Source organism: Halorubrum laminariae (genome assembly GCF_024494655.1).
In the GTDB taxonomy this organism is placed as follows: domain Archaea; phylum Halobacteriota; class Halobacteria; order Halobacteriales; family Haloferacaceae; genus Halorubrum; species Halorubrum laminariae.
The window spans coordinates 170299-225964 of the sequence record NZ_JANHDL010000005.1 but is presented as its reverse complement, the minus strand read 5'-3'; the positions used below and the strand labels follow the sequence as shown (position 1 = coordinate 225964).

The 55666-nt window shown below is 66.9% G+C and carries 57 protein-coding genes, 2 tRNA genes and 3 pseudogenes (2 of these 62 running past the window's edge); 36 read left to right on the top strand and 26 right to left on the bottom strand.

Annotated features, from left to right (window positions below; all coding sequences use genetic code 11):
- Window positions 1-81: pseudogene (locus NO887_RS11205) on the top strand (cupin domain-containing protein) (its annotated part extends 57 nt beyond the left edge of the window); the annotation flags it as partial.
- On the opposite strand, the gene NO887_RS11200 reads toward NO887_RS11205, so the two are convergent.
- Both NO887_RS11200 and NO887_RS11195 read right to left on the bottom strand, forming a co-directional pair.
- Window positions 82-885: a M14 family metallopeptidase gene (locus tag NO887_RS11200; protein WP_256418370.1), complete on the bottom strand. Its 804-nt coding sequence runs from the start codon at window positions 883-885 to the stop codon at window positions 82-84. It lies immediately after the preceding pseudogene.
- Between the two features lie 72 nt (window positions 886-957).
- Complete coding sequence (locus tag NO887_RS11195; RefSeq protein WP_256418369.1) at window positions 958-1521, bottom strand: DUF309 domain-containing protein; 564 nt, start codon at window positions 1519-1521, stop codon at window positions 958-960.
- 181 nt (window positions 1522-1702) lie between these two features.
- Between NO887_RS11195 and NO887_RS11190 the strand changes: the two genes are divergently transcribed.
- Entirely contained in the window at window positions 1703-2881 is a 1179-nt protein-coding gene (locus tag NO887_RS11190) for a PAS domain-containing sensor histidine kinase (protein WP_256418368.1), read from the top strand.
- A gap of 27 nt (window positions 2882-2908) precedes the next feature.
- Here the strand turns inward: NO887_RS11190 and NO887_RS11185 are convergent, their stop codons facing one another.
- Window positions 2909-3355 carry a MoaD/ThiS family protein gene (locus NO887_RS11185; RefSeq protein ID WP_256418367.1) on the bottom strand — a complete coding sequence of 149 codons (447 nt, stop codon included), beginning with the start codon at window positions 3353-3355 and terminating at the stop codon, window positions 2909-2911.
- Between the two features lie 151 nt (window positions 3356-3506).
- Between NO887_RS11185 and NO887_RS11180 the strand changes: the two genes are divergently transcribed.
- A tRNA-Leu gene (locus NO887_RS11180) sits at window positions 3507-3590 on the top strand.
- Between the two features lie 629 nt (window positions 3591-4219).
- On the opposite strand, the gene NO887_RS11175 is transcribed toward NO887_RS11180, so the two are convergent.
- Window positions 4220-4450 (bottom strand): ArsR/SmtB family transcription factor, encoded by a 231-nt coding sequence (locus NO887_RS11175; RefSeq protein WP_256418366.1) that lies wholly within the window; start codon window positions 4448-4450, stop codon window positions 4220-4222.
- 88 nt (window positions 4451-4538) lie between these two features.
- On the opposite strand from NO887_RS11175, the gene NO887_RS11170 reads away from it, so the two are divergent.
- From NO887_RS11170 to NO887_RS11155, 4 genes are all read left to right on the top strand, one after another.
- Window positions 4539-5264: a DNA methyltransferase gene (locus NO887_RS11170; protein WP_256418365.1), complete on the top strand. Its 726-nt coding sequence runs from the start codon at window positions 4539-4541 to the stop codon at window positions 5262-5264.
- Window positions 5264-6046 (top strand): DNA-methyltransferase, encoded by a 783-nt coding sequence (locus NO887_RS11165; protein ID WP_256418364.1) that lies wholly within the window; start codon window positions 5264-5266, stop codon window positions 6044-6046. The genes NO887_RS11170 and NO887_RS11165 overlap by 1 nt, the downstream gene beginning before the upstream one ends.
- Before the next feature lie 118 nt (window positions 6047-6164).
- Entirely contained in the window at window positions 6165-7028 is an 864-nt protein-coding gene (locus NO887_RS11160) for a hypothetical protein (RefSeq protein WP_256418393.1), read from the top strand.
- A gap of 117 nt (window positions 7029-7145) precedes the next feature.
- Window positions 7146-7403: a DUF7561 family protein gene (locus NO887_RS11155; protein ID WP_256418363.1), complete on the top strand. Its 258-nt coding sequence runs from the start codon at window positions 7146-7148 to the stop codon at window positions 7401-7403.
- Between the two features lie 33 nt (window positions 7404-7436).
- On the opposite strand, the gene hisB is transcribed toward NO887_RS11155, so the two are convergent.
- The 3 genes from hisB to NO887_RS11140 all read right to left on the bottom strand — a co-directional run bounded on the left by hisB (window position 7437) and on the right by NO887_RS11140 (window position 9764).
- Entirely contained in the window at window positions 7437-8033 is a 597-nt protein-coding gene (gene hisB, locus NO887_RS11150) for an imidazoleglycerol-phosphate dehydratase HisB (protein WP_256418362.1), read from the bottom strand.
- A 94-nt stretch (window positions 8034-8127) separates the two neighbouring features.
- Complete coding sequence (gene hisA, locus NO887_RS11145; protein WP_256418361.1) at window positions 8128-8898, bottom strand: 1-(5-phosphoribosyl)-5-[(5-phosphoribosylamino)methylideneamino]imidazole-4-carboxamide isomerase; 771 nt, start codon at window positions 8896-8898, stop codon at window positions 8128-8130.
- 122 nt (window positions 8899-9020) lie between these two features.
- Window positions 9021-9764 (bottom strand): MBL fold metallo-hydrolase, encoded by a 744-nt coding sequence (locus NO887_RS11140; protein WP_256418360.1) that lies wholly within the window; start codon window positions 9762-9764, stop codon window positions 9021-9023.
- Window positions 9765-9881: 117 nt separating this feature from the next.
- Here NO887_RS11140 and NO887_RS11135 point away from each other — a divergent pair, with 117 nt between their 5' ends.
- The 4 genes from NO887_RS11135 (at window position 9882) to NO887_RS11120 (ending at window position 14781) form a co-directional block, all read left to right on the top strand.
- Entirely contained in the window at window positions 9882-10415 is a 534-nt protein-coding gene (locus NO887_RS11135; RefSeq protein ID WP_256418359.1) for a hypothetical protein, read from the top strand.
- Window positions 10416-10496: 81 nt separating this feature from the next.
- Window positions 10497-11816 (top strand): thiamine ABC transporter substrate-binding protein, encoded by a 1320-nt coding sequence (locus NO887_RS11130; RefSeq protein WP_256418358.1) that lies wholly within the window; start codon window positions 10497-10499, stop codon window positions 11814-11816.
- 42 nt (window positions 11817-11858) lie between these two features.
- Window positions 11859-13634, top strand: a complete 1776-nt coding sequence (locus NO887_RS11125) for an ABC transporter permease (protein WP_256418392.1) — start codon at window positions 11859-11861, stop codon at window positions 13632-13634.
- Window positions 13624-14781 carry an ABC transporter ATP-binding protein gene (locus NO887_RS11120; protein ID WP_379812167.1) on the top strand — a complete coding sequence of 386 codons (1158 nt, stop codon included), beginning with the start codon at window positions 13624-13626 and terminating at the stop codon, window positions 14779-14781. Before NO887_RS11125 ends, NO887_RS11120 begins: the two co-directional genes overlap by 11 nt.
- A 55-nt stretch (window positions 14782-14836) precedes the next feature.
- Here the strand turns inward: NO887_RS11120 and NO887_RS11115 are convergent, their stop codons facing one another.
- From NO887_RS11115 to serB, 3 genes are all read right to left on the bottom strand, one after another.
- Entirely contained in the window at window positions 14837-15895 is a 1059-nt protein-coding gene (locus tag NO887_RS11115; protein ID WP_256418356.1) for a Brp/Blh family beta-carotene 15,15'-dioxygenase, read from the bottom strand.
- The gene (locus NO887_RS11110) at window positions 15892-16713 is read right to left on the bottom strand and encodes a lycopene cyclase domain-containing protein (protein WP_256418355.1); all 822 of its coding nucleotides are present in this window, start codon (window positions 16711-16713) and stop codon (window positions 15892-15894) included. Before NO887_RS11110 ends, NO887_RS11115 begins: the two co-directional genes overlap by 4 nt.
- A gap of 150 nt (window positions 16714-16863) precedes the next feature.
- The gene (gene serB / locus NO887_RS11105; protein WP_256418354.1) at window positions 16864-17511 is read right to left on the bottom strand and encodes a phosphoserine phosphatase SerB; all 648 of its coding nucleotides are present in this window, start codon (window positions 17509-17511) and stop codon (window positions 16864-16866) included.
- A gap of 88 nt (window positions 17512-17599) precedes the next feature.
- Here serB and NO887_RS11100 point away from each other — a divergent pair, with 88 nt between their 5' ends.
- The 4 genes from NO887_RS11100 (at window position 17600) to fdhF (ending at window position 21501) form a co-directional block, all read left to right on the top strand.
- Window positions 17600-17788 (top strand): DUF7554 family protein, encoded by a 189-nt coding sequence (locus NO887_RS11100; RefSeq protein WP_256418353.1) that lies wholly within the window; start codon window positions 17600-17602, stop codon window positions 17786-17788.
- A 3-nt stretch (window positions 17789-17791) separates the two neighbouring features.
- Complete coding sequence (locus NO887_RS11095; protein ID WP_256418352.1) at window positions 17792-18385, top strand: 2'-5' RNA ligase family protein; 594 nt, start codon at window positions 17792-17794, stop codon at window positions 18383-18385.
- 113 nt (window positions 18386-18498) lie between these two features.
- On the top strand, window positions 18499-19245 hold the full coding sequence (yqeC, locus tag NO887_RS11090) for a selenium cofactor biosynthesis protein YqeC (RefSeq protein WP_256418391.1): 747 nt from the start codon (window positions 18499-18501) through the stop codon (window positions 19243-19245).
- Window positions 19246-19359: 114 nt separating this feature from the next.
- Window positions 19360-21501, top strand: a complete 2142-nt coding sequence (gene fdhF, locus NO887_RS11085) for a formate dehydrogenase subunit alpha (RefSeq protein WP_256418351.1) — start codon at window positions 19360-19362, stop codon at window positions 21499-21501.
- 57 nt (window positions 21502-21558) lie between these two features.
- Here the strand turns inward: fdhF and NO887_RS11080 are convergent, their stop codons facing one another.
- From NO887_RS11080 to NO887_RS11065, 4 genes are all read right to left on the bottom strand, one after another.
- Window positions 21559-22239 carry a molybdenum cofactor guanylyltransferase gene (locus NO887_RS11080; protein ID WP_256418350.1) on the bottom strand — a complete coding sequence of 227 codons (681 nt, stop codon included), beginning with the start codon at window positions 22237-22239 and terminating at the stop codon, window positions 21559-21561.
- A 73-nt stretch (window positions 22240-22312) separates the two neighbouring features.
- Window positions 22313-22531: a hypothetical protein gene (locus tag NO887_RS11075; RefSeq protein WP_256418390.1), complete on the bottom strand. Its 219-nt coding sequence runs from the start codon at window positions 22529-22531 to the stop codon at window positions 22313-22315.
- Window positions 22532-22536: 5 nt separating this feature from the next.
- On the bottom strand, window positions 22537-23964 hold the full coding sequence (locus NO887_RS11070) for a cytochrome P450 (protein ID WP_256418349.1): 1428 nt from the start codon (window positions 23962-23964) through the stop codon (window positions 22537-22539).
- Window positions 23965-24069: 105 nt separating this feature from the next.
- Window positions 24070-25701, bottom strand: a complete 1632-nt coding sequence (locus tag NO887_RS11065) for a methyl-accepting chemotaxis protein (RefSeq protein ID WP_256418348.1) — start codon at window positions 25699-25701, stop codon at window positions 24070-24072.
- Between the two features lie 143 nt (window positions 25702-25844).
- Between NO887_RS11065 and NO887_RS11060 the strand changes: the two genes are divergently transcribed.
- The 5 genes from NO887_RS11060 (at window position 25845) to NO887_RS11040 (ending at window position 30366) form a co-directional block, all read left to right on the top strand.
- On the top strand, window positions 25845-27659 hold the full coding sequence (locus NO887_RS11060; protein ID WP_256418347.1) for an excinuclease ABC subunit C: 1815 nt from the start codon (window positions 25845-25847) through the stop codon (window positions 27657-27659).
- 47 nt (window positions 27660-27706) lie between these two features.
- Window positions 27707-27907: a hypothetical protein gene (locus NO887_RS11055; protein WP_256418346.1), complete on the top strand. Its 201-nt coding sequence runs from the start codon at window positions 27707-27709 to the stop codon at window positions 27905-27907.
- A complete protein-coding gene (locus NO887_RS11050) occupies window positions 27907-28113 on the top strand; it encodes a DUF8015 family protein (protein WP_256418345.1) in 207 nt (68 codons plus the stop codon). Before NO887_RS11055 ends, NO887_RS11050 begins: the two co-directional genes overlap by 1 nt.
- An 88-nt stretch (window positions 28114-28201) precedes the next feature.
- The gene (thpR, locus tag NO887_RS11045; protein WP_256418344.1) at window positions 28202-28792 is read left to right on the top strand and encodes an RNA 2',3'-cyclic phosphodiesterase; all 591 of its coding nucleotides are present in this window, start codon (window positions 28202-28204) and stop codon (window positions 28790-28792) included.
- Window positions 28793-28938: 146 nt separating this feature from the next.
- Window positions 28939-30366, top strand: coding sequence for a HEAT repeat domain-containing protein (locus NO887_RS11040; RefSeq protein ID WP_256418343.1), 1428 nt, complete (start codon window positions 28939-28941; stop codon window positions 30364-30366).
- Here NO887_RS11040 and NO887_RS11035 read toward each other — a convergent pair.
- Both NO887_RS11035 and NO887_RS11030 read right to left on the bottom strand, forming a co-directional pair.
- Entirely contained in the window at window positions 30350-31180 is an 831-nt protein-coding gene (locus NO887_RS11035) for a hypothetical protein (protein WP_321169356.1), read from the bottom strand. The genes NO887_RS11040 and NO887_RS11035 overlap by 17 nt on opposite strands.
- Before the next feature lie 80 nt (window positions 31181-31260).
- Window positions 31261-32631 carry a hemolysin family protein gene (locus NO887_RS11030; RefSeq protein WP_256418341.1) on the bottom strand — a complete coding sequence of 457 codons (1371 nt, stop codon included), beginning with the start codon at window positions 32629-32631 and terminating at the stop codon, window positions 31261-31263.
- 325 nt (window positions 32632-32956) lie between these two features.
- Here NO887_RS11030 and serA point away from each other — a divergent pair, with 325 nt between their 5' ends.
- Entirely contained in the window at window positions 32957-34561 is a 1605-nt protein-coding gene (gene serA / locus NO887_RS11025) for a phosphoglycerate dehydrogenase (RefSeq protein ID WP_256418340.1), read from the top strand.
- A 24-nt stretch (window positions 34562-34585) separates the two neighbouring features.
- Here serA and NO887_RS11020 read toward each other — a convergent pair.
- Both NO887_RS11020 and NO887_RS11015 read right to left on the bottom strand, forming a co-directional pair.
- A pseudogene (locus NO887_RS11020) lies at window positions 34586-34898 on the bottom strand (zinc ribbon domain-containing protein); the annotation flags it as partial.
- Entirely contained in the window at window positions 34899-35363 is a 465-nt protein-coding gene (locus NO887_RS11015) for a zinc ribbon domain-containing protein (RefSeq protein ID WP_256418339.1), read from the bottom strand.
- Window positions 35364-35627: 264 nt separating this feature from the next.
- Between NO887_RS11015 and cheY the strand changes: the two genes are divergently transcribed.
- From cheY to flaJ, 9 genes are all read left to right on the top strand, one after another.
- Window positions 35628-35984, top strand: coding sequence for a chemotaxis protein CheY (gene cheY, locus NO887_RS11010; protein ID WP_256418338.1), 357 nt, complete (start codon window positions 35628-35630; stop codon window positions 35982-35984).
- Window positions 35984-37186: a chemotaxis protein CheC gene (locus tag NO887_RS11005; RefSeq protein WP_256418337.1), complete on the top strand. Its 1203-nt coding sequence runs from the start codon at window positions 35984-35986 to the stop codon at window positions 37184-37186. The genes cheY and NO887_RS11005 overlap by 1 nt, the downstream gene beginning before the upstream one ends.
- On the top strand, window positions 37183-37713 hold the full coding sequence (locus NO887_RS11000; RefSeq protein WP_256418336.1) for a chemotaxis protein CheD: 531 nt from the start codon (window positions 37183-37185) through the stop codon (window positions 37711-37713). Before NO887_RS11005 ends, NO887_RS11000 begins: the two co-directional genes overlap by 4 nt.
- A 77-nt stretch (window positions 37714-37790) precedes the next feature.
- Window positions 37791-39647, top strand: a complete 1857-nt coding sequence (locus NO887_RS10995; protein WP_256418335.1) for a FlaD/FlaE family flagellar protein — start codon at window positions 37791-37793, stop codon at window positions 39645-39647.
- Complete coding sequence (gene arlF, locus NO887_RS10990; protein ID WP_256418334.1) at window positions 39637-40113, top strand: archaellum stator protein ArlF; 477 nt, start codon at window positions 39637-39639, stop codon at window positions 40111-40113. Before NO887_RS10995 ends, arlF begins: the two co-directional genes overlap by 11 nt.
- Window positions 40114-40587, top strand: a complete 474-nt coding sequence (gene arlG, locus NO887_RS10985) for an archaellum stator protein ArlG (protein WP_256418333.1) — start codon at window positions 40114-40116, stop codon at window positions 40585-40587.
- Between the two features lie 2 nt (window positions 40588-40589).
- Window positions 40590-41339, top strand: coding sequence for an archaellum protein ArlH (arlH, locus tag NO887_RS10980; RefSeq protein WP_256418332.1), 750 nt, complete (start codon window positions 40590-40592; stop codon window positions 41337-41339).
- 25 nt (window positions 41340-41364) lie between these two features.
- A complete protein-coding gene (locus NO887_RS10975) occupies window positions 41365-43038 on the top strand; it encodes a type II/IV secretion system ATPase subunit (RefSeq protein ID WP_256418331.1) in 1674 nt (557 codons plus the stop codon).
- Between the two features lie 54 nt (window positions 43039-43092).
- Window positions 43093-44829, top strand: coding sequence for an archaellar assembly protein FlaJ (flaJ, locus tag NO887_RS10970; RefSeq protein ID WP_256418330.1), 1737 nt, complete (start codon window positions 43093-43095; stop codon window positions 44827-44829).
- 58 nt (window positions 44830-44887) lie between these two features.
- Here the strand turns inward: flaJ and NO887_RS10965 are convergent, their stop codons facing one another.
- Window positions 44888-45358, bottom strand: a complete 471-nt coding sequence (locus tag NO887_RS10965; protein WP_256418329.1) for a hypothetical protein — start codon at window positions 45356-45358, stop codon at window positions 44888-44890.
- 104 nt (window positions 45359-45462) lie between these two features.
- Window positions 45463-45597: pseudogene (locus NO887_RS10960) on the bottom strand (NAD-dependent epimerase/dehydratase family protein); the annotation flags it as partial.
- 147 nt (window positions 45598-45744) lie between these two features.
- Here NO887_RS10960 and htpX point away from each other — a divergent pair.
- The 3 genes from htpX to cgi121 all read left to right on the top strand — a co-directional run bounded on the left by htpX (window position 45745) and on the right by cgi121 (window position 49785).
- Window positions 45745-46620 carry a zinc metalloprotease HtpX gene (gene htpX / locus NO887_RS10955; RefSeq protein WP_256418328.1) on the top strand — a complete coding sequence of 292 codons (876 nt, stop codon included), beginning with the start codon at window positions 45745-45747 and terminating at the stop codon, window positions 46618-46620.
- 73 nt (window positions 46621-46693) lie between these two features.
- Window positions 46694-49162, top strand: a complete 2469-nt coding sequence (locus tag NO887_RS10950; RefSeq protein WP_256418327.1) for an ATP-dependent DNA helicase — start codon at window positions 46694-46696, stop codon at window positions 49160-49162.
- Window positions 49163-49206: 44 nt separating this feature from the next.
- Entirely contained in the window at window positions 49207-49785 is a 579-nt protein-coding gene (gene cgi121, locus NO887_RS10945) for a KEOPS complex subunit Cgi121 (protein WP_256418389.1), read from the top strand.
- A gap of 147 nt (window positions 49786-49932) precedes the next feature.
- Here the strand turns inward: cgi121 and NO887_RS10940 are convergent.
- Window positions 49933-50005 (bottom strand) — tRNA-Gln (locus NO887_RS10940).
- 155 nt (window positions 50006-50160) lie between these two features.
- Between NO887_RS10940 and NO887_RS10935 the strand changes: the two genes are divergently transcribed.
- A complete protein-coding gene (locus tag NO887_RS10935) occupies window positions 50161-50766 on the top strand; it encodes an IMP cyclohydrolase (RefSeq protein WP_256418326.1) in 606 nt (201 codons plus the stop codon).
- 107 nt (window positions 50767-50873) lie between these two features.
- Here NO887_RS10935 and NO887_RS10930 read toward each other — a convergent pair whose 3' ends face one another.
- The 4 genes from NO887_RS10930 to NO887_RS10915 form a co-directional block, all read right to left on the bottom strand.
- Window positions 50874-51254: a helix-turn-helix domain-containing protein gene (locus NO887_RS10930; protein ID WP_256418325.1), complete on the bottom strand. Its 381-nt coding sequence runs from the start codon at window positions 51252-51254 to the stop codon at window positions 50874-50876.
- A gap of 64 nt (window positions 51255-51318) precedes the next feature.
- Entirely contained in the window at window positions 51319-51558 is a 240-nt protein-coding gene (locus NO887_RS10925; RefSeq protein ID WP_256418324.1) for a DUF8001 family protein, read from the bottom strand.
- Window positions 51559-51613: 55 nt separating this feature from the next.
- Window positions 51614-52300, bottom strand: coding sequence for a DUF5828 family protein (locus NO887_RS10920; RefSeq protein WP_256418323.1), 687 nt, complete (start codon window positions 52298-52300; stop codon window positions 51614-51616).
- A gap of 77 nt (window positions 52301-52377) precedes the next feature.
- The gene (locus tag NO887_RS10915) at window positions 52378-52611 is read right to left on the bottom strand and encodes a DUF8007 family protein (protein WP_256418322.1); all 234 of its coding nucleotides are present in this window, start codon (window positions 52609-52611) and stop codon (window positions 52378-52380) included.
- A 222-nt stretch (window positions 52612-52833) separates the two neighbouring features.
- Here NO887_RS10915 and NO887_RS10910 point away from each other — a divergent pair, with 222 nt between their 5' ends.
- Window positions 52834-53214, top strand: coding sequence for a cupin domain-containing protein (locus NO887_RS10910; RefSeq protein ID WP_256418321.1), 381 nt, complete (start codon window positions 52834-52836; stop codon window positions 53212-53214).
- Window positions 53207-53893, top strand: a complete 687-nt coding sequence (locus NO887_RS10905) for a DUF8052 family protein (RefSeq protein WP_256418320.1) — start codon at window positions 53207-53209, stop codon at window positions 53891-53893. The genes NO887_RS10910 and NO887_RS10905 overlap by 8 nt, the downstream gene beginning before the upstream one ends.
- Window positions 53894-53994: 101 nt before the next feature.
- Here NO887_RS10905 and NO887_RS10900 read toward each other — a convergent pair whose 3' ends face one another.
- Window positions 53995-55666 carry the 3' portion of a carbon starvation CstA family protein gene (locus tag NO887_RS10900; protein ID WP_256418319.1) on the bottom strand. The gene runs 182 nt beyond the window's last position, so only the last 1672 of its 1854 coding nucleotides appear in the window; the start codon falls outside the window, past its right edge; its stop codon occupies window positions 53995-53997.

The following is a 55666-nucleotide window of genomic DNA, read 5'->3' as shown; positions in this document are numbered from 1 at the left end:
GGGATCGGCGATCGAGAACACGTGGTGAGTCCCAGTGACACCCTGCCGAACGGCGACGACGCGCTCGAACTCGTCGAGTAGCTACTCCAGCGTGCCGACCCGATCGGCGACGTAGCCGAACTGGTCGCGGTAGCCGTACGGCGACAGCAACACGGGGTAAAAGGGCTCTGCGGCGCGAAGCGGCTCCCCGTCGGCGGTCGCGAACCGGTCGCCGGGCTCCACGCGCTCGAAGTTGCGCGCGAGCACCTCGTACTCGTCGGCGGCGGGCTTCGGGATGCGGTCGCGCAGGCGGAACACCGCAACGTCCTCGCGCCCGCCGGCGTCGACCACGTCCTCTGCCCCCGGTGCGGGAAGCGCGCCGGTCGCGGCGAGGAACGCCCGCGTCAGCCAGTAGGCGTTGTCGGCCGCGTTGTCGGAGCCCTGCAGGCCTGCCTCGACTTCGATCGTGTGCGGGTGCTCGATGAGCCGTCCCTCGGTGAACGCGTCCGTCTGGACGACCGCGTCGACTGGGAGGTGCGGTGCGGTCGCACGGGCAACTTCGTCCATCGAGTCGATCACGGCGAACGGTTCGGGATACGACTGCGTCGAGTGGATCGCGAGCGTGGTGCATTCCTCGACCGCGTCGAGCAACTCGGCCGCGAGTCGCACCTCGTAGGCCTCGGCGTCCGGGTCGCCCGGGAACGCCCGATTGAGGTCGGCGTCGCGGTAGCGGACGCCGGCGTCGAGCGCCGGCTCGTTGGCGACGATCAGCCGCACCGGTCGCTCGACGTCGGGGTCGGCGTCGAGGAGTCGTCGGATCGCGCGGGCACCGCAGGGCTCGTCGCCGTGGATCGCGCCGACGACCGCGACCTCGGGCTCGCCCTCGCCCAGTTCGTAGACGTCCATGGACGACACACGTCGTCCGCGGGTAAGTGGCGTTCGGATCGCGACTGGACCCGATCGGCATCTCTGGCAGACTCAGTGCGCGTCGTCGATCCGCGCCGCGTACTCGTAGTCCGCCGGATACGCTTCCGGCCGGGCACCGTCGAGCGGAATCTGCCACCCGTCGATCGTCGCGGGATCGTCGAGCGCGGTTCGCAGCGTCGCGCGCACCTCGTCGACATCGACGCCGTAGAAGTCGTTCGGAAGCCCGCCGAGGTACTGCAGCGCGGTCTCGAACAGCGACCGCATCCCGGCGTCGTTCTCGAAGTTCTCGCGCTTGTGTGCGCCCGCGGCGACCTGTACCATCCCGTGGAGGAACGCGGACTCCGCCGTGCCGCTCCCGTAGTTGTACCACTCGTCTTCGAAGCAGTCGTGCGCCTCGTGGAACTCACCGGCGTTGAACAGCCGGACGCCGTGCTCCGTCGCTCGTCGGAGCGTGGCGTGTTCCCAGTAGCCGCTCGCGACTCGGGCGTCGTCGGCACCGGAGTTGGCGTCGCGGTCCGCGTCCGCCGGCGGGAGCGCGTCGCGCTCGGGAGCGTGCCACCCGGTCGGGTTCCCGAGCGGCGGCGCGACGCCGGGATCGCGGGTGTGCTCGTCCATGGGGGCCCTCGCGCGCGCAGCGACCTAATCGTTTCGCGGGCGTCTTGTCTGACCCTCGCTCGTCGCAATCCCTCGACCGTGCGTATCTCAGGGGACCGCGCGGAGCCGGCGTCGCGTTGCGGTCTGCGGAATCCCTGCCGATACCCGCGGGACACTTTACGATCCGGCTCGTAGTCCACGTATGGAACCCGCGGACGAGCCGGCGTCGATGAGAGATGCCGAGCCGGTCAACACCGGCGAGTCGGCCGACTCCGCGGATATCGCGGATCCCGCCAACCGCACGGACCCCGCCGACCGCGCCGATTCCACCGACGACTCCGCAGAGGCTATCGACGCCGCCGAGTCCATCGTCCACGCGCTTGGCGACGGCGCGTACGTGCTCGATGCGGACCGAAACCGGGTGTTCGTCAACGATCGGCTTCGCGAGGTGACGGAGTTTTCGGAGGCGATCCTCCACGGGCGACACCCGGAGCGCGTCGTCGACGAAGGCTACTGGGGCCCGGAGATGGGCGAGCGATACCGGACCGCAGTGGAGCGCGTGCTCGACGGCGACGCGGCCGACGAGCGGGTCCAACTCACGACGACGCTCGGCGACGGATCGACCATAACGACCGAGACGCGACTCACCCCGATCGAGCGCGATGATTCGGTCGTCGGCATCGTCGGAGTGATCCGCGACGTCACCGAGCGAGTCGAGCGCGAGCGGGAACTCGAACGGCTCAACGAGCGGCTCGAACGACTCGCCGGGTTCCTCTCGCACGACCTCCGGAACCCGCTCGGGATCGTGCAGGGGTACCTCGATTTAGCGCGGGAGACGGGTGATCTCGACCGACTCGATCCCGCAGACGAGGCGCTCGACCGGATCGAGGCGCTGATCGACGACGCGCTCGTGATGGCCCGCGACCCGGACGAGGTCGACACCGACGCCGTACCGGTCGATGTCGGCGACCTCGCGGCCGATTGCTGGGAGTCAGGCGACTTCGGCGAACCGCCCGAGGACGCCGAGTTGATCGTCGAGAATACCGATCCGGTGCAGGCCGACAGAGACCTGCTCAGACGGGCGATCGGGAACCTGATCGGGAACGCGCTCGACCACGCCGGCGACGCGCCGACGGTCCGCGTCGGCGTCGACGAGCGTGGGCTCTACGTCGCCGATGATGGGCTGGGGGTCGACGCGGCCGACGGCACGCACGACGATCTTGACGAGCTGACGGAGTTCGGCGTCTCGGACGACGGCGGGACCGGAATCGGCCTGGCGATCGTCAAGCGCGTTGCGGCCGCACACGGCTGGGAACTCGATCTCTGCGAGTCGGGGACGGACGGATTCCGGGCGACGCTGGTCGGCGTGGAGACGGTGTGACGTGGACCACCTCGTGCAGCCGCGGACCTAACAGCAGAACATGAACGGATAGACGAGCGCCACGCGGTCGCCGTCTTCGAGGGTCGTGTCGAACCCGTTCTCGTTCTCGTTGAACTGACCGTTCACTAGGATTCGAGCGAACGCGATCGTCTGCTCGCCGAGCGGGTTCTTCGTCCACGTACCCGGTAGCTCCTCGGGTGTGGGTGCCCACCCGCTGTGCGTCGCGTCCGCCTCGGTCTCGGCGATGAGCATGTCTTGGAGTTCGGGGTAGTCGTCGAACAGGTCGTCGAGGAACGCTCGGAGCGTGTCACCGGCGAACGTGTACTCGAACTCGCTGCGCCCCAGTTCCGTGCGGACGTGACCGGTACACCGCACCGTCACGGTCGTCTCGCTTACGGCCTCGGGCGCGGCCTCGGCGTCGCTCGCGGCGTCGTCGCGCTCGGCGGTCTCCGGGGACTGACCGGTCGGAGTCATACCGGCAGGTTCGGCCGCTCGGCCCCTAAGCGGCCCGTCGAACATGTTCGGAGCGACGCTGTCGCACGAAACGGTTGGGTCGGACCACGCTCGCGCGGTTGAGATAAATCGGAGGCTTAAACGTCGCGGAGGGCATCAGCCCGAGTTGCGTGCGAGGGTAGCCAAGCTCGGAAACGGCGGCGGACTCAAGATCCGCTCCTGTAGAGGTCCGTGGGTTCAAATCCCTCCCCTCGCATGAGCGAAGCGGCGCAGACCGCGCCGCGAGCGAATGCAGGAGGGGTTTGAATCAGGGAGCGCCTCTGGCGCGACCGTGGTTCAAATCCCTCCCCTCGTATGAGCGCGCCAAAGCGCGTGAATGCGGAAGACGCTCTCGGAGCGCTCTTCCCTCGCAAAACTTCACTCAAACCGCGCTGAGTCGCACCTAGATCCGGAAACGGCGGCGGACTCAAGATCCGCTCCTGTAGAGTTCTCGTGAGCGAGCAGAGCGAGCGAACGAGAGTACGCGAGGCGCAGCCGGCGAGCGGAGCGAGCCGGAGCGTCTCGCGGTGGTCCGTGGGTTCAAATCCCTCCCCTCGCATGAGCGAAGCGGCGCGGTCCGCGCCGCAAGCGAATACAGGAGGGGTTTGAATCAGGGAGCGCCTCTGGCGCGACCGTGGTTCAAATCCCTCCCCTCGCATGAGCGCGTCACAGCGCGCGAATGCGGAAGACGCTCTCGGAGCGCTCTTCCCTCGCAAAACTTCATTCGAACTGCTTTGAGTCGCAACCAAGCCGGGAAACGGCGGCGGACCAGCAATTCACCCCCAGTGGGTGACTTCGGCTCCATTGACCACTACCGCGAAACCGCGGATAGACGTCCACCTCGTCTTATACTTGCTCTGCTTCGACGGTTAGCTCTCCTTTTCGTGTGAGTTCATACACGTGCCGCCGACCATCTTCGTGGCTTTCCACGTACCCGGCTTCTTCCAGTTGCTCTAGATGCTCGTACATAGTGCTCCCCTGTACTCCGAGTTCCTTGGCCAGTGCATACCCGTGAGAGGGGTCTTCGTAGAGGAGAGAAAGGATATTTCGCTTAGCGTCAGTCAACGTCAGACCCATTATCGGGCATTCGATTAAATCGGTGATAAGCTATACATACTTAGATACCTATGCATAGGTAAATACCCACCTACAACGAATGAAAAAGATGAAGCACTCAAGCCCCTCAACAAGAGATGTTACGTGTGAGAAAATGTATCTCATAGACCTCACTGCTACGGTCTCTCACTGCTCGTCGTTAGATGAGGTTTTGAATGAGACCGAAGGTCTCTGGCAGTCACTCTATGATGAAATGTCTCCTGCGGAGACGTTGTGGGTTATTGCACCGAACGAGTACCGTGACGGTCGAATGTGGCCCATCGCAATGGCTACCGCAGATTATGCTCGAGAGGAGACGAATCTCGTGTTGAAGAACACGATCTCGGTCCACCGATGGGACGATCGAGGAGCCGATATGGAAAGTTCGTACGATGAAATTCTCTTCTTTATCAAGGATAAGCGGAAATATCGATTCGAGAAAGACCGTATCCGCATCGAACACGTGTATCAGGGGCACGAATGGGGCGGCAAACGCGAGAAGGGTAACAGTGCCTACCACGACCGGGAAGTCAGCCGATACAACGAGAACGGAAAAGATCCGGGGAACGTTTGGCTCGAAGAAATCCGAACTCAGACAGATAACCAAGAAGTCGACGAGACAGGGCCGATTCAGATGGAGGAAGCCATTCGCCGGTGTATACTCGTCGGTTCAGACGAGGGAGAAACCGTCTCTGTGCTCGGAAGTGGTGACAGGTTCGAAGGAACCATTGAGAATGAAAACCGGATCGTAGAATCATTCGGCATTGAGACGTTCCGTGAAGAGGTCGTGAACTGATGCCGAATCTCAAATCTTACACCGGGTTGGAGGTTCACTGGGGATCCAGTGAAGAGATGGATGCAGTTGAAGATAATTCGGTTCAATCAGTAATTTGTTCTCCGCCGTACTGGAATCTAAAAGACTACGGGCACGATGAGCAGATCGGCACAAGTGACGAGTCATATGACCGATACCACGACCGGATGCAGAAGGTCTGGAGCGAGTGCTATGATAAACTCGCTGACAATGGGTCGATGTGGATTGTCGTTGACACAGTAATGGACAAAGGCGACCTCCAACTGCTACCGTATCATATTGCAGAGCGGGCCCAAGAGGTTGGATTTATACTCCAAGATCTGATCACGTGGTACAAGCCGACGGCTATTGCAGGGATGACTGAACGCAATGTTGTGAATAAGAAGGAGTACATTGTCTACCTCTCGAAGAACAAGAAACACAAGTTCAGAGAAGAACGGGGAGAAAATAGCTCGGAAGACCCCGCTGTGGAGAACAACCACCGACTCGGCAACCTATGGCGACACCCCGTTAAGCGTGGGTCTATAGGGACGAACGTTCTCCACAAAGCACCGTATCCCATCTCGCTCATCAACCGACTCGTACAGGTTTCCACGAACGAGGGAGATGTGGTCCTTGACCCGTTCTTCGGAAGTGGTACGACTGCCTACTCAGCTCTTGAACTCGGACGGAAGTGTATCGGGTACGAGCTGAATGAGGAGTTCGAAAGCGTCATACGAGAGCGGTTGACTCCGATTCAACAGCGTTCCTTAGCCGAGTTCTGACCTCCTCTACCCTGTTTCCTACATTGCCGTGATGCTCAGTAATAGGTAGGATTTCACCTATATATTGCCGTTTGCAGAGTTATTGTTTATTTTGGCTGAATCTCCCCACTGTTATGTGATGAACGACTCTTGGGCTGACGTTTTCGGATTTACTGACTTAGGCACTGAAGACCGCGAAGAAACTCTTGAAGAAGTAAAGCAATTGGTAGAGAACCTCCACCAAGAACACCCAGAAGTATTCGACAGCGAGTCAATCTCACCACAGGACTACAACCGGGAGCTACGCGATGCAATCTTTTCGCTAGGTGGAAAGTACCGACAGGGCCACGGTGCGGACAACGAAGATATTGTTCGAGACGTGTTCCTCACACCTGCTGAGAAACAAGGCAAACTCTCGTTCGTCGACCAGCGAGGGAGCGAACGAATTGACTTCAAAGGTCGACTTGCCGACACTGGCGAAACTTTTGCACTGGACGTAAAAGGGGGAGAAGGGCAATCAATCGGACATCTTCTTGTTCCAAACAATACCGAAACGCTCCTATTCTGGTCGGAACGGAATGCCAGAAACACGAAATCACCCCCATCAAGGCTGAATGAGGTAATTAACCGAGCAGTTCGATGGGGATTCAATCAATCGGAGGATCCGAGCTACATGGTAATTCGAGACCCTCCTGCAGGCGCTGTCACGGAAGACGGGAGCGTTATCCCGGATGTGGTTGTCTTCCCCGAACAGTTTCCGACACCGTCACACCCAGACCCTCAGCTCCCTGACCTCGACGACCTCCACTTTGCCGAGGTCTTGTTTGATGTACTAACCGGCATTGGAGACCTCGAAGAAGATACTATCAAAAAGCACATCTGGTGGCACGATCTCACCTACACAGACGGTACAATTAACAAAGAGATCTGGAACGCGTACGATGAGGATATCACACTCACCACGCGTTCAATCGAATATTCACGCATCTCGGATGTTTCGTGATCGTTCGCAGAGCTCGCGCCACGCAGTTTCATGGGAACCGTACGGAGGTCGGAGCGAGGATCAATCGATGACCAGAGAAGCCGATACGCATTACCGCTCGGAGCCGCTAGCCGGGGCATGGCCTCGGAGTCGTGTGACGTCTGTGAGCGGTCCGTTCGGATCGCCGGCGGTATCGGCGACCTGTGGAACTTCGCGTTTGAATCGACGCAGGGGTACACCGTCGAACTGACCGACGGCTCCGAGTTCTTCCTGTGTTTCGACTGCATGGACCGGCTGCCGGACGACCGCGAGCCGACCGCCGAGGACGTGACCGATCTCCGCGAGCGGACCGATCCCGTCGACGACGACGGGAACCACTTCTGGCACTGGCGGTGAGCGACGGCCGCGTTGCCTGCGTCGGCCGGCCGACTACAGTTCCCCTTTCGTGCTCGGCGTGTCGCTCCGTCGCTCGTCGAGCCGGGTGGCGTCGTCGAGCGCGCGCGCGAGCGCCTTGAACAGCGCCTCGACCTCGTGGTGGGCGTTGTCGCCGCGCTCGATTTCGGCGTGGAGCGTGAGCCCCGCGTTGTGCGCTAACGATAGCGCGACGTGGTCGGCCATGACGCTCGTGAACTCGCCGATCGATTCCTGCGAAAACTCGCCCGTAAACTCGTAGTAAGGCCGCCCCGCGACATCGACGACGACGCTCGCGACGGCTTCGTCGAGCGGGACCCGTCGGTCGGCGTAGCGCCGGATTCCGCGCTTGTCGCCGAGCGCCTCGTCGAACGCCTCGCCGAGGCAGATCGCCACGTCCTCGACGGTGTGGTGGTCGTCGATGTGGGTGTCCCCGTCGCAGTCGACGGTCAGGTCGAACAGCCCGTGTTTCGCGAACGATTCGAGCATGTGGTCGTAAAAGCCGATCCCGGTGTCGACCTCGCTGTCGCCGTCGCCGTCGATCGCGAGGGTGAGGTCGATCGTCGTCTCGGCCGTCTCGCGGGAGACCGCCGCGACGCGGTCGTGGTCGCTCATACCCCACCGTCGGCGGGCACTCTTAAGGGGATTGCGGGTGGGGAGAGTGTCGCGTAGGAGTTCGCTAAGACGGATCGAACGGCCGGAGGAGTGATCAGGCGTCGTCTGCGGCCGCCTGCGCCGCTCGCAGCGTGAACGCCCCCTCGTAGAGCGCGGTGCCGACGACGACCGCGGCCGCGCCCGCCGCCTTCAGCGCGACCACGTCGTCGATCGACGCGACGCCGCCCGAGGCGATAACCGGGATGTCGACCGCCTCGACGACATTCTCGACCGCGGTGCGGTCGATCCCCGCCAGCTGGCCCTCCACGTCGACGTTCGTGAAGAGGATAGCGCCCGCCCCGAGATCCTCGTAGCGCGCGGCCGCCTCGGCCGGGTCGAGGCCGGTCCCCTCGGTCCACCCGCTCACGACGACCTCGCCGTCTTTCGCGTCGAGGCTCACGACCACGCTGTCGGGGTGGGTCTCGTCGATCGCAGCGACGATCTCGGGCGACTCGACCGCCGCAGTGCCCAGTATCACGCGGTCGAGTCCGAGATCGAGGAGGTCGCGGGCGTCGGCGGCGGTGCGGATGCCGCCGCCGAGTTGGAGGCCAACCGCGCCGTCGCTGTCCGTATCCCCGTCCCGCGCGCCGCCGACCGTCTCCACGACCGCTTCGATCGCGTCGGCGTTGACGCGATCGCCCTCGAACGCGCCGTCGAGGTCGACGAGGTGGAGCGTCTCGGCCCCCGCGTCGATCCAGCGCTCCGCGGCCTCGACGGGGTCGCCGTACCGCTTGCCAGTGCCGCGCTCGCCGCCGACCAGCTGGACGACTTCGCCGTCCTGCACGTCGACCGCGGGAATCACCTCGAACTCGGGGAAATGGCTCATACGGAGCCGGAGTGGCGGACGGCGATTAAACCGGTCGATCTCGGACCTCGTAGTCGTCTTCGTCCGAAGGTCGTAGTCGTCTTCGCTCGGATCTCGCAGCCGCCCTCGCGGGTCGATCCCGATCAGATATTGACGGTCATCCCGTCGGTCGCGCACTCGTGGTCGACCTCGTCGAGGCGATCGAACATCGTGGTGCTCATGTGCGTCAGAATGGTCCGGTCGGCGTCGATATCGGGCTCGTGCTCTCGGAAGGTCGTGTACGACATGTGATAGGGGATGTCGGCGTCGAAGGCGTACGCCTCGCAGACGAACAGATCCGCGCCCGCGGCGGCGTCGACGAGGTCGTCGACCCACGCCGTGTCGCCGGAGTAGGTGATCGTCGCGTCGTCGACCTCGACGCGGAGGGCGTAGGAGGGGTCGCCGCTCGGATGATCGGCCGGGTACGGCTGCACCTCGATTCCGTCGACGTTCGTCGCCGTTCCGGGTTCAATCTCGATGAACTCGATCTCGAACGCCTGATCGACTTCAGAGAGACCGGGGAACATCACTTCCATCGCGTCTGTGACCCGCGATTCGGTGCCGGGCGGGCCGACGATCGTGAGCGGCTCGGTCCGCTCGGAGGCGAACTGGGCGTCGAGGACGAAGAAGGGGATGCCACAGAAGTGGTCGCCGTGGAGGTGAGTGAGGAGGATCGTCCCGATCTCGTTGCGGTCCAACCCGTAGCGGTTCATCTCGGAGAGCGCCGACGCCCCGCAGTCGACGAGCAGGCGCGTCGAACCGGTGTCGACGTGGATGCTGGTCTGGAGCCGTCCGCCGGTGCCGAGCGGGTCGCCGGTGCCGAGAAATCTGACCGTCGTCTCGTCCATGCCGACGGGAGACCGTCGGCGTGCAAATAGCTGTCTGTCCCCGTGAATTCCGGTCACGCGGTGTGATTTCCTACGCGATGCCCAAATCTCCAAATACTTCGGCCGCGATATGGCCGTATGGCATCAACTATCGTTCGGATCGGGGTTGCGCTCCTCGTCGCGGTCGCGCTCGTCGGCGGCGGGGCGTCCGTCGCGGCGCAGTCGGACGGCCAGTCGGCCGACCAGCCGGCGTGGGCCGACGACCTCTTCGACGACATGGAGGGGATGCAGTCGCAGTACAACAACTTCATCGGCGAAGCCGAGATGAGCACCGCCGAGCGACAGGTGTTCAACCGGATCAAGGGGAACACGATCAACGTCTACATCGTCGAGACGGACGTGGTGTTCTCCTTCCGGATGGCCAGCGACGGGACGATCACGGAACTCGAACAGTCGCGGAACGACGACGCGGACCTCAAGATGCTCATGACTCGCGAGACGGCGGAGTCGCTCGCGACGAGCGAGAACCCCGTGCCGGGGTTCGTCCAGAGCGTTCGGAACGGTGAGCGAACGAACGGCACGGTGGAGGGGATCGTCATCACCGGCGAGGACGGGAAGGTCGTGAAGCAGGTGACGTGGGGCGTGATAAACGCGGTCAAGGGGTTCTTCTGAGCGGCTGACCGCGACGCTCGTCGCGCTCGTCTCGGAACGACACGAACCGCTTTTATAACTACTCGGTGTGATTACTCGGTAATGACCGACGATGCGACGACTGACGGTCGCGGTTCCGCACTCCGTGATTCCGCCGGTGACGCCGATCGTGACTCCGCCGATCGTGACGCAACCGGCCGGGACTCAGCCGGCGATACCACCCGACCGCACACCCGCCGTCGGGTTCTCGCGCTCGGCGGGGCGGCGGGGGCCGTCGCACTCGCGGGATGTAGTGCCGAGCGGACAGGCGACGGCGGCGACGGGGACGGATCGGACGGAAGTGACGACGGGAGCGGCGACGGCGGCGACGGCGAGGACGGCACGGACGGCGAGGACGCAGACGACGAGGACGAGACGCCGACGCTCACCGTCGCGACGTACACCAACTTCATCGACGCACCGTCGGTGAGTCCGGGCGAGTGGCTCAAGGAGACGTTCGAGAGCCGGTTCGACGCCACGCTGGAGTGGGCGACACCCGACAACGAGATCAACCACTACATCGAGCGCGCGGACTCCGGCGTCGACGTCGACGCCGACGTGTACGTCGGCCTCACCACCGAGGACCTGGTGCGGATCGACGACGAGCTCGACGACGGACTGTTCGCGGAGGCGGGCGATATCGAGGGGATCGAGACTGTCCGCGACGGGCTGTCGTTCGACCCGTTCGACCGCGCCGTCCCCTTCGACACCGGCTACGTGAGCCTCGTGTACGACGGGACCGAGACCGAGGCCCCGGCGACCTTCGAGGGTCTGCTCGACCCCGAACACGCGGGCGCGCTCATCGCGCAGAATCCGGGCTCGTCCGCGACCGGCCGCGCGTTCCTCCTCCACACGGTCGACCGATTCGGCGACGGGCCGGACGGTGCCGTCGAGGGCGAGGACGGCGACCCCGACTACGACTACCTCGACTACTGGGCCGATCTGCAAGACAACGACGTTCGGGTGCTTGGGTCGTGGGACGATGCCTACACCGCTTGGAGCAACGGCGAGGCACCCATGGTCGTCTCCTACTCGACCGACCAAGTGTTCGCGGACATGGAGGGAGCAGACCTCGAGGAACACCAGATCCGGTTCCTGAACGATCAGGCGTACGCGACGCCGGAGGGGATGGCCGTCTTCGCCGGGACCGATACGCCGGAGCTCGCCCGGGAGTTCGTGTCGTTCATGCTCGAACCGGAAGTCCAAGGCGAGATCGCCCAGCGGAACGTCGCGTTTCCCGCGACCGAGGACGCCGAACTCCCCGCCGACTACGCCGAGCTCGCACAGGAGCCGGCGGACCCGGTGACGTTCACCTACGACGAGCTGCGGGGCTCGGTCGACGGGTGGATCTCTGAGTGGGAACGACAGTTCGTCGATAACTGAGGTCGCACCGTGAGCAACCGTCGACGCGACCGGCGCGACGTGATGGGAGCCCTCTCCGACCGCCTCGAAGGGCGACTGTTGACGCTGCTCGCGGTGGCGACGAGCGCCACGCTCGTTCTCGCCTTCTACTACCCCGTCGGCACCGTCCTCATCGAGGCGGTTCGAGTCGACGGCGTCGTCACCCTCGGCGTGTTCGCCGAGCTGCTGCGTGACCCCTTCTACTTCGGCGAGGCCGCGCGGCTGTTCGCCGGCGAGTCGCCGGTCGCCGTCGCTCGCGCGTTCCTCTCGCCGGACCGACGTCTTGGGATCGTCGGCTTCACCGCGTATCAGGCCGCGCTGTCGACGGTCGCGAGCGTCGCGCTCGGGCTCCCGGCGGCGTATCTACTCGCGCGCTTCGAGTTCCCCGGCCGGCGGACGGTCCGGTCGCTGACGATCGTGCCGTTCGTGCTCCCGTCGATCATGGTCGCGGTCGGCTTCGTCGCCACGTTCGGCCGCAACGGGACCCTCAACGCGGTGCTCGGCGCGCTCGGGTTGCCCGCGGTCGACCTGCTTTTTACGCTCGAAGCGATCGTGGTCGCTCACGCCTTCTACAACGCGCCGCTCGTGGCGCGGGTGACGACCGCGGCGTGGGAGTCGGTCGACGCCCGCGCGGTCGAGACGGCGCGGAGCCTCGGCGCGGGGCCGGTGCGGGCCTTCGTCGACGTGGTCGCGCCGCAGGTGTACCCGGCGGTGCTGACGGGCGCGGCGCTCACGTTCGTGTTCACGTTCGGCACCTTCCCCATCGTGCTCGCGCTCGGCGGGTTCCAGCTCGCGACCGTCGAGGTGTTCGTCTACCGGCTCGTTCGCGACCTGAGCTACGCCGAGGCTGCCGCGCTCGCGCTCGTCGAACTCGTCATCTCACTCGGCGTCCTGCTCGCGTACCTCCGGTACGAGGCGCGTCACACGGTCCGTTCGCGGGGGGCGCGACCGCTCCCTCGCAGGTCGCTGCTGCCGGCGACGCCGACCGCCCGCGAGTGGCTGCCGCGAGTCGGGCTCGCGGCCTACGTCGTCGTCGCCGCGCTCGTCTTTCTCGCGCCCATCGCGTCGATGATCCTCGCGAGCGTGACGGGCGGCGACGGCGCGCTCACGCTCGAACACTACCGCTTCCTCGCCGCGCGTCAGCAGACGGGCGCGGCGTTTCAGGTCCGACCGTGGCCCGCGATCCGCAACTCGCTCGCGTTCGGGGTCGGGGCGACGCTCCTCGCGGTGCCGATGGGCGTCGTCGTCGCCGTGTTGACGACGCGCCGCTACCGCGGCCGGAAGTTGGTGGACGCCGCCGCGATGGCTCCGCTCGCGGTTTCCGGTATCGTCGTCGGCCTCGGCCTGCTCCGCGGGCTCGTCTTCGGCGTGGAGGTGGCGGGGTGGCGGATCACCGCGTCCGGCGCGGTCGCAATCGTCGTCGCGCACGCGGTGGCGGGCTACCCGTTCGTCGTTCGGACGGTCGCGCCCGGACTGGAGGGGCTCGATCGGTCGCTCGTCGAGTCGGCGCGCGCGCTCGGCGCGTCTCGGGTGCGGGCGCTTCGCGACATCGAACTGCCGCTCGTGTGGCCGGCCGTCGTCGCCGGCGCGGCGTTCGCGTTCGCCATCTCTATCGGCGAGTTCACCGCGACGGTCGTGCTCGCAACGGGAGGCGACGTGTACACGATGCCGATCGCCATCGAACGCTTCATCGGCCGTCGGCTCGGACCGGCGACCGCAATGGGCGTCGTCCTGCTCGTCGTCACCGGCTGCAGCTTCGTCGTCATCGAGCGGCTCGGAGGTGAGAGCCGTGGGCTCTGAACGGGACCTCCGCCCCGACGACCCGGTCGCGGTCGCGCTCGACGGCGTCACCAAGCGATACGGCGAGACAGCCGCGGTCGACGACGTGAGCCTCCGAGTTCGCGAGGGTGAGTTTTTCACCCTCGTTGGCCCCTCCGGCTGCGGGAAGACCACGACCCTCCGGCTGATCGCGGGGTTCGAGGCCACGACTGAGGGGACGGTGCGGTTCGGCGGCGAGTCGGTCGCGGGCGTCCCTCCCGAAGACCGCGACGTTGGCGTCGTCTTCCAGAACTACGCGCTGTTCCCGCACATGACCGTGGGCGAGAACGTCGCGTACGGGCTCAAATTCGCCGATCCGCCCGGCGGCGTAACCCGGGCAGAGCGTGTCGCGGAGCTGCTAGAGCTTGTCGACCTCCCGGACGCCGCCGACCGCGACCCAGAGAGCCTCTCCGGCGGACAGAAACAGCGCGTCGCGATGGCGCGGGCGCTCGCTCCCGGGCCCGACGTGCTCCTCTTGGACGAGCCGATGAGCGCGCTCGACGCGCGACTCCGCGAGCGGCTCCGCGTGCAGGTCCGAGAGATTCAGTCCGAACTGGGAATCACTACGATCTACGTCACTCACGACCAAGAGGAGGCGCTGGCGATATCGGACCGCGTCGCCGTGATGGCCGGCGGCACGCCGGAGCAGGTCGCGCCGCCCCAGACGGTGTACCGCGAGCCCGCAACGCGGTTCGTCGCCGAGTTCGTCGGCGACAACAACGTGTTCACGGGACGGGTCGTCGACGCGACCGGCGAGGCCGACGACCTCGCCGCCGGCGACCGCGACGAGCCCACGGGCAACGGCGACGCAGACGACTCAGACCCGGTCGGGATCGACGTCGACGGCGAGCGGTTCCGGATCGGTCTCGGCGACCGCGCCGGGGAGTCTCCTGCGCCCGGCGACCGACTCACCGTCTGCGTCCGGCCCGAAGATCTGCGGATCGACGGTGAACGGAATCGGCTCACCGGAACCGTCGAGAGCGCGGAGTTCCTCGGCGAGACGACGCGGATGACGCTCGACTGGCGCGGACGCGAGGTCGTCGTTCGAGCGCGCGACCCGCTCTCCGGCGACGTGACCGTCGGGTTCGATCCCGCAGACGCACACGTGATCGGCGTCGAGACGGAGTGAGCGTCGACCGATCGCGATGCGAGCGCCGGGTGCCGCGCCGATTATCTGGTGCCGCTCACCCGAACGGCCCCGAGCGCCACAGGCCCTGTCGGCGGTCGAGCCATGCGACGACCGCGACGTGCGGGAGCGTCAGCGCCGCGATGGCGACGAGCGACACCGCGAGCGCGTCGCCGGGAGAGACCGTGCCGGCGGCCACCTCCGGCCCCCGCGGAACCGCCAGCCCGACGGCAGCCACCACGAGAAACCCGCCGAGCGTGAGCGGCGCGGCGTCGCGTGCGAACCGGGCGAGCGCGCCTCGCAGATCGCCGGCCGCGACCGCGCCGGCGGCCGCCGGGTCCAGCAGGACGAGGCGACTGACGTGCCGGAGCGAGTGCCACAGCGCGAAGTACACGCCGATCGCGAACACCGGCGCTGCGAGGAGGAACCACGCCCACAGGAGAGCAACCTCGCCGGCGTCGCGGAGCCATCCGCGGCGATCGGCCCCGCCGCGGACCCGGACGTATCCCGCGCCGATCGACGCGAACGTCGCCGTGACCATGATAATCGCGACGACGGTTCGCACGGCGGGGGCGAAAAGCGGATCGACCGCGGCCGACGCGGCCGCGTCCGCGAGGAAGAGCCCGACGGTCCATTCGGCGACAAGCCGGTACTCGTCCGGATGCGCGAGGAGGGGGACGGCCATCGGTAGCCCGCCTCGGACCGCCGCTGCGAGGCCGCGCTCGGCCGTTGTTGGGAGGTGCTCGACGCCGGCTAGCGCGAGCATTGCGATATCTCCCTGCCCCCAGTGGATCCACGTGAGTGCGACGAATCCGACGAACGCGGCCACAGGTGCGACCGCGAATCCCAGAACGACTGCCCCGCCGAATACGGCGTAGACGCCGCCGACGGCCGCAAACGACCGGCGGGGGGAGACGCCGGCCGCGCGCAGCGGAACGAGGTGGTCGACCGCGCCGTGGGCCATCCCGACTGCAAGCGTGGCGAGCGCGAACACGGCAACGCCGACCTCGACCGGAAAGAGGGGAGTCGCCGCTCCGACCGGGAGCAGCGCCGCGAGCGCGAGCGCAGGCGACCGGGCGAACCAGCGGTCGACCCGGGAACGGATGGGGTCCGTCATCTGTCGTCGATCGGATCGGAGACCGGGCGCGTCGTGGGATTCGCTGGGTCCGACGGCTCGCCGAGCACGGAATCGTCGACCGCGCTTCGCCGGTCGCGCCAGTCGAGCGCCCACTCGAACAGCACGATCCCGTTGACGGTCATCAGGCCGGCCGCGACGAAGAAGGCCATCTCTTCGATCGGGAGCCCGAAGACGGCGACCCCGGTCGTGAACTCGGTCGAGATGCGCCACGTTCCGACGCCGATCGCGATCCGGTCTGTGACCCAGAAGTACGCCGCAGGCAGGAGCGTCGCCGGGAGCCAGACGCGGGACGTGCGGACGAGATAGCCGCCGCCGACGCCCCACTGGAGCGCGAACACCGGACCGACCCACGCGAGCAGACCGCCGAGGTAGAGGAATCGATCGCCGACCCCGACGAGCCACAGCCCGAGCGGGACGAGTGCGAGCCCGACCGCGACGCCGACAGCGCGGGGGAGCCGATCGAAGTCGCCCTCGCGGTACGCCGGGTCGAAGCCGAGTCGGTGGCACGCGAGCGCGACGGCGACCGTCTGGATCGCGAAGAAGAGGTACTCGCCGAGCGGGATCGACAGCGCCCGGACGAGCACCGCGCCGCCGGCGTACGACCACGCGCCGCGACGGATCATGTGGTGTATCCACGGCGTCGTGTACGCGTACGCGATGGCGACGAGGACCGCGATCCCGGCGGCCGCGCGGCGGCGACGGACCCCGGTGTACCGGGGCGCGACGCGCCACAGGACCGCGATCAGCGGGAGGCTGAAAACGAGGTGGAACTGGAGGTACGTCAGCGTCGGGAGCACCGCACCACCTCGATCGAACCGGTCATGGGCGGAAATTCGGACAGACGGCTGTTAAGCTCCCCGCCCAAATTATCTCTGCCGGATCTGGCGGAGTCGTCACACGCCGAACCGACCGTCTCGGGCCGGGTCGGCACGCGTCGAACCGGCGACTCAGGCCGACGCGGACAGCACGCCGCGGTCTTCGAGCACCGTCCCGAGCCCGGACATGGAGTCGACGACGGTATCACAGACGGGGCGGACCGCCTCCTTGGGGACGAAGCCGACCGCGAGCCCCGCGACCTCTAGCATCGGGAGGTCGTTGGCACCGTCGCCGACCGCGACGGTCGACTCCATCGGATAACCGAGGTCGTCCGCGAGAGCCGCCAGCGCGTCGTCTTTGGTCCCTTCGATCAGCGGTCCGTCGGCGTCACCGGTGAGTTTCCCGCCCGACATCGGCAGCCGGTTCGCGACGATCGTGTCAGCCTCGACGCCCGCCTTCGCCAGCGCGCGCTCGACGCCGCGCTCGAACCCGCCGGTGAGCACCGCGACGTGGTGACCGTCGGCCTGCAGCCGCTCGATCAAGTCGCCCGCGCCCGCCCGGAGAGTCACGTCGCCGAAGGCGGCCTCGACCGCTTCCGCGTCGAGTCCGCCGAGCAGCTCCGCGCGATTGTAGAGGCTCTCGGCGTAGCTCAGTTCGTCGTTCATCGCCCGCTCCGTGATCGCTGCGACCTCGTCGGCGACGCCCGCACGCCCGGCAAGCAGAACCGTCATCTCCGAGTCCGAGAGCGTGCCATCGAAGTCGAACGCGATGAGACTCATGCTCGACCGTCGGCGGGGAAGGGTTTTGTAACCGCGTGATCCGCGACGCGCCGATGGGATTTTCCGCGGCGGCCGCGTCCGCTTTGGTATGGACCGCGCAAACATCGATGTTGACGACCTCCTGAAGGTGATCTTCGCGCTCGTGATCGTGTGGCTTCTCTTGGAGGTCCTCGGGATCGTGTTGAATCTGACGTTCGCGCTGTTGGACGCGCTTCCGATGATCGTCGCCGTCGCGATCATCGTCCTGATCGCGTTACGGCTCACCGACCGGCTCTGAGGCGTGTTCAGCCTCAACGTCCCGATTCCTCTCGCGGTGGGGCGACTCGCGAGCGATCTCCACCCGAAACTCTCGGGGTTCGATCGCGTCCGCGACCGCCACACCCTCGTCTGCAAGCGGTTCGGCGTCGCGGACGTGGCGGAGCGGACCGACGAGAACGTGACGGTGGGGCCCGACGCGGACCCGGCCGGCGTCGAGGCGGACGACGCCCGGCCGCCGCGACCGGTCGCGCTCGATCGGCTCCGCGAGCGACTCCGCCGGCCGCTCGCCGGAACGTCCCCCTTTCGGGTCGCGGTGACCGGGGTTGACACCTTCGACGCCCCCGCCTCGGGAGCGAGGCCGGTGGTCTACCTCACGATCGAGAGCGACGGACTCGTCCGTCTCCACCGCCGACTGTGTGCCGTCTTCGGGCCGATCGAGGGGATCGAAGGCGACGACTACGTCCCCCACGTCACGCTGGCGCGAGGCGGGAACCCCGATCCGGGTGTCGTCGCCGACCTCCTCGCGAGCGAGTTCGAGCCGATCCGGTGGCGGGTCCACGCGCTCGACGTGTGGGATCCGGAGGTCCGGGAGGTTGCTGCGACCATGGACCTGTGAGCGACCGGCGCGGCAGGGACGCGTCGATCCGGTCGCCGGCGTCGGCGTCGCGACCGACCGCCAGAGTGAGGCTTCCGGGGACCGAAATCGACGCCATGGGTGACGCCGACGCGATGGATCTAACGACCGCGCTCGACGCCCGCGACGCGACCGTCTGCGTCGTCGGCGCGGGCGGCAAGAAGTCGACGCTGTTCGCGCTCGCCGACCGGCTGTATCGTCCGGTGGTGACCGCTAGCGTCCGCATCCCGATATTCGACGACCGGGTCGCGACGGTGCGAGTGACCGACGATCCGCTCGCCGCACTCGCCGAGGCGGGGGCGGACGACTGGCCGCTCGGGCTGGTACCCGAGCGGGACCGGTCCGACCGCTACCTCGGGTACGACGCCGACACGGTCGCCGCGATCGCCGACGACGCGCCGGGCGCGACGCTCGTGAAGGCCGACGGCGCGCGCCTCCGCGAGTTCAAAGCGCCCGACGACCGGGAGCCGCAGATCCCGGCGAACGCGGACAGGGTCGTCCCGATCGCGAGCGCGCACGTCGTGGGCGAGCCGCTCTCGGAGGATCTCGTGCATCGACCGGAGCGCGTCGCCGACATCACCGGCCGGGGGCTCGGCGAGGCGATCCGACCCGCGGATGTCGCGGCCGTGCTCGCGAGTCCCGACGGTGGTCTGAAGGGCGTCCCCGAGGAGGCGACCGCGATCCCGGTCGTGAACAAGGTCGACGACGAGGCGGACGCGGCCGCGGCCCGGGAGATCGCTGAGGGGGTCGTCGACCGCGCCGACGTGCCCCGGGTCCTGCTCACTCGACTCGTCGAGGCGGAGGGGCCCGCGGACGACCCGGTCGTCGAGGTCGTCGAATAGCCGATTCGCGGGTCCGCGGTCGACGGGAGCGTCGTCGCGGGACGGTGACCGCCGACACACTCATGGACCGAGACGACAGATCGTGAGCTATGACCACACACGGCGGTGAGACCGATGTCCAGTGAGCCGGACGACGCGGTGAAGACCATCTGTCCATACTGCGGCGTCGGCTGCGGAATCCGGGTGCGCGAAGGCGACGACCCCGGAGATATGCGCTTTATGCCGTGGGGCGACGCCCCTGTCAACGAGGGGAGCGTCTGCATCAAGGGCGGCGCGGCGACGCAGGTCGTCGACCACGAGGACCGTCTCACGGAGCCGCTCATCAAAGAGGACGGGGAGTTTCGGGAGGCGACGTGGGACGAGGCGCTCACCCGAGTCGTCGACGAGATGGAGCAGATTCGCGAGGTGCACGGCCCCGACGGGATGGGATTTTTCGGCTCCTCGAAGACGTTCAACGAGGAGAACTACCTCATCCAGAAGCTGGCGCGCCGGTACGGCACGAATCAGGTCGACAACTGCACGCGGATGTGTCACGCCTCCACCGTCTGGGCGCTGCGAACCAGCCTCGGGATGGGCGCGATGACGAACAGCATGGCCGACTTGGAGGAGGCGGCCGACGTGCTGTGGATACAGGGCGCGAACCCCGGCGAACAGCACCCGATCGCCAACAGCCAGTACTTCCGGCAGGCCGTCTTGGAGGGTGCGACGGTGATCCAAGTCGATCCGCACGCGAACAAGACGACGCGGTCGTTCGACATCGAGGAGACCGACCGCCACATGCACCTCCAGTTAAATCCCGGGACCGACATCCCCCTGCTGAACGTCGTCCTCAAGACGATCCTCGAACGGCACGAGGCGGAGCCGGACGCGGGGTGGATCGACGAGTCGTTCGTCGACGAGCGCGCGAAGGGGTTCGACCATCTCAAAGAGACGCTCGCTGACTTCGACAAGGAAGCGGCCGCAGAGGAGTGCGGCGTCCCGCTTGAGGACATCGAACTCGCCGCCGAGAAGTACGCGATGGCCAACAACGCCGCCATCTTCACCGGGATGGGAATGTCCCAGCACACCTGTGGGGTCGACAACGTGCAAAACGAGATCAACCTCGCGCTTGTCACGGGGAACCTCGGCCGTCCCGGGACCGGCGTCAATCCCCTGCGCGGTCAGAACAACGTGCAGGGGACCTGCGACGTGGGCGCGATGCCGAACGTTCTCCCCGGCTACCAGCTCGTCGACGACGACGAGGCTCGCGAGTCGGTCGAGGAGGTGTGGGGCTTCGAGATCCCCGCGGAACCGGGACTGACGAACGTCGAGATCTCCCACGCGATCGGCGACACCGTCCACGGGCTGTACGTCATGGGCGAGAACCCGATCATGAGCGAACCGGACGGCAACGAGACGGAGAAACGGTTCCGCGAGGATCTGGGCTTTCTGGTCGTCCAGGACATCTTCATGACCGAGACCGCGGAGCTGGCGGACGTGGTCCTTCCGGCGACGACGTGGGCCGAGCGCGGCGGCACCGTCACCAACACCGACCGCCGCGTCCAGCGCATGCGCGGCGTCCACAAGGTCCACGAGAACACGCGCCACGATCTGGATATCCTCTGTGAGGTGGGGACTCGGCTGTTCGATGGCGGCGAGTTCGACTTCGACGGCCCCGAGGACGTGTTCGAGGAACTGCGCGAGGTCTGTCCGATCATGCACGGAATGACCTACGACGCGCTCGGCGAGACGGGGATCCACTGGCCCTGCTACGAGGAGGGCGACGAGGGGGACTCGTACCTCTACGAGAGCGAGTTCGAGACCGACGACGGGCTCGGCCGCATCGAGGGCGTCGTCCATCAGGACCCGAAGGAGACGCCCGACGAGGAGTACCCGCTCGTGCTCACGACGGCGCGGCTCGAAGAGCACTACAACACGGGGACGATGAGCCGCCGATCGCCCACGCTCTCCCGGCAGCACCCGGAGAACTTCGTCGACGTCCACCCCGCGGACGCCGAGCGGTACGGCATCGAAGACGGCGACGACGTGACGCTGCGGTCGCGCCGCGGGGAAATACGGGTCCGCGCCGACGTGACCGAGGATATCAAGGAGGGCGTCGTCTGGACCACACCGCACTTCGCGGCCGCCTCCGCGAACCGCCTCACGAACGACGTGCTCGACGAGCGCGCGAAGATCCCCGAGTACAAGGCCGCCGCCGCGGAGATCGAGGTCGACATCGAGCCCGCGGGCGACGAGCCCGCCTCCGCCGACGACTGAGGACTGCCGGCGGGTGCGGGGCCGCCTGCGGATGTAAGAGCCACGGACCGAGAGCCGTCACCCGTCGCCGAGGGCCGCCTCGACGATCGCCGACGCGTCGGCGAGGTCCTCGCGGGTGTTGACGTTGGTGAACGTGCGCGGCGTCGTCCGATCGCGGATCGTCGTGTCGTCGACGGTCACCCGGTCTAGCTCGTCGAGCGCCACCACCACCTTCCGGTCGCCGCGGTCGAGCGCGCGGTCGCAGGCGGCCGCCGTCGCCTCGGCTCGGTAGACCGCCTGGGTCGTCTGGAGCCATCGGTCGTCGAGCCGCGGCACTGCGGCGTCGCGGCCCGCGGCGTCCTCGACGAGCGCCGCCGCGAACGCGGGATCGACGAACGGCATGTCGCAGGCGACGACGACGACGTACTCGTTCCGGGCCGCCCGGCAGGCGTTTCGGATCCCCGCGGTCGGGCCGAGGGCGGGGTCCCCGTCGATCGCCCAGCGGACGGGAAGCGAGAGACCGTCCAGCGCGGCCGCGATCGCCTCTCGCTGATCGGCCCGACAGTTGATCACGAGGTCGTCGACGACGGGGTCGCCGCCGGCGGCGCGACCCGCGCCCGGCGGAATCGGGTCGTCCGCGCCGACGAGCCGGTCCGCCACGCGGCGGATCAAGGGGACGCCGGCGAGTTCGGCGAGCGCCTTGTCGGCGTCGCCGAAGCGGGTCGAGCGTCCGCCGGCGATGATGGCTCCGGTGGTCACAGCCGGAGTATCGGGGGCGGCGGTCTTCGGCGTTGCGGTCGGGGCGACGGTCGGCACCCGACCGGGTCGGCGGCTACTCGGCGTCGGCCGCGTCGCTCGGATCGTCGACGGCGTGGTGAGGACCGACCGGCCCGTGCGTCGGACAGACCCCGGCGATCGGCGTCGCGTTGAGACAGCAGGCGCGCTGCCGGCTGCCGATCGCGCCGCGCACGAGGGGCTCGCCGCAGCGGCGGCAGTACGGAGCGTCGCGGGTGGAAACTCCCGGCGCGTGCTCCGCCGAGTGGTCCGTCACCCCGCTCACCGCTCGCGGACGCGCATCGGGACCGGGTGGTCGGGGTGCATCGTCAGCGACCCGCGAAGCGAGAGGTTGGGTCCCTCGTAGTCGAGCTCGTACGCGGAACAGACCTCGGCGAGGATCAGCTTGGCCTCCAGAAGCGAGAACGACTTGCCGATGCAGTGGCGCGGGCCGCCGCCGAACGGGAAGTACGCGAACCGCGGGCGCTGGCTCCGGCGTTCGGGGGCCCACCGCCCGGGGTCGAACGTCTCGGGGTCGTCGTACCACCGCGTCGACCGGTGGACGACCCACTGCGGGAGCATGAGCGCGGATCCCTCCGGGATCCGATAACCGCCCAGTTTCACGTCGAGCTTTGGCTCACGGAATAGGGTGTACACGGGCGGATACAGGCGCATCGCTTCGGAGAGCACGCGGTCAGTGTACTCCATCTCGCGGGCGTCGGCCGCGGTCGGCGGGCCGTCAGCGGGGGTCGCGTCGTCCGCTGCGCGACCCCCGTCGGTCGCGGCCTCGGCCTCCGCCTCGACCCGCTCGCGGGCCGCCGGGTGCGTCGAGAGGAGGTAAAAGGTGTAGGTCAGCGTGAGCGCGGTCGTGTCATGTCCGGCGAGCAGCATCGTGACGAGTTCGTCGCGGAGGTTCTCGTCGGTCTGCTCGCCGCGGTCGCGAGCGCGGAGCAGGACGGACAACAGGTCCATCGGCAGGTCGCCGTCGGGGTCGCCCGCGGGGCTAGGGACCGAGACGCCGTCGGGACCGGCGGGGTCTGTGGCCGGGTCGCGCTCGGTCCCAAGTCGGCGCTCGACGATGCTGTCGATCACCGATTCGAGGGTGTCGACGGCGACGTCGAACTCGCGGTTCTCGCGGGTCGGCACCCAGTTCGGGATCAGAAAGCGTCGCGGGTCGGGCTCGAACCGGGCACCGAGCGGCTCTAGCTCCTCTTGGACCGTTTTCACTTCCTCGTCGGTCACGTCGGCCCCGAACATCGCCGACACGATGATTCGCACCGTAAGCCGCGCCAACTCAAGCTGCACGTCGACGATCTCGCCGGGCTCCCAGTCGGCGAGGTGGTCGCGCGTGTGCTCGATCATCGTCCCCGACAGCGCGGCGATCCGGCTGTTGTGGAACGCGGGATTCGCGAGGTCGCGCTGTTGTCGCCAGGTGTCGCCCTCGCTCATGAGGAGCCCCTGTCCGAGCAGTCGATCCATCGCGCCGTCGCCGAACTTCGGCTTGCGGTACCGGTCCGCGTCGGCGACGAGGACGCGCTCGATGTCGGCAGGGTTCGCGAGCAGATACGTCTCGCGTGGGCCGAGGTCGAACCGGATCACGTCGCCGTAGCTGTCGGCGCAGGCGCGCATGAACGAGAAGGGGTCGGCGGCGTACTGCCGGCCGTTGCCGAAGAGGGGGTCACCGATGGGTCCGGGCGGCGTGACGGACATACCAGTTCTGGGGACTCGCTGGGGTTAAACGTTCGGCGGCGGGAAAATTACGGATCGAGGATCTCCGGAGAGAGACGGGGGGAAGTCGGACGGAGACGACGGCGGCTACTTCGCGTCGAGCCGTTCGACCCGCGTGATGAGTTCGTCGACGGCGATCTCCTGCTCGTCGGTCGCGGTCACGATGCGGTCGGTCGCCGCCCCGGTGCGGTCAGAGCGCTCGCGGACCGCTTCGAGCGACGACGTGAGTTCCTCGACGGTGGCGGCCTGGTCATCCGTCGTGCGAGCGACCTCGGCGACGCCCGCGGCGGCCTCGTCAACCGCGTCGGCGATGTCTTCGAGCGCGTCGAGAACCGTCTCGATCTCTGCGCCGGCGTCGTCGATCCGCTCGTGAGAGCGCTCGACCGCGGTGCTGGTCTCTTCAGACTGCGCTTGCAGCTGGTCGAGGCTCTCCGTGATGTCCTCGGTGTAGCCGCGGGTCTCGTCTGCGAGCTTCTTCACCTCCTCGGCGACGACCGCGAAGCCGTTTCCGTCCTCGCCGGCGCGCGCGGCCTCGATGTTGGCGTTCAGCGCGAGCAGGTTCGTCTGTTCGGCCACGTCCGAGATCACCTCGATGACCTCCTCGATGTCGTCCATCCGTTCGGAGAGCGCGCCGACGCTGTCGACCAGTTCGTCGCCGATCTCGACGACGTCTTCCGTCGCCTCGCGAGCGTCCTCGCTGGCGTCGAGCCCCTCGTCGGCCGCCTCGCTGGCGGCGACGGCCGCGGAGTCGACTTGGTCTGCGGTGGCGGCGACTTCTTCCATACCCGCCGAGAACGACTGCATCTCCGAGACGCTCTCTTCGAGCAGCTCGTTCTGCTCGTCGACGTTCTCGGCGATCTCGCCGGCCGCCGCGCTGGCCTCTTCGACGGTCGCGTCGATCTCGCGGGCCTGCTCGTGAACGTCGTTCGAGAGGTTTTCGAGGTTTGCCGCCATCCCGTTGACCACGTCGACGACGCGGAGCAGTTCGTCGTCGAGCCGAGCGAACTCATCTTTTCGTTGCGCGCGGGCGTCGAGGTTCCCGTCGCCGATCGTCTCCGCAGTCCGACGGATCTCGGTGACGAGTCGGCTCGTCGCGTCGCGGTCTTCCACGTCGTCTGTCCGGTCGATGACGACTTCGGTGACGCCGACGACCTCGTCGTCGTCGCCGTAGAGCACGGTGGCCGTGAACTCGATGTGCTTTTCGTCTCCGTGGCGGTCGACCATCGTGCTGGTGTCGCGGTAGCGGTTGCGAGACGAGTCACAGTGCTCGACGCCGTACGCCTCGTCGGCGGTCTCCGGCGCGTCGAGTACCTTGTCGGCGAGTGTGTCCGCTCGGCGGCCGTCCGGGTAGAACAGCTCGGAGACGTGGCTGTGTCCAATCGCGTCCTCGCGATCGGTCCCGGTGAGGGAGGCGATCGATTCGTTCCACTCGGCAACGTTGCCCTGACAGTCGAGGACGAACATCGGGACACTCGCCGCGTCGAACACCTGCTCAAAGCCGGCCCCAGCGAGCGTGTCGGCGCGGTTGACGCCCGCCTCATCGCGTACCGCGTGAGAGCCGGTATCGCTCGTACCGGGCTCGGTCGGTTGGTCGGCGTCGTCCGCGCCAGGCTCGGTCGGTTGGTCGGCGTCGTCGACGACGATACCGCCGTCCGGGACGGACCGCGAATCCCGATTTCGCCCGAGTGCCCGCCGGAGCAGTCCTCGAAGTCCCGTCATATCTGTGTGAGGGTCGCCAGACAACCTATATAAACCGTTGTATCCGGTTTTCCCTACTGATAATCGCGTCGGACGGTGGATGGGGTGCTCACGATCCTGCCCCACAGCGTTCAAACGCGTTCGACGGCTATCCATTACCGAGAATGGACGCTGACGCCGTCCGCGAACGGGCCGGGACGCTCCCGACCGAACCCGGAGTGTACCAGTTCCGTCGTGGGGAGACCACGCTGTACGTCGGCAAAGCGGTCGACCTCCGGGACCGGGTCCGGTCGTACGCCGACCCGCGCTCGGGGCGGATCCGGGAGATGGTCGATCGCGCCGACCGGATCGACTTTGCCGTCACCGACACCGAGACGCAGGCGCTGCTGCTGGAGGCGAACCTCGTCAAGCGGCTTCGGCCGCGATACAACGTCCGGCTAAAAGACGACAAGTCGTATCCGCTCGTCGCCTTCTCGGACCACGAGGTCCCCCGGATCGAGGTGACCCGGGACCCGGAGGAGGGCGCGGTCGCCTACGGACCGTTCACCGACAAGGGCCGCGTCGAGACGGTCTTGAAGGCGATCCGGGACGTGTACGGGCTCCGCGGCTGTTCGGACCACAAGTACGCGGACCGCGACCGGCCCTGCCTCGACTACGAGATGGGCATCTGCTCTGCGCCCTGTACCGGCGAGATCGACGCCGAGAGCTACGCCGAGGACGTGGCCGCCGCTCGGCGATTCTTCGAGGGCGAGACGGGCGCGCTCGCCGATCCGCTCCGGCGGCGGATGGACGCCGCCGCGGAGGCGGCGGAGTTCGAGCGCGCCGCGAACCTGCGCGACCGGCTGGAGGCCGTCGAGGCGTTCCACGGCGCGGGCGGTGAGGCCGTGAGCGACCGCGGCGACGACCGCACCGTCGACGTGCTCGCGGCCGCCGTCGAGGGCGATACCGCCCGCGTGGCCCGACTCCACAGCGAGCGAGGACAGCTCGTCGACCGGAGCCGCCACCGGCTCGACGCGGCCGCTGTGGCGGCGGGAGACGGCGACGTTGCGAGCGACACCTCACGCGGCGACGCCGAGAGCGACGCCGCGAGCCGCACCGAACGCGACGCCAACACTCCCGCCGCGGTGCTGTCGGCGTTCCTGACGCAGTACTACGCCGAGCGCGAGTTCCCGGACGCGATCTATCTGGCCGAGCGGCCGACGGACCCAGACGTGCTCGACTGGCTGGAAGCGGAGGGCGTCTCGGTTCGGGTGCCGGGCGCGGGCCGGGAGGCGAAGCTCGTCGAGCTCGCGCTCAAGAACGCCCGCAAGCGCGGCGGCCGAGACGATCCCGTGGGCGCGCTGGGCGACCGGCTTGGAACCGACAGGCCGGACCGGATCGAGGGGTTCGACGTGAGCCACGCGCAGGGGACTGCCGTGGTCGGCTCCGACGTGTGCTTCGTCGACGGGAGCGCCGAGACGGCCGACTACCGCCGCAAGAAGCTCACCGAGCGCAACGACGACTACGCCAACATGCGTGAGTTGGTGCGGTGGCGCGCCGAGCGCGCGCTCGACGGCGCGGACGACCGGCCCGACCCGGACCTCCTGCTCATCGACGGCGGGGAGGGGCAACTGGGGGCCGCGCGCGACGCGCTCGCGGAGACGGGGTGGGACGTTCCCCTCGTCGCGCTCGCGAAGGCCGAAGAGTTGGTGGTGACCCCGATGGGGACCGAGCGGTGGCCCGACGACGCGTCAGAACTCCACCTGCTCCAGCGCGTGCGCGACGAGGCGCATCGCTTCGCGGTCCAGTACCATCAGACTGTCCGCGACGAGGTGAAGACGGTACTCGACGACGTGCCCGGCGTCGGCCCGCAGACCCGCCGGCGGCTGCTCAGGCGGTTCGGATCCGTCGAGAGCGTTCGCGGGGCCTCCCGCGACGATCTCACCGATGTCGACGGCGTCGGCGACGCGACGGCCGAGACGCTCCGCAGACAGCTGTAATTAGATGTAATTAAGATTTATATCGGAGGCGGACCACCGTCTCGGCAATGAGCGACTACACCACGATTTCGCTGCGCAAGGAGTTCGTCGCGGACGTGGAGGAGTACATCGAAGACGAGCCGTTCGGCTCCGTCAAGGAGTTCATGAAACACGTCGTCGTCCGCGAGATGGAGTCGGAAGATGCAATCTCCGAGACGGAGGCCCGTCAGATCGCACGGAAGCTCCAGGACTTGGGGTACATGGACTGATGGGGGGCTCGACCGTTCTCGACGCGCCGAACGCCCCGGGACGCGCAGACGTGCAACTCGCGCTCGTTCCCCTGCTTTTCGCCGGCGCGTACGCGCTGGCCGCGCTGCTGTTCGACGCGTGGACCGCCGCCGTCGCCAGCGCCTCTCTCGCCGCGAGCCTGCCGATCGCGGACGGGCTCTTCGTACACCCGCCACACGACGGCTGACGGACTGCGAGACGACGCAGATCGAGGTCATCCGGCGACGCTGACGCCGACGACGTATTCCGATTGCAGCCTCAACCACCGACCGCTCATGCGCGCGTTCTTCGCCGTCGACCTCCCCAACGCGTTGGCCGACCCGCTCGCAGCGATACAGGCCGATCTCGACGACGCAGCCGGGTTGCGGTTCACCGACACGACACAGGCGCACGTGACGCTGAAATTCCTCGGCGAGATCGGCGAATCCGGGTCCGAGAGCGACGGAACTCGTCCCGCCCTCGACGACGTGATCGCGGCCGGCGAGCGCGCGGTCGCCGACGCCGACCGCGACCCCTTCAAGTGCGAACTCACGGGGTTCGGCGTCTTCCCCGACCTGGAGTACATCTCCGTCGTCTGGGCCGGAATCTCCGACGGGACCGCCGCCCTCACCGCGCTCCACGAGGCGCTCGAACGGGAGACGACCGCGCTCGGCGTCGACCCTGCAGAGCACGCGTTCACCCCGCACGTCACCCTCGCGCGGATGGACGACGCCCGGGGGAAGGATCTGGTCCAGCGGATCGTCCGCGAGCGCGACCCCGAGTTCGGACGGTTCGGCGTCGACGAGGTCGAACTCGTTCGGTCGACGCTGACGCCCGACGGCCCGGAGTACGAGACGGTCGAGACGTTCCCGCTCGGATCGGTCTGACTCTCACATCTGATAGCCGCGGGGGTACATTTAATCGAGAGACGCGGAGAGAGTCTGACAGATGAACGACGTATCGCGCGCCGGGTGGCTGGCACCTCTCGTCGGCAAGGCGACGAGTCGTCGCGACGGCGAGCAGGAGACGTGAGATGAGCGGATCGGACGGGGACGGAACAGACGCGCGGTCGAAGGCGGACGGACGGCCGGAGGCGTTCGCGCTGCTCGACGAGCGCAACGACGCGGCGACGCGGAAGGAGGCCGCGGCGGCGCTCGGCAACCCGTCGAGTTCCATGACGACGAGCGAACGAGCGATCGCCGACCGCCTGCTCCGCGTGGCCCTCGACGACGACGACGCGGCGGTGCGCGCGGCGGCCATCGACTCGCTGTACTTCCACGGCGACCGCTATCTCGACGAACTGGTCCAGCGGGCCACGACCGAGGTCCGAAAGCGGGAGACCGCGGACGAGCGCGGGCCCGAAGAGCTGTTCGCGCGGTGGCTCACCAGCGAGTTCGGCGAGTATCGGATGGTCGGTGCGACCGGACTCGCGTCGGTCGGGACCGAGCGGTCGATCGAGATCGTCCGCGGCGCGTTCGACGACGGCGACCCCCGGGTCCGGGCGCGGTCGGTTCGCGCGTACGCCGAACTCGGCGGCGAGGCCGTCGAGCCGATCAGGGGACTGTTGGGGACGACGAACGCGCTCGTTCGGCGCGCGGCGGTCGACGCGCTGGTCGCGATCGAGACCGAAGACGCCGTGGACCTCCTCGCGACGGCCGCCGACGCCGGCGACGAGCGCCTGCGACGACTCGCCGTCGAGCGACTCCACGGTATCGATCGGCGTGATGCGGCAGCGACGTTGTTCGATTCGCTCGACGACCCCTCGCCCGCGGTGCGATACGCCGCGGCGGTGTCGCTCGTCCGGCTCGTCGCCGAGGGCGAGGCCGTCCGCGGACGGGAGCTTCGCGAGCGACTCGTTCCCGCGGCAAACGATCGAGGTGGACTCGACGGAGAGACCGGAAGGGAGGCCGACGACGACCGAACGATCAGACGGCACCTCGGAGAGATTGTGACGGGCGATCGGTCGGATCGCGTGACCGCGAAAACGGAGCGGTGCGCCGCGTGGCTCCTCGGCGAACTCGCCGTGGCCGCGCGCACCGACGGGGACGACGGGACCGATTCCGAGCGCGGGCTCGCGGTCTCGCGGCTCCTCGACGCGCTCGACCATCCCGACGGACAGACCGCAGACATCGCGGCCGCATACCTGCCGCTTGTCGCGACGCCGAGCGTCGAGCGCGCGCTTCGGGAGCTTTCGGAAGACTCGGTGACGCGGCCGGACACGAAGCGGCGCGCGCGGCGGGTGGTGCGGCGGATCAAGCGGCGGACGGCCGAGTCCGCGGTCGATCGGGCTATCGAGTACGTCTACGTGCGGTGGCCGGCCGACTACACCGAACGGCACGAGGGTCGAACGGGTGAGACGGAAGCGGAATCAACCGGGATCGAGGATGGGTCGGACGGGTCGAACGGGAACGAAACGGCGACAGACGAGAGCGACGCCACTGGCCTCACACGCGGCGAATGAAGCGGCCGTCGGCGGGCGTGAGTGCCAAGTCGATGTCGTCGTCGAGGAAGTTCATCGCGGTCGAGACGTTCGGGTCGGCGTCGCCGTCGACATAGAGTTGGAGCGCGCCGCCGGAGTCGTCGATCCGCGCCGAGAGCATCCGAACGAACGCGCAGGCGGTCCGAACGTCGAAGCTCGACACGATTTCGTGGAACACGCTCACTTCGAGCGAGAGCACGTCGCCCGCGGCGTGGTTCACGTCGATGATCCGCGAGACGGTCTCGCCCAGTTCGTCGGGGCCGAGTCGGGGATCGATCTCGACGATCTCTATCGAACCGTCGTCGACGCCGATCTCGGCTTCCGCGTCGAACGGGTACTCCTCCGTGCTGACGACGACCGTCCGGCGCGGCCACGCGTCGAGCCGGTCGTCGACCAGTCGGACGAACCGCTCGGGGTCGAGGGTGACCGCGATCACCAAGTCGGCGTGGCCGTGGAAGTGGGCGCGGAGCGCGTCGGCGTCGTCGCTGTCGACGGGCGCGTCGATCCGAACCGCGCCGGTCCAGCCGAAGCGGTCGGCCACGTGCGCGTCGTCGACGATCCGATCGGCGACGTGCTCGTGGAGGTGCGTTTTGAACTCGCTGACCGCGCCGTCGGCGTCGTAGACCGTCTTTTCGGTGTTGCAGTACGGGCAGTCCCAGTTCGTTCGGAAGTCCGAGCGGGTGACGGCTTCGGGGACGTGCGCCAACAGGTGCGAGCCGGTGACCTCGCGCATCTCGTCGCGGTCGGCGGCCCACGCGAGAAACCCGCAGTGGTCGCACTCCCAGCGCGCCATCACCGGCGACCACCGACCCTTCGAGCCATCATGAGAGAACTACGTATGTCGAGGGAATCGGACCGAGAGATATGTATGTTGTGTTAGGACAAATCGCCAGCGGCGTCGCCGTTCCGGTCGGTGTCTCGATCCTCGCCGCGCCGCTCGTCGTCGCGGTCGTCGCGTCGATCGTCGTCCTGTGCTTCCCCGGTGGACTCGGTCGCCTCGACGGCCCCCGAGTGTTCGACCCGGACCCGCGTGACGCGGGTCGCGGTCGCGCCCGTGACGACGAGCGTCGCGTCGCCGACCTCGACACGGTCGCCCTCGGCGGGGACGCGACCGAGCCGTTGGGTGATCAGGCCGGCGACCGTCTCGACGCCCTCGCTCGGCAGCGAGAGCCCGAGCGACTCGTTGAGGTGTGCGACGGTGGTCCAGCCGCGGACGACCGCCGCGTCCGGGCCGACCACGTCGACGTGGTCGTGCTCCCATCGACCCACGAGTTCGCCGACGACCTCCTCTATCACGTCTTCGAGCGTGACGAGCCCGACGACCGCGCCGAACTCGTCGACGACGACCGCCAGCCGGAATCCCTCGGCGCGCATCCGCTCGAACAGTTCGTCGAGCGGCTGGGTCTCCGGAACGACCGTCGGCTCCCGCAGCGCGCTCGCCAGGTCGTCGCCCGCCTCGTTGGCGCGGATCGCATCGCGCACGTCGACGACGCCAACCACGTCGTCGCGGTTCTCCCCGTAGACCGGGAGTCGGGTGACGCCCTCGCGCGCGGCCGTCGAGAGCACGTCCGCCGGCGTCGCCGTTGCCGGGAGCGAGACCATGTTCGTGCGCGGGACCATCACTGACGCCACGCGCGTCGCCTCCAAGTCGAGGACGCCCCGGATCATCGCGCTCTCGTCGGCGTCGAGCGCGCCCGCGGCCTCCCCGGACAACACGAGCGTCGCGATCTCCTCGCGGGTGAGGTACGACTCGATCGCCGACTCGCCGCCCGTGAACCGGTTGACGACGCCCGAGAGCGCCTCGAACAGATACAAGATCGGGCGGAGGACGCGTTGGATCGCGACGACGGTCCGCGAGACGCGCAGGGCGTGTCGCTCCGCGTGCGCGACCGCGTACGACTTGGGCGCAATCTCGCCGAACACGATGATGAACACCGAGGTGATCGCGGTCGAGCCGGTCGCCGCGGTGCCCGCAGAGAAGCCGAATCGGACGAACACCGCGGTCGCGACCGACGCGGCCGCGATGTTGGCGATGTTGTTGCTCACGAGGGCGGTGACGAGAAATCGGTGCGAGTCCTCGCGCAGCGTCGCGAGCGCCCGTGACCCCGGTACGTCGGCGGCGACGAGCGAGTCGACGCGGTGGCTCGCCACGGAGAAGACGGCGAGTTCGGAGCTGGAGAAGAAGGCGCTGATGGCCGTCAACACGACGATGGCGGCGACGCCGGCGAAGGCGATAGTGAGGTCCATACCGAGCCATGTGGTCGCGTATAAAAGGCAGTACCGCCGTCGCGTGCGACGCAAATCGACGCCGATCGATCGCGACCGGCGGTGGAGGACGCTATCCGCGCCATTGGTGCTCGGGTTCCGCGTCGATGATGCTCGGGTTCCGCTCCATTGGTGCTCGGGTTCCGAACCGATGGCGCGCGGGTCCCGGGCCGTCGGGTCGTATACGCACAAATGACCAGTTTCCACCGGAAATAGGGGGGTTGTATATGCAAATTTGTGGATCGACCCGGCGGCAAAACGGCGCGATTCGGAAAGGGTTAACCTCGCGCCGCCGGTGAACACGCGTATGAAGGTACTCGTGACCGACCCCATCGCGGACGCGGGGTTGGACCGACTCCGAGACGCCGGCCACGAAGTCGAAACGGACTACGAAGTCGAGGGCGACGCGCTCTTGGACGCCGTCAGCGACGCCAACGCGCTCATCGTGCGCTCCGGAACCGACGTGAACGAGGCCGTCTTCGAGGCCGCCTCCGAGCTCGTTATCGTCGGCCGCGCGGGGATCGGCGTCGACAACATCGACATCGAAGCCGCGACCGAGCACGGCGTCATCGTCGCCAACGCGCCGGACGGGAACGTCCGCGCCGCGGCCGAACACACTGTTGCGATGGCGTTCGCCGTCGCGCGCTCCATCCCGCAGGCGCACGGTCGGCTCGTCGACGGCGAGTGGGCGAAAGGCGAGTTCCTCGGCACCGAAGTGAACAACAAGACGCTCACCATCGTCGGACTCGGCCGCGTCGGCCAAGAAGTCGCGAAGCGGCTCGACTCGCTCGGGATGGATCTGGTCGTCTACGACCCGTACATCTCCGAGGAGCGCGCAGATCGGCTCGGGGCGGAGCTGATAGACGACCTTCACGACGCGCTCGCGGCCGGCGACTTCGCGACGATCCACACGCCCCTCCTCCCCGAAACCGAGGGGATGATCGGCGAGGACGAGCTGGCCCAACTGGAGGGCGGCTACCTGATCAACTGCGCGCGCGGTGGGATCGTCGACGAGCCCGCGCTGGCGGAAGCTGTCGACGACGGCGTGCTCGCGGGAGCAGCACTCGACTCGTTCGCCGAGGAGCCGCTCTCGACCGACTCGCCGCTGCTCGACGTCGAGGAGATCGTGGTGACCCCACACCTCGGAGCCTCCACCGAGGCCGCACAGGAGAACGTCGCCGTCGACACCGCAGAGGCCGTCCTCGCGGCGTTCAACGACGAGCCGGTGTTGACCGCGCTCAACGCGCCTTCCGTCGACGAAACCGCCTTCCCGCGGATCGAGCCGTACATCGACGTGGCGGAGACCGCGGGCAAGGTCGCCGCGCAGCTGCTCGACGGGCGCATCACCGAGGTCGAAGCAACCTACGAGGGCGACATCGCCGCCGAAGATGTCGAACTCGTCACCGCGAGCGCCCTGAAGGGCGTTTTCGAGCCGCTGGAGTGGCAGGTCAACGCGGTCAACGCCCCGCGGCTCGCCGAGGAGCGCGGCATCGAAGTGACCGAGTCGAAGACCCGCCAGACGGAGGACTTCCAGAGTCTCATCCGTGTCACCGTCCACAACGGCGAGGATTCGATCGCCGTCGAGGGGACGCTGTTCGCCGGCGAAGACGCCCGAATCGTCCGAATCGACGGCTTCCGCGTCGACGCGGTCCCGTACGGTCACATGCTCGTCGCGCGCAACGACGACGAGCCGGGAGTCATCGGCCTGATCGGGAGCGTCCTCGGCAACCACGACGTCAACATCGCCGGGATGTTCAACGCCCGCGAGACGCAGGGTGGCGAGGCGCTCACCGTCTACAACCTCGACCAGAACGTGCCCGACGCCGCGATCGAGGAACTGCTCGGTGACGACCGGATCGTCGAGATCACCGAGATCACGCTCGACGGCGCGGACGAGCGGCAGGCGGAGTGAACTACCCCAACCTCTGGTGATGGGGCTTCCTGTTTCGATGACGCGCTTTGCAGACACCATGGGTGCCCGTAGGGAGCGTAGTCTCCGCAGGCGTGACTTCGGGCCATCCCAGCCCTAGTTCAGAAAAGCCTCTCTGCAAGACGTTTATCGCCGTCGCAAAATCGTGTGCGATTTTGCTGCCCGTCAGACGTAGTCTGACGACCGCATTCGCGTCACGATCACACGCAAATCCACACGAGGGACACGAATGCTCCCTGACCCAGATGGGCTTCGCTGTCTCCACGCCACACGCCGCGCACTCTTTCGTCGTACCTCGCGCTTCAGCGCGGGGAGGATGTCAAAACAGAAACAGCAGCACCGCGCCGATCGCGACGAAGATCGCGTAGAGCCCGGCCATCGCCTCGCGTTTCAGCGGGCTGCCGAGCGGTTCGGCGGTGAGGCGACGGATCGGTGGGAGAATCGCGACGCCAGCGAGGATCAGCGGGAACACGCGGATCACACCGTTCTGTGATATCTGCGTGAGCGCGGCGACGATTGTCCCGTAGCCGAGCACGTAACACCCGCGTCGCCAGAGCTGCTCGCGGTCGGAGAGAGCGTCGGCGGGAGAGAACCCGTCGCTGGACCTACCGTCATCACCCACACCGCCGCCGGAACCGCCCGCGTCGGCCGCCACCTGCTGTGCCTGTCGTTGCACGTACTCGTCGAGTTCCTCGGCGGCCGCCTCCGTCTGGGGAGCGCCACACTCCGCACAGTAGCGAGCCTCGTCGTCGATCGACGCCTCACACCGGGGACAGGACTTCATCCTCATCTAACTCCCAGCGTGATCGGGCTTAATTCTTCGGAACGCGTCGTTCGTTCGATCCCGCTCACGTCTTTCGATTCGGACGATTCGGTCGCGTTCGGTTTCGCTGCGGCTATCCATCTTGATACTCGGCGGCGGGACAGAGTGCCGACAGAGGAGGAGCACGTGCGATGCGTCGATCGACTGATCCACTGGCGATGGTTCTCAGCGCTGAGAACCGCGGGCGAGCGGTTAAGTGACGGCTCCTCCGTTCTCCGGATAACTATGGCAACGCGCGTGCTCATCGCGGACGATTCGGAGTTCATGCGGAACCTCCTGCGAGAGATCCTCGAAGGGGAGTTCGAGGTCGTCGGCGAGGCGGAAAACGGTGTGGAGGCGGTCAACATGTACGAAGAGCACGGACCGGATCTCGTGATGATGGACATCGTGATGCCGATCCGCGATGGGATCGAGGCGACGACGGAGATTTTGGAGGACAACCCCGAGGCGACGGTGATCATGTGTACGAGCGTCGGTCAAGAGGAGAAGATGAAGGCCGCTATCAAGGCTGGCGCGGAGGGGTACATCACGAAGCCGTTCCAGAAGCCGAACGTGCTCGACGCCATCGGATCGGCGGTATAATGCGCGTCGACGTCCGGGCGCTCGGTGCCTGCAACCGCCTCTCGGAACAGGGGGCGAAACAGGCGGCCGGTGCGCTCTCCGAACTGACGGGGACGGACCTTGCGGTCGAGGTCACGGGGGCGAGCGTCGCCAGCGGCGAGGACCTCGCCGAGGCGTTCGCGGGCCGGGAGTCGATCGGCGTGAGCGTCGGGCTCCGCGGCGGACTGGAGGGCGAGGCGGTGCTCGCGTTCGACGCCGCCAACGTCGACGCCCTGCTGTCGCTTCTCCCCGGTGGTCAGTCGATGGGCCACAGCGCGGTAAGCGAGGTCGGGAACATCGCGCTCGGCGGCTTCCTCGACGGTTGGGCAAACTACCTCGGCACGGCGATCGACATGACGCCACCGCGGTACTTCGAGGCGGACGGTGCCACGGTGCTTCCGGACGGGGCACTCGCGGGCGACGGCGTGTTCCTCTTCGAGAGCCGGCTCGACGCGACGACCACGGACCTGGACTTCTCGATCTACATGCTGCCCGATTCCGGCCAGTTCCGCGACCTCATCGTCGGGAAGCCCGCGGCGGCCGCAGCGCCGGGAGCCGAAGCGGCCGGAGGAGTCGACGGCGACGGCGGCGGGCCCGCGGTCCCGTACGAGTCGCTGTCGACGTTCGCGTCGCTGGCGAAGCGGGGATCGGCGAACGCCGCAGACAACATCGCGATGATGACCGGCCTTGAGACGACCGTCGACGTGAGTCGCCTCCGCTTCGTTCCCCTCGCCGACGTGCCCGCTGAGGTCGGCGTCGAGCCGCACGCAGGAACGGTGTTCGAGCTACAGGGCAAGCCGAGCGGCTACCTCGCGATCCTCTTCGAAGAGTCCTCCGCGGCGACCGTCGCGGAGGCGATGCTCCCGATGGAGCCGGCCGAGCCGCTGGGCGACATGGCCGAGAACGCCCTCTGTGAGCTCGGTAACGTGATGACAAGCGGATTCATCGACGGCTGGGCGAACGTGCTGGGCACGACGATCGCGCACTCGCCGCCCGAGTTCGTTCACGACATCGGCTCCGCGACGATCAGCCCGCTCGTCGCGAAGCTGAGTCAGCGGCAGGACTACGGGTTCGTGATAGACGCTGCGATTCAGACGGAGGGCGTCGAAGCGCGGTGTGACGTGTACGCACTCCCGGACGAGCGCGAACTGGCTAACGCACTCGCACAGCTCTCGGACTCGTGAGCCACCCGTCGTCGACCCGCGGCCGGCAGGTGTCCGACGACGACGAGGTCGCCGTCGATCCGAGTCGGATCAGGGTCGGCGTCGGCGAGTTGGCGGTGGCGACGAACGGCGAAACGCTCACGACGAGCGGGCTCGGGTCCTGTGTCGCCGTCGGCCTCGTCGATCGGGACGCCGGCGTCCGCGGGCTGTTACACGCGATGTTACCGAACGAGGGTGACGCGCGCTCGGCGACTGCCCGGCCGGCGAAGTACGTCGACACCGGCATCGAGGCGCTGATCGAGGCGCTTCGCGAGTCGGGGGCGTCTTCCGGTCGGCTCGAAGCGCGCGTCGCCGGGGGCGCGGAAATGCTGGATCTCACCGACGCAGTGGGACCGCGAAACGTCGAGCGCGCGGAGGAGTCGCTCTCTGCGGCCGGCGTGCCGATCGTCGCGAGCGACGTGGGCGACGGCGTCGGACGAACGGTCCGGCTGCGGGCAGACGGCGGGCTCGTGGTACGGGCGGCCGACGGGTTTGAACGGACGCTTTGAGCCGTTCGAACTCCGTCTTCTCATTGATGATATTTTGAGAGGTGCATTGAAGTGTGTTCTGCGGGTCGATGCTTGTAATGGGCCTCGAACTACCGGTGTGGGGAGCTCCGACGGCTGCATGGATAGTCGCCACGCTGGGGCTCGTCGGTGCGAGCGTCCTCGATCGATTCCTCGACGACGACGGATCCGACGACACGTCGGGAGGCATGGGCGGCGACGATGACCCCTTCGGCGGCGGTGGAGGGATGGGCAGTGGCGGAGGAATGGGTGGCGGTGACATGGGCGGCGACGGCTTCGACGACTTCGATGGCATGGACGAGTGGGACGACGACTTCGACGACGGAGGTGGTGGCGGTGGCAACACCGACGAGCTGGAAAAGCGGCTCGACGACCTCGAAAATGAGGTCGCCTCCCTCTCTTCGACCGTCTCGACGGTCCGATCGGAGAACGAGGAGATCTCGGCTGCCGTCGACGACATCGAGGAAGACGTCCGGAACCTCCTCGACATCTACGAGATGGTCACCCGCGGGATCAACCCGTTCGTCGACGATTCGAGCGGCTTCGACAGCGTCAGTGGCGGCGGCGAGGGGTCGTTCGGCCTCTTCGACGACGAGGAGGAGGGCGGCGAGGACGATGACCTCGACGACGATGTCGCGAGCGCAGACGCCGACGGATTCTTCGATGACGACCTGCTCGACGACGAGTTCGACGAGGCCGAAGACGACGCGGACGATGCGGGCGATGCGGACGACGCGTTCGGCGAACTGGAGACGGACGAACAGACGGACGATGGCGACCCCGCCGCCGCCACGTCCGAGACTTCGACGGCGGACGACGGAGACGACATGAACGACGATGGAAAGAGCTTCAGCGAGCTGAAAGAGGAGTACGACGCCGGAGAGGCCGACTGGGCCGAGGAGGGAGACGACGCTCCCGGCGACGAAACGGACCCGTTCGACGAACCGGGCGAGGACACGGACGAAGCAGACGAGTTCGGCGACGACGGCGACGATCCGTTCGATGACACCGGTGACGGTTTCGACGAGGGGGCTGCCGCCGAGGATCCCTTCGACGACGAGCCCGTCGAGTCCGAGCCCGAATCGAGCGGTCACGTCGACAGCGATCCAGAGCCGGACCGCTCGCGCGGCCCCCGTCCCGGCGGCGACCCCGCCGAGGCGAACGGCGACGGCTTCGAGTACGTCGGCACAGACGACCTCTCCGGCGGCCGCGGGAAGCCGTACCTCACGGAGCTTCCCGGCGACTACGTCGGCGACCTCCTCGTGATGGAGTGGCTGGAGTTCTTGGTCTCGGAGAGCGACGTCACCGACGCGGTCCGCGCGATCAACTACTACGAGCGGATCGAGTGGGTCGGCCCGGAGGCGGCCGCACGGCTTCGCGACTTCCTCTCCGGGTTCGGCACGATCGACCGCAACGTCGTCGATCGCCCCGGCACGGATAGGCTGGTCCGGGAGCACCACACGCGAAGTCTCCGATACGTGACCCAACTCAACGGGACGAGCGGCCACCTGATGCTCTTGGATCGGTGGGACGATCTCGCCGGGGGGTCGCTCGTGGGCGGCCGCGCGCCGTCGATCAACACGCACGGCGATCGGCGGCGGTCGCGCGGTCACGGCGGCAGTCGCGACGACGGTCAGCGCGATGACGGTCGGCGCGATGACCCCCGGCGTGGCGACCGTCAGAGTGACCGGAACGGTCGCCGCGAGAACGGACACGAGCCCGACACCGGCGCGAGAGCCGACCGATCCGCCCGCCGTGACGACGAGTCTGGTCGCCGCGAGGGGCGCTCGGACGATCGAGTCGACGGATCGACCGAGCGCGATCGGAACGGCGGGTCACCGCGACCGATGAACGACCCGAACCCGCGTTCCGATCGGGCCGATCCGGCCGACGGAGGGTGGGACGATGGGCGTTAGCGTCTCCGCCTCGACGGCCATCATCGTCGCGGGGCTGTTCTTCGCGTTCACGACGTTTTACCCCGTGGCTGCGAACGGTCTCGACCGCGTCTCGGACGCTGAACACGGCATGCACGAGCGCGCCTTGGAGCAGCAGAACACCGAGTTCGCGGTGACGAATGCGACGTACGACGACACGAACAACGGGACGCTCACCGTGACCGCCGACAACGACGGCGCGCTCGGCCTCGTCGCAGACGACGCGACGCTCGTCGTCGGCAACGAGTACGTCGATGTCGGCAGCTCCGAGGCGATCACGACGGTCGACGGCGACACCGACACCGAACTCTGGCTCGGCGGCGAGACGCTGACCGTCGAGGTCGACGGTGGCGCATTCGATACCACCGTGACCGGTGGCGAGACCCGCGTCGTCTTGGTGGTCGAGTCCGGCGTCCGCGACGCCGCCACCGTGACGGAGGTGAGCTAGATGGCGAGCGTCCCCGTCTCGCATCTGATCTTGTTCATCGCGAGCCTCGTGATCGCCGCGAGCGTCGTGGGAACGATCACGACCGGCGTCGACCGCGTGAGCGCCGCCGTCGACGACGCCGGACTGGACGCGACGGAGACGCTCCGCACGGACGTGACGATCATCTCCGACCCGAGTTCGGGGGTGTACGACGAGGGTACTGATAACGTGACGCTGTTGATAAAGAACACCGGCACCTATCGGCTCGCGCCAGACGGCTCCGGGCTCGACGTGCTCTTCGACGGTGCATACGTTCCGCCGGACGCGATGACCGGCGACCTCGTCTCTGCCGGTGACGGCGCGGCGTGGAGCCGCGGCGACGTGCTCCGGCTCACGATCGAGGCTGGAGACCTCAGTTCTGGAACCGACCACCGCGTGTACCTGACCGTCAACGGCGACGAGGAACTGTTCCAGTTCCGGGTGGAGGGGAACTGACCGTGCCGCACGACAATCTTCTCTCGATCGGGCTCGGCGAGCGCGACCGACTCAACAAGGAGCTCGGCGGCGGGATTCCCCGCGGGAGCATCGTCCTCATGGAGGGCGACTACGGGGCCGGGAAAAGCGCCATCTCGCAGCGGTTCGCCTACGGGCTCGTCGAAGAGGGCGCGTCGGTGACGATGATGTCGACCGAACTCACCGTTCGCGGCTTCATCGATCAGATGCACTCGCTGGAGTACGACATGGTGAAGCCGCTCTTACAGGAGGAACTGCTCTTTCTCCACGCCGACTTCGACTCCGGCGGCGCGTTCTCGGACGGCGACGGTGAACGCAAGGAACTGCTCAAGCGGCTGATGAACGCGGAGGCGATGTGGAACTCCGATGTCATCTTCCTCGACACGTTCGACGCTATCTTCCGGAACGATCCCACCTTCGAAGCGCTCGTCCGGAAAAACGAGGAGCGACAGGCGGCCCTTGAGATCATCTCCTTCTTCCGCGAGATCATCTCGCAGGGGAAGGTTGTCGTGTTAACTGTCGATCCCTCGGCGGTCGACGACGAGGCTATCGGACCGTTCCGCTCCATCGCCGACGTCTTCCTCCAACTAGAGATGATCGAGGTCGGTAGCGATATCCGACGACAGATCAATGTGAAACGGTTCGCCGGAATGGGCGAACAGGTCGGCGACACGATCGGGTTCTCGGTCCGCTCGGGAACCGGCATCGTCATCGAGAGCCGGAGCGTCGCCTGAACCACCAACGTATCCGAGAGACACCATGACCGAACACGGCACCGCGAAACCGTCTGAAGAACTCCGGAAAGCAGCCATGCGTCGGCCGCACCTCCGGGAACACCTCCGGGAGTTCAAGCAGATCACCGGCGAGTTCCCGCAGTTCATCGAGGAGCCCAAATCAGAGTACGAGTCGGACCGGCCGAACGTCATCTACCCGGTCGGCGGCCCGATCTACAGCCACATCTACGGCGACCTCGGGCAGGACACCAAATACTACGCCATCGAGCCGGAGGTGTCCGGGCCGCAGGCCGATATTCTCAACCAGGTCAAAAACCGGCTGCTCTCCGTGAGCGGTCAACACAGTGCTCCCGACTCCGAGGCCGAGTACGACGATCTCATCGAGGAACTGTTAGAGCAGGTGACCCACGTTGACGACCACACGACCGGCTGGCGGCGGGGGCTCTCGAAGGTGCGTAACATGGGGAAACTCTCCGTCACCGAGGAGACCTACCAGAACATCCGCTACCGACTCAACCGTGACATCGTCGGACTCGGACCCCTCGAACCGGTGATGCGCGACACGGCCAACGAGGACATCCACGTCATCGGTCCCAAGGAGTGTCACGTCGACCACGGCACGTTCGGTATGCTAGAGACGACCGTCGACTTCGGGACCCCGAAGGAGTTCGACAACTGGCTGCGCAACATGGGCGAGCGGATCGGCGACCCACTCTCCGACTCCGACCCCATCGTCGACTCCACGCTGCCGGACGGATCGCGTATCAATATCATCTACTCCGACGATGTCTCGCTGAAGGGGTCCTCACTCACGATCCGACAGGGTGAGGAGGTCCCCCTCTCCATCAACCAGATCACCAACTGGGGGACGCTGTCGCCGGAGCTCGCCGCGTACCTCTGGCTGTGTCTGGAGAACGAACAGACGGTGTTCGTGGTCGGGGAGACGGCGTCAGGGAAGACGACGACGCTGAACGCCATCCTCTCGTACATTCCGGACGACTCGAAGATCTACACCGCGGAGGACACCGCGGAGGTCATCCCGCCGCACAGCACTTGGCAGCAGCTGCTGACCCGGGAGGGCGGCGGCGAGGGATCCTCCGACGTGGACATGTTCGATCTGGTCGCCGCCGCGCTGCGGTCGCGTCCCGACTACATCATCGTGGGCGAGGTTCGGGGCGCGGAGGGACGCATGGCGTTCCAAGCGGCCCAGACTGGCCACCCAGTCATGCTGACGTTCCACGCGTCTGACATCGTCTCGATGATCCAGCGGTTCACCTCTGAGCCGATCAACGTTCCAGAGACGTTCATGGACAACGCCGACGTGGCGCTGTTCCAGAATCGGGTGAAGCAGGGTGACGACGTGCTCCGGCGAGTGACGAGCGTCCAAGAGATCGAGGGGTACTCGAAGGAGATGGAAGGTGTCGTCACCCGCGAGGTGTTCAGTTGGGACCCCGTCGAAGACGAAATCGTCTTCCAAGGGATGAACAACTCCTACGTGCTCGAAGAGCAGATCGCGACGCTTCTGGGGTACGCAGACACCCGGGACATCTACGACGACCTCGAGTTCCGCGCGGAGCTGATAAATCGGATGATCCAAGAAGGAATCTTGGGCTACCACGAGGTTAACGACGCGATCAACGCCTTCCAGCGCGACGGCGTCGAGGGACTGCCCTTCGACATGCATCGGAACGTCAGGTGATCGCTGGATGAACGGGGCCGTCGAGCACGGTGGAAAGCGGGGTCATCACAGCCGATGGCAGTGAAACAGGTCGGCAACGGACTTGCGACCGCGGCCGATCTAACCTCTGAGATCCTCGAGTCCTACGAGAAGCTTGATATCTCGAAAGGACAGTATCTCGGCTTCGTGCTGCTCCCGGCGGTGCTCGTGTTCCTCGCGAGCGTCGTCGGCATGGTCGTCCTCCCGCTACCGCTTGCAGCACGGGTTCCGGTGCCGATGTTCGGCGGGCTCGTGCTGGTCGCGGCCGTCGTTTACCCGAAGATCTACCTCAGCAGCTTGGAGACGAAGATAGACAACCAGATGCATCTCGTGATGACGCACATGACGGTGCTGTCGACGACGAACATTGACCGGATGGAGGTGTTCCGGACGCTGGCGCGAGAAGAGGAGTACGGGGTCGCAGCCGAGGAGATCCGCCGCGTCGTCCACCTCGTCGACACGTGGAACCAGAGTCTCGACGACGCGTGTCGCCGGCGCGCACAGGAAGTTCCCTCGGACGCGATGGCCGACTTCTTCGATCGGCTCGGCTACACGATGGGCGCGGGGCAGTCGTTAGAGGAGTTTCTCGTCTCCGAACAGGACGTCATGCTCGCAAAGTACGAGACGCTCTACGAGTCCTCGCTGGCGAACCTAGAGGTGATGAAGGATCTGTACATGTCGATGATCCTCTCGATGACGTTCGCGTTAGTGTTCGCTATCGTGCTCCCGATTTTGACCGGTAACGATCCGACGGCGACGGTGGCGGCGGTCATCGTGCTGTTCGTCTTCGTTCAACTCGGCTTCTACGCGATGATCCGGGCAACCTCGCCGTACGACCCGGTCTGGTTCCACCCGGACGAGCGCGCGCCCGGGGACCTGAAACTGTGGGCGTCGCTCGGGATCGGCGGCGGACTCTCCTTCGTGATCATCGGGATCACGGCTGCCGGGATGTTCGGCTACGGTCCCGGACTCCCCGGACTCCTCTTTTTCCTCGACGACGTGCGGCTCCCGCTGTACCTCGCTGTCCCCGTCTCGCCGCTCATCATCACCGGAGTGGTCCTCCGGCAAGAAGAACAGGCGATCACGGCACGCGACAGGGAGTTCCCCTCGTTCGTCCGCGCGCTGGGCGCGACCGAGAGCGCGAAGCAGTCGACGACGACAGACGTGTTGACCACGCTGCGCGAGAAGAACTTCGGCGACCTTTCACCGGCCATCGAGCGGCTCTACCGGCGTCTCAACATGCGTATCAGCACCGAGGGAGCATGGCGTGCGTTCACGTTCGATACGCGGTCGTACCTCATCCAGAAGTTCTCCGAGATGTATCTCGTCGGCCGGCAGATGGGCGGCGATCCGAAAATGCTCGGTGAGCTGATATCGAAGAACATGAACGCCGTCAACCAGCTCCGCGAGCAGCGTCGACAGGCGGCGCTCACCTTTATCGGCCTGCTGTACGGGATCACGGCGGCGGCGACGTTCGCGTTCTTCATCGGGTTAGAGATCGTCGCGATCCTCGCCGATCTGACGGCGGACTTCCAGCTCGACCAGATGGACATCGGGCAGATCATCTACCCCGGCGCGTACGACATCCCGCTCATCGAGTACCTCCTCCTCACCGTGGTACTTTTTAACGCCGCGCTCTCCTCGCAGATGATCCGGCGAATCGACGGCGGCAACCCCGCGAACGGGTACATCCACTTCGTGCTCCTGACGTGGCTCGGCGCGGTGACCGCGATCGCGACCCGGACGCTCGTCAACGCAATCTTGTCGATCTGATCGCGGGCGAACGAAAGCGTCGACGCCGGAATTTTCAGTCGGCATGTGAGGCGTCCGGTCAGTCGCTCACGTCTGTGAAGCAGTTGAATTCGACGCTGACGGAGTCGACGGTGGAGCCGGATTCGGTCACCGCGACGATCCGGTAGCGACCGTGTAACGGCCGGTCGCCGAGCGACTGCTCGTACAAGAGTTTCCCCTCGGCGACCCCGACCTTGTTCGCCATCACTCCGGCGTCGGCTGGCGACACAGGGATCACGTGCGCGAGTTCGTCCGCCGCGTCGTACACCTCGAGCGCGTCGATGCCGGTTTCTTCGACATCGTCGACGGACAGCGGAACCGCCAGCCGGACAGTGCCGGACTCGACCGTCCCCTGCGCGCCGCCGTCGAGAACGTCTCCCTCGCCGTGTTCGACGGCGCTCGTGTGGCAGTCGACCGTGTCGGAACCGCCCGATTCAGACCCGCTACAGCCGGCCAAGCCGGCGACGGTCGCGGCGCTGACGGTGGCGAGCAACTGACGTCTGGAGGGCATACCACCGAGTATCTGGTCCGACCGCATCAACGTTGTCCCCGAACCGCCTCGTATCAGCGTCCGAACAGCGGCGGCTTGGCGGTGTTCTTTGTCGGCCTCGCAGACGAGACGTTCGGGGCTGGATCGGCGTCCGGTCCGGGATGCTCGTAGTCGACGACGACCTCGTCGTCGCTGGCGAGCCGGTCGACGATTCAGTGCCCGGAGGCACCGCGGCCGCCGGTGACGAGAACGGCCTCCATGCAGTCAGGGTGGACACGCGGGGGAAAGGATGTCGCGTCGGTCTCTCGCGTCGTCGAGACGGAGCCGAGAGACGCCTGTGCCCGAGGTCGGCGATCACGCCCTCTCGCTCCGGCAAGCTTTAACGCCGCGGACGGTAACTGGCGGTCATGGACTGGAAGACTGACTGGGGACTCCGTGGACGGATGGCGTTCACGATGTTCCTGCTCTTCGCCCTCTACGTCGTGTTTGTCGGCGTGTTAACTGAGTTCTTTTTCGCTGGGAACCTCCTGTTGCCCGTGATCATGCTCGGCGGGTTCGCGATTGCCCAGTACTTCTTCAGCGACAAGCTCGCCCTGCGGAGCATGGGCGCGCGAGAGGTGACGGCCGACGAGCACCCGGACCTCCACCGCCGGATCGAGCGGCTGAGCCAGCAGGCCGACCTCCCGAAGCCGACGGTCGCTGTCGCCGACACGCAGGTTCCGAACGCGTTCGCGACCGGTCGCAACAAGAAGAACGCGACCGTCGCCGTGACCACGGGCCTGTTGCGCTCGCTCGACGAAGACGAACTCGACGGCGTGCTCGCACACGAGCTCGCGCACGTGAAGAACCGCGACGTGATGGTGATGACCATCGCCTCGTTCCTCTCGACTATCGCCTTCTTCATCGTGCGGTGGGGCTGGCTGTTCAGCGGCGACAACCGACAGGGCGCGCCGGTCATTGTCGCGATCCTCGTGTCGATCCTCGTCTGGATCATCTCGTTCCTGCTCATCCGCGCGCTCTCGCGGTACCGCGAATACACCGCGGACCGCGGGGCGGCGCTCATCACGGGGAATCCGGGCGCGCTCGCGTCCGCGCTGATGACGATCGACGGCCGGATGGACCGCGTCCCGAAAGAGGACCTCCGCGAGGAAGCCGAGATGAACGCGTTCTTCATCATCCCGATCCGGGCCGGATTCGTGGGCAAGATCGCCTCGACGCACCCGTCGACCGAGAATCGGGTCGAGCGGCTCCGCGAACTGGAACGCGAAATGGAGACGGCGTAGCTCCTCGGCATCGGCGTTCCCGTTTCCGTCCGCTTCCGACGATTTAAATCGGATCGGAGCCCACGTTCCTGTAATGCAACCGAGTTCGCTCTCCGGACTCCCCGCGGGCGTCGGCGAGGCGCTCGAATCGGAGGGCGTCACCGAGCTGTACCCGCCCCAGCAGGCGGCCGTCGACGCTGGCGTCGTCGACGGCGACAGCCTCGTCGCCGCGGTTCCGACGGCCTCCGGCAAGACCCTTATCGCGGAGCTCGCCATGCTCTCGGCGGTCGAGAGCGGCGGCAAGGCCCTGTACATCGTGCCACTGCGCGCGCTCGCTAGCGAAAAGAAGGCGGAGTTCGAACGCTGGGACGACCACGGTGTCACGGTCGGCGTCTCCACGGGAAACTACGAGTCCGACGGCGAGTGGCTCGCGAGCCGCGACATCATCGTCGCTACCTCAGAAAAGGTCGACTCGCTGATCCGCAACGGCGCGCCGTGGATCGACGACCTCACCTGCGTCGTGAGCGACGAGGTCCACCTCGTCGACGACGCACACCGCGGTCCGACCCTCGAAGTGACCCTCGCGAAGCTCCGGAAGGTGAACTCCGGCCTCCAGACGGTCGCGCTCTCGGCCACGGTGGGGAACGCCGACGTGATCGCCAACTGGCTCGACGCCGAGCTCGTCGAGTCTGACTGGCGACCGATCGACCTCCGGATCGGCGTCCACTACGGCAACGCCATCGACTTCGACGACGGGAGCAAACGCGAGGTTCCCGTCGACCGCGGCGAAGACCAGACCCCGCGACTCGTCGCCGACGCGCTAGACACAGAGGAGGACGGACAGGGCGGCTCCTCGCTCGTCTTCGTCAACTCCCGGCGCAACGCCGAGTCCGCCGCCCGGCGACTGGCCGACGTGACCGGGTCGCGACTCACCGACGACGAGCGCGACCGACTCCGCGCGATCGCCGAGGAGATCCGCGGCGTCTCCGACACGGACACTTCAGAAGACCTCGCGGACGCCGTCGAACGGGGGTCGGCGTTCCACCACGCGGGGCTCGCGAGCGAGCACCGAGCACTCGTCGAAGACGCCTTCCGCGACCGGCTGATCAAGTGCGTCTCCGCGACGCCGACGCTGGCCGCCGGGGTCAACACCCCAGCCCGGCGGGTGATCGTTCGCGACTGGCGGCGCTACGACGGAGAGTTCGGCGGGATGAAGCCGCTCGACGTGCTCGAAATTCATCAGATGTGCGGGCGCGCGGGGCGGCCCGGACTCGACCCGTACGGCGAGGCCGTGCTGCTTGCAAGTGACGCCGACACCAAGGACGAGCTGTTCGAGCGGTACGTCTGGGCCGAGGCCGAACCGGTTCGCTCAAAGCTCGCGGCCGAGCCTGCGCTCCGGACCCACGTACTCGCCACCGTCGCCTCCGGGTTCGCCTCCGCGCGTGACGGCCTCCTCTCGTTTCTCGACAACACACTCTACGCGACTCAAACCGACGACGAGGGGAGACTCGCCGCGGTCACGGACACTGTTCTCGACTACCTAGCGGTCAACGACTTCCTCGACCGCGACCGCGAGGGCAGCACGGAGAGCCTCACCGCGACCGGGATCGGCCACACCGTCTCGCGGCTCTACCTCGACCCGATGAGCGCCGCGGAGATGATCGACGGCCTCCGGTGCACCGGCGAGGCGGACGAAGACGGCGGCACCGACGAGTTCGTCCGAACCGGCGGCGACGGTGACGACCTCGAATTCGGCACGTACACGCGAGCGGGCGAGGGACGTTCGAACGAAGACGTTTCCGACGGCGACGGATCCGGAGAGGCCGCCGGCCGCGAGGCGGACGGTGACGCCGCGCTCTCGCCTCCCGGAGTCACGCCGCTCGGGCTCTACCACCTCGTCAGCCGCACTCCCGACATGTACGAGCTCTACCTGAAGTCGGGTGACCGCGAGGAGTACACCGAGCTCTGCTACGAGCGGGAAGGGGAGTTCCTCGGCGACGTTCCCTCCGAGTACGAGGACGTGCGGTTCGAGGACTGGCTCGCGTCGTTGAAGACGGCTCGGCTCTTAGAGGACTGGGCAAGCGAGGTCGACGAGGACCGGATCGCGGAGCAGTATGGCGTTGGACCGGGCGACATCCGCGGGAAAGTCGAGACGGCCGAGTGGCTCCTCCGGGCCGCCGAGACGCTGGCGGGCGACATCGAGGGCGTCGACGGCGACACCGTCGTCGCGGTTCGCGAGGCCAGAAAGCGGATCGAGTACGGTGTCCGCGAGGAGCTGCTCGATCTCGCCGGAGTCCGGAACGTCGGTCGGAAGCGCGCCCGGCGGCTGTACGAGGCCGGCATCGAAAGTCGAGCAGACCTCCGCGAGGCCGAAAAATCCGTGGTGCTCGGCGCGTTGCGGGGACGCGAGCGGACCGCGGAGCGGATCCTCGAACACGCCGGCCGCGAGGATCCGTCGATGGACGGCGTCCGTCCCGACAGCTCGGCGTCCGCAGCAGCGACGGCCGGCTCAGCGAGCGGCAACGACGGAGACGGACAGGCGAGTCTGGGTGATTTCCGGTGACGTCGGGACGCTTCGAACCGACCGACGATCACGGTACCCGCGTCATGACCGACGGCGGTCGCTCAGCCATCAATCCGCCGACGCCGCCGTATCAGGTCCGACACGGCACCGCACACATTGACGACCTCGACGCGTTTCTCGACGCGCTCGGCGAGATATCGACCGAGACCGGAGCGGTCGTGCAGGCGTTCGACGCCGACCTCGTCGTCTCCGAGACGCACCTACGGGAGGCGACTCGTCTCGCCGCCCGCGCGATCGCCCGCGGGGAGGCGGTCGCTCGCGACCCGAGCGTGGAGGTGCTCCTGTACGCGGCCGGTCGCCGCCAGATCGACCGCGCGCTCCGGCTCGGCGTCACCGAGGGTGAGGGCCGCGTCGTTGTCCTCTTGGCCGATTTCGGTGGGGTGTCGGGCGCGGAGCGCCAGTCTGCCGACCTCGAAGCGGCCGCCGCGGGGGTCGACGAACACACGTCGTTCGCGCCGGTCGATCCCGCGTCGACGCTCTCGTTCGACCGGGATCGAGTGCGCGAACTCTTCGATATCGGTGACCGCGAACTCGACGCGGTCGACGGCGACATCGCCGATATCGTCCGCGAGCGCGTCGCGCTTCTCGACGTCGAGAAGTGAGCGCGATCTTCTGAGACCCCCTCTTTTCGGATGGAAAACGACGGACGTGAGAGGGATATCGTTCCACCTGAAACGATCGAGGTGGAGGGCGAGACTCACCATTGGCGGGTGATGTCGATCGAAACCGAGCGAAGCGAGCGGCGAGAATAGTCCATCCTGGATTCGAACCAGGGTCGAAGCCCCCAGAAGGCTTCAGGATTGGCCACTACCCCAATGGACTGCGCATTTTCCCGTAACCAACGGGTGTTTGTAAGCGTTGCGCGTTGGCGACGCCCTGCGACCCGTTCACAGCGTCCGGTCCGCTCAATCGCGAATCCGATCGACGAACGTGGGTAGATCGATGCGTTTTAGCGGACTCAATCGCCACGAAGTTGTATGTACGTCGGACGGTTCGTCGTCGTCGCTCCCGGAATCGGCGCGTATCGAGTCTCCTCGCGATCGTTCCCGAATCGTCGCGTGATCGATCGCGACGGAACGCTCACCGTCGGCCCTACACCGGACGCGCCGGAGACCGACAACCCGTACGTCTCGTACAACTGCGCGCGGGAGGTTCACACGCCGACCGGCGAACCGCTCGCCGTCGTCGGCAACGGCTCGCACGTCGACCCGATCGCGGAGAAGTTGGAGACGGGATATCCCGCTCGAGACGCGCTCGCGACCGCGCTGCTCGCGCTCGACTTCGAGAAGGACGACTACGACACTCCCCGGATCGCGGGGGTCGTCAGCGCTGAGACCGCGACGGTCGGGACCGTTCGCCGGGACGCGCTTCTCGTCGAGGCGGTTGATGAGCCGACGATTGTCGCGACCTACGAGACCGACAGTCCGGAGCCGTACGCGCTGTCGGCCGCGGATCCGCCGACGGACGCGGCGGCCGCGGCGACCGAAGTTCTCTCCGCCGACTTCGAACACCCGGTGTGTGCCGCCGGTGCGACCGTCGACGACGACGGCGTCACGCTCGCGTTCGACAACGACACGTCGTAACCTGCCGACGAAGCTTCGGCGGACGGTGAACTCGGTCGGCTACCGGAGGGAGTCGGTGCTGTCGCTATGGTCACCGCTTCCGCGGCGTCAGAAGACTACCGGTAGGCCTACTCGCTGCCAGCGTCGGGATCGAACCCGTCGATCGCAGCGTGAACGGCTTCGACCCATTCGTCGAGGGCGTCGTGGAGCCTAGTCTTCGCTTCCGGGATTGGAATCGCGGTGTACTGGTAGACGTATCCGCCGGAGTCGAGAAGTCGCCGCCGGCGCTCGACGAGCCCTTTCTCGCGCAGCGTCGATAGCGATCGGTTCACATTCGATCGGTCTCGATCGAGCGTCGCGGCGAGTTCGGCGACCGTGCTCCCCGGATGATCGAGCAACACGAGGTACGTTCGGCTCTCGTGGTCGCGAACGCCGAACACGCAGGAGAGGACATGTTCGAATGAGGGTGACACGTCGCCGACGAGATCCTCGATCTCGGGGTCGGCCATGGGCGTCGTTCGGCCGCGTTCGGGTTAAACCTCGGTGTCGCAGCCGATCCGACCGCGGCGTTGGTCACTCCGCGGCCGCGTATCCCATCTGGTCGAGACAGCTGCGCATCTCGGACTCTTCGGCGTGTCGGTGGAGGTTCGTCGGTGTGTCACAATGATACGTCTCTCCGTCGTACCGGAGGACGATCTCGTGGGACCCGCCGGCGACCTCGACATCGACGAGGATCCGCTGTCCGTCGTTGAGCGCGTCTATCAGTTCGTCGGCCGACAGTTCGCCGGCGTCAACCCGAAGCACCTCGGTCATGAGCTCCGTTCATCGGGCCGGGAAGTAAATCCGTTCGATGCGATCGGCCGCGTCCTCACGTCGTCGTCGAGTCGGGACCGCCCTCCGTTTCGGGCGGTTCGACGCCTTCGGCGGCGGCTACGTCCTCGGTTCGCTTCTCCGCTTCGACGTGCCAACGGTCGATCTCCGACTCGTACTCGGCGAGAACGTCGCTCACTTCGGACTTGAGCTCGTCGTCGTTGATGTTCACCTCGAAGACGAACGTTTCGCCGGCCTCGCCGCGGCCGACCTCCTGAACGTTGGCACTGACGAGTTCGTTGTCGAAGTAGTACGGTGCCATCTGGGTCATCACCTTCCGGTAGACGGTGTCTTCGACCTTCCGGAGCGCCTTGCGGCTCGCGGAGTCGGCCGCGCGAGCGACGTGGCCGATCGACTCGCCCCACCGTTCGACGGCGCTTTCGGTGTCGTTTTCGCCGACCTTCTCGTAGGACTCCGTGAGCTTCTCTCCGGCCGTTTGCAGGTCTTCTCCCGGCGTTTTACCGGCCCGCTCGCCTTCGCCCTCTCCGACGGACGCCTGCTCTGCGGTTTTGGCCGACACGTCCTCGTCGATCCGCTCGTGAGACTTCGGCCGCCAGTCGTCGAAGTCGTGATACGCGTCGCCGTCGACGCCGGTCTCACGGAGCGCGAGCGCGATCCGCTCGCCGTGTTCGACGACATCGCCCCAGTCGCCGCGAATCTTGAACCCGGAGATGCTCTCTTCCATCGCGTGGCCCCCGCTAGGAATCGGACCGACATAAGTCTCCCACCTGACGAATCTGTTCTCTCCCGACGAGTCACGTCTTACTTCCCGTATGCGAGTCGTCGGCCGAGCGCGTCGATCCGCTCTTTGAGATCGCTCAGGAATCCGGCCGGCGACACGCGGCGGATCGAGGACTCGTCGACTTCGATCCGCTCGTCGCCGAACGGGTCGCGCTCTGCGCGCTCGTCGTCGCTCTGGTCCTCGCTTACCGTGCCGACGACCGTCGACATCGAACACCGACCACACGCCTCGGTTCGGATCTCTTGGTCGGACATGGGTGTCTCTACCGCACTAACGCGGCCCACGGTGTTAAATCTCGCCTCCGAGGGTCGTATCCGGTGTACCGTCATTCTCGGGACCATTGACATCCTCCCCGCGCTGAAGCGCGAGGCTTTCTCCTCGATTCTCCGTAACGGCGTCTCGACTGAACTCCCAGCCGAGACGCAGCGTCGAGTTCACCCCGATGACCTTTTTACTACTCCGTGGAACGGGTTCTCATGGGATATCGAGTCGTCGACGCGGACGCAGTCGATCCAGCACCCGACCGACCGTGCGAGTGTCGGAAGCTCTCGGAGCCGGGCGGACTCGACCACGCGGCCATCAACCGCTTCCGCGCGGAGCCCGGCGAACAGCTCCCGCTCGCGTACCACTACCACGAGACTCAACAGGAGGCGTTCTACGTGTTGTCGGGGACCCTTGCCGTCGAAACACCGGGCGAGACCTACGAGGTCGGGACGGACGAGTTGTTCGTCGTCGACCCCGAGAGCCCGCAGCGGGCGTACAACCCCGCGGACGCAAACGGTTCGGTAACGGTGCTCGCGGTCGGCGCTCCGCCGGCCGCGGACGATGCGGTCGCGTACGATCCCGCAGATGAGTGAGCGCGTCGACGACGGCACCGATAGCGGCGGACGAGACGCCGAAAGCGTCGGACGAAACGGCGAGAGCCGCGATGCCGACCGACCCGAGCCCGAGTCGCTACCGGCGGAGATTCGCGAGAGCGTCCCCGACTACGACGACGAGTACCTCGATCGGGTCTCCGACCGGCTCATGTACAGCTACGACCTCGAGGCCGACGTCGTCGAGCGCGGCGAGCGATTCGATCTGTACGCGAAGATGCGGCTACGCAATCAGAAGCAGTTTCTCCACCCGGCGTTGAGCTACGCCGATCACGACGTGATGGAGCACGTGTTCGCGCGTCGGGTCACCGCACCGACGGACGAGGAGATCGAGCGGCTCGTCGAGTTTGCACACGGCGTCGCCGACGACCGCGTCGAAGGCGACGAACAGCACTACGGCACCGACATCACCGTCGTACTCGTCGCCGACCAGATCCCCGAGACCGTCGCCGACTTCGTGGAGGGATTCCGAGACCGGACGCTCCTGAAGCTCGGCTACTACGGTCACTACGAGGTGAACCTCGTCGTCGTCGCACCCGATCAAAAACGGCTCGTCGCCAGCGAGGTCGCCGACGTCGCCGGTGCGTTCCGGCTGTGGGAGCCGGTCGAGGAGCCCGAGGAGGGATTCTTCTCGCGGTTCGCGAAGCGCTTCTGGCGATAACGTCGGCAACGGATTCGTGTGCGCCGGCGGCACAGCTGCGAGAATGAACCGCGTGGAGGAACGGAATGCAGGGGACCTGATTGGTCCGAACGGCGACCGCGTCAGTCGTCGCCCGGTTCGGCCGCCGGCGCGTTGCCGCCGCGAACCGATCGGATGTTGCCGAGACCGATCTTCACGAGCGACAGCGCGAGCCCGATCAGCACGAGTGCGAGAACCATCTGCGTTCCCGACGAGATCTGCGCGCCGAGCGTGTCCGCGCCGCCGCCGATCAGGTTGATGTAGAGGTTCTGGTAGAACGCCAGCCACGTGAGTCCGAGCACGGTGATGATCACCATCACCGCCATCGGGACACCCGTGGAAATCAGTTGCTTGGACTCGTCCCAGTTGGCGAGCCAGACGGTGGCCGTCAACAGCGCGAGCGCTGCGAGCAGCTGGTTCGCGCCGCCGAACAGCGCCCACAGCGTCGCCCACTCACCGGAGATGACGAGCAGGTAACCGATGCCGATCTGGAAGAGCGGGTTGGTGTACCGCCCCCGAGCGATCGAGCCGAGGTTCGGAGAGAGTCCGCTGACGGTCATGCCGTCATCCATCCCGACAATCTCTTCCATCATGTACCGACCCAGCCGGACCGCGGTGTCGGTCGAGGTGAGCAGGAAGCTCACCAAGACGAGCGCCATGAACACCGCGCCGATCGTCTCCGGAATCCCGAGGCTCGTGAGGATGATCCCGCCGCCGCTCGCGAAGTTCGGCAGCGCGCCGCCGATTCCGCCGGCAGCCGCGTCACCGGCGAAGCCGGCAACGGCGAGCGTCGAGAGCGCGAGCGCGGCAAGCAGCCCCTCGCCGAGCATCCCGCCGTACCCGATGAGGCGGGCATCGCTCTCCTTGTTCAGCTGTTTCGAAGTCGTCCCCGAGGAGACGAGCGAGTGGAACCCGCTTATCGTCCCGCAGGCGATGGTGATGAAAAGCAGCGGGAACAGCGGGTACAGCCCCGCCGCTTCGACGCCCCAGAAGCCCTCGAACGCGCCGATAGACGAGTCGACGACGAGCGGCTGTCCGGACGTTCCGAGAATCGTTCCGACGATGATCGCGATGACCCCGCCGCCGACACCCGCATACAGCAGGAACGACGAGAGGTAGTCCCGCGGTTGGAGCAGCACCCACACCGGGAGCGCGCTCGCGATCGCGCCGTACACCATGACGACCGGTACCCACGCCGCGGTGTTACCACCGAGCGCCGCCGCGCCCGGAACCCAGCTACCGGTGCCGCTGAATAGCACGAACGTCCCCGCCGGGTGGCTGGCGTCGCCGGCCAGCTCGAACAGCGCGACCGGGTACTGGATACCGAGCCAGACGCCGGCGAACACGCCGGCGACGAAGAGGATCGTCCCCGGAATAAACGGCCCGTTGAGCTGGTAGAGGTACACCCCGAAGGCCAGCGCCAAAAGGATGTACACGAAGCTCGCGGTCGTCACCTGCGGGTACGCGTTGAACACGATCCCGACCACGAGTGCGAACACCGCGACGACGAGGATGATCGTGAGGAACGCGAACCACAACAGCAGGTCCTTGCCGCGTTCACCGACGTACTGGCCGACGATGTATCCGGTCGATCGACCCTCGTGTCGGATCGAACTCGACAGCGAGATGAAGTCGTGGACGGCTCCCATCAGTGGGTTGCCAATGGCGACCCACAACAGCGCGGGGATCCAGCCCCAGATGGCCCCCGCCGTGATCGGGCCGACGATCGGTGCGCCGCCAGCGATACTCGAGAAG

Bases quoted from the DNA above. Each gene is read 5' to 3' on its own strand.
- NO887_RS11200 (WP_256418370.1), bottom strand. From the start codon at position 885: ATGGACGTCTACGAACTGGGCGAGGGCGAGCCCGAGGTCGCGGTCGTC.
- NO887_RS11195 (WP_256418369.1), bottom strand. From the start codon at position 1,521: ATGGACGAGCACACCCGCGATCCCGGCGTCGCGCCGCCGCTCGGGAAC.
- NO887_RS11190 (WP_256418368.1), top strand. From the start codon at position 1,703: ATGGAACCCGCGGACGAGCCGGCGTCGATGAGAGATGCCGAGCCGGTC.
- NO887_RS11185 (WP_256418367.1), bottom strand. From the start codon at position 3,355: ATGACTCCGACCGGTCAGTCCCCGGAGACCGCCGAGCGCGACGACGCC.
- NO887_RS11175 (WP_256418366.1), bottom strand. From the start codon at position 4,450: ATGGGTCTGACGTTGACTGACGCTAAGCGAAATATCCTTTCTCTCCTC.
- NO887_RS11170 (WP_256418365.1), top strand. From the start codon at position 4,539: ATGAAGCACTCAAGCCCCTCAACAAGAGATGTTACGTGTGAGAAAATG.
- NO887_RS11165 (WP_256418364.1), top strand. From the start codon at position 5,264: ATGCCGAATCTCAAATCTTACACCGGGTTGGAGGTTCACTGGGGATCC.
- NO887_RS11160 (WP_256418393.1), top strand. From the start codon at position 6,165: ATGAACGACTCTTGGGCTGACGTTTTCGGATTTACTGACTTAGGCACT.
- NO887_RS11155 (WP_256418363.1), top strand. From the start codon at position 7,146: ATGGCCTCGGAGTCGTGTGACGTCTGTGAGCGGTCCGTTCGGATCGCC.
- hisB (WP_256418362.1), bottom strand. From the start codon at position 8,033: ATGAGCGACCACGACCGCGTCGCGGCGGTCTCCCGCGAGACGGCCGAG.
- hisA (WP_256418361.1), bottom strand. From the start codon at position 8,898: ATGAGCCATTTCCCCGAGTTCGAGGTGATTCCCGCGGTCGACGTGCAG.
- NO887_RS11140 (WP_256418360.1), bottom strand. From the start codon at position 9,764: ATGGACGAGACGACGGTCAGATTTCTCGGCACCGGCGACCCGCTCGGC.
- NO887_RS11135 (WP_256418359.1), top strand. From the start codon at position 9,882: ATGGCATCAACTATCGTTCGGATCGGGGTTGCGCTCCTCGTCGCGGTC.
- NO887_RS11130 (WP_256418358.1), top strand. From the start codon at position 10,497: ATGACCGACGATGCGACGACTGACGGTCGCGGTTCCGCACTCCGTGAT.
- NO887_RS11125 (WP_256418392.1), top strand. From the start codon at position 11,859: ATGGGAGCCCTCTCCGACCGCCTCGAAGGGCGACTGTTGACGCTGCTC.
- NO887_RS11115 (WP_256418356.1), bottom strand. From the start codon at position 15,895: ATGACGGACCCCATCCGTTCCCGGGTCGACCGCTGGTTCGCCCGGTCG.
- serB (WP_256418354.1), bottom strand. From the start codon at position 17,511: ATGAGTCTCATCGCGTTCGACTTCGATGGCACGCTCTCGGACTCGGAG.
- NO887_RS11100 (WP_256418353.1), top strand. From the start codon at position 17,600: ATGGACCGCGCAAACATCGATGTTGACGACCTCCTGAAGGTGATCTTC.
- yqeC (WP_256418391.1), top strand. From the start codon at position 18,499: ATGGATCTAACGACCGCGCTCGACGCCCGCGACGCGACCGTCTGCGTC.
- fdhF (WP_256418351.1), top strand. From the start codon at position 19,360: ATGTCCAGTGAGCCGGACGACGCGGTGAAGACCATCTGTCCATACTGC.
- NO887_RS11070 (WP_256418349.1), bottom strand. From the start codon at position 23,964: ATGTCCGTCACGCCGCCCGGACCCATCGGTGACCCCCTCTTCGGCAAC.
- NO887_RS11065 (WP_256418348.1), bottom strand. From the start codon at position 25,701: ATGACGGGACTTCGAGGACTGCTCCGGCGGGCACTCGGGCGAAATCGG.
- NO887_RS11060 (WP_256418347.1), top strand. From the start codon at position 25,845: ATGGACGCTGACGCCGTCCGCGAACGGGCCGGGACGCTCCCGACCGAA.
- NO887_RS11055 (WP_256418346.1), top strand. From the start codon at position 27,707: ATGAGCGACTACACCACGATTTCGCTGCGCAAGGAGTTCGTCGCGGAC.
- NO887_RS11050 (WP_256418345.1), top strand. From the start codon at position 27,907: ATGGGGGGCTCGACCGTTCTCGACGCGCCGAACGCCCCGGGACGCGCA.
- thpR (WP_256418344.1), top strand. From the start codon at position 28,202: ATGCGCGCGTTCTTCGCCGTCGACCTCCCCAACGCGTTGGCCGACCCG.
- NO887_RS11040 (WP_256418343.1), top strand. From the start codon at position 28,939: ATGAGCGGATCGGACGGGGACGGAACAGACGCGCGGTCGAAGGCGGAC.
- NO887_RS11030 (WP_256418341.1), bottom strand. From the start codon at position 32,631: ATGGACCTCACTATCGCCTTCGCCGGCGTCGCCGCCATCGTCGTGTTG.
- serA (WP_256418340.1), top strand. From the start codon at position 32,957: ATGAAGGTACTCGTGACCGACCCCATCGCGGACGCGGGGTTGGACCGA.
- NO887_RS11015 (WP_256418339.1), bottom strand. From the start codon at position 35,363: ATGAAGTCCTGTCCCCGGTGTGAGGCGTCGATCGACGACGAGGCTCGC.
- cheY (WP_256418338.1), top strand. From the start codon at position 35,628: ATGGCAACGCGCGTGCTCATCGCGGACGATTCGGAGTTCATGCGGAAC.
- NO887_RS11005 (WP_256418337.1), top strand. From the start codon at position 35,984: ATGCGCGTCGACGTCCGGGCGCTCGGTGCCTGCAACCGCCTCTCGGAA.
- NO887_RS10995 (WP_256418335.1), top strand. From the start codon at position 37,791: ATGGGCCTCGAACTACCGGTGTGGGGAGCTCCGACGGCTGCATGGATA.
- arlF (WP_256418334.1), top strand. From the start codon at position 39,637: ATGGGCGTTAGCGTCTCCGCCTCGACGGCCATCATCGTCGCGGGGCTG.
- arlG (WP_256418333.1), top strand. From the start codon at position 40,114: ATGGCGAGCGTCCCCGTCTCGCATCTGATCTTGTTCATCGCGAGCCTC.
- NO887_RS10975 (WP_256418331.1), top strand. From the start codon at position 41,365: ATGACCGAACACGGCACCGCGAAACCGTCTGAAGAACTCCGGAAAGCA.
- flaJ (WP_256418330.1), top strand. From the start codon at position 43,093: ATGGCAGTGAAACAGGTCGGCAACGGACTTGCGACCGCGGCCGATCTA.
- NO887_RS10965 (WP_256418329.1), bottom strand. From the start codon at position 45,358: ATGCCCTCCAGACGTCAGTTGCTCGCCACCGTCAGCGCCGCGACCGTC.
- htpX (WP_256418328.1), top strand. From the start codon at position 45,745: ATGGACTGGAAGACTGACTGGGGACTCCGTGGACGGATGGCGTTCACG.
- NO887_RS10950 (WP_256418327.1), top strand. From the start codon at position 46,694: ATGCAACCGAGTTCGCTCTCCGGACTCCCCGCGGGCGTCGGCGAGGCG.
- cgi121 (WP_256418389.1), top strand. From the start codon at position 49,207: ATGACCGACGGCGGTCGCTCAGCCATCAATCCGCCGACGCCGCCGTAT.
- NO887_RS10935 (WP_256418326.1), top strand. From the start codon at position 50,161: ATGTACGTCGGACGGTTCGTCGTCGTCGCTCCCGGAATCGGCGCGTAT.
- NO887_RS10930 (WP_256418325.1), bottom strand. From the start codon at position 51,254: ATGGCCGACCCCGAGATCGAGGATCTCGTCGGCGACGTGTCACCCTCA.
- NO887_RS10925 (WP_256418324.1), bottom strand. From the start codon at position 51,558: ATGACCGAGGTGCTTCGGGTTGACGCCGGCGAACTGTCGGCCGACGAA.
- NO887_RS10920 (WP_256418323.1), bottom strand. From the start codon at position 52,300: ATGGAAGAGAGCATCTCCGGGTTCAAGATTCGCGGCGACTGGGGCGAT.
- NO887_RS10915 (WP_256418322.1), bottom strand. From the start codon at position 52,611: ATGTCCGACCAAGAGATCCGAACCGAGGCGTGTGGTCGGTGTTCGATG.
- NO887_RS10910 (WP_256418321.1), top strand. From the start codon at position 52,834: ATGGGATATCGAGTCGTCGACGCGGACGCAGTCGATCCAGCACCCGAC.
- NO887_RS10905 (WP_256418320.1), top strand. From the start codon at position 53,207: ATGAGTGAGCGCGTCGACGACGGCACCGATAGCGGCGGACGAGACGCC.